Genomic DNA, 57671 nt, shown 5'->3' on the forward strand with positions numbered 1-57671 from the left:
CCGAGTGACATTCTTGATGATCCCGGCGTCCACCCAGGCTTTGAATTGAAAGTAGTTCGCCTCCGAGTGCCCCTGGTTTCCCATCTGGGCAGCCACCTTGTATTTCTTTTCCGCCTGCATCATCAGCTCCGTCTGGCGGAATGAATGCGCCATGGGCTTTTCGCAGTAAACGTGCTTGCCCTGCGACATCGCGAGCATGGCAATGGGGAAATGGGAGAAGTCCGGAGTCGCGACGCTGACCGCATCGAAACGGTTGCCCATCTTGTCGAACATCTCGCGAAAATCCTTGAAGCGGGGAACGTCGGGGAACTGCTTCAGAATGGCGGCGGTATGCGGGGCTCCCATGTCGACATCGCAGAGCGCGACGATGTTTGCGTGTCCAGTGGCGAATAGCGCCTTGATCACTTCCGCGCCGCGGTTGCCGATGCCACAGCAGGCAAGGTTCACGCGCTCGTTCGCGGAGACTGCGTCTGCGGCCCACGTGAGGCGCGGCGCAATGAGCGAGAACGCACCCGCGCTGAGACATCCCTTGAGAAAGGAGCGGCGCGGAATATCCCGGCCGGCGATTCGTTTGTTCTTCTTCATAGATTGGTGAGAGTTGAGTTACTTCACTGGCTGGCCACGAAGCTTGATGTTCCGGAACGACACGCGGTTGCCATGATCCTGGAGGAGGATATGCCCGTCAGGCCACTCTCCGAATCCCGGGATGGTCTTGTATTTGCTCTGCTCGACTAGCTTGCGAAACTCAGGTGTGCCCCGGTCCAGTTCGAGAACTTTCGTGCCGTTCAGCCAATGTTCAACGTGATTTCCCTTTACCACGATGCGGGCTGTGTTCCAGCTTCCGACTCCGCCGAATTCCTTGTCCGCTGAGGCGGTTTTCAGGTCGTAAAGAGAGGCCAGCGTCCGATTGCCGTCACGGCCCTGTTTGGCATCGGGGTGCTGTTCGTCATCCAGAATCTGGTATTCCAGGCCGATTGCGGATCCCGTCGCGGATTTGGCGCCCGTGCCCGTGATGGGATCGAGGTTCGGCTGGCAGAAATATTTGATGCCGCTGTTTGCACCAGGCGTGATGCGAAAATCCACCTTCAATTCAAAATCGGAATAACGATCGCGCGTGACGATATCGCCGCCGCTGACGGACTCGCCTCCACCGCTTTCGAGGACTGTCAGGATGCCGTCGCGAATTTCCCACCCTTTGGCGGGGAACGTCTCACGTTTGGCTGCGCGCCAGCCGTCGGCGGTTTTGCCGTCCCACAACAGCCGCCAGCCGTCGCGCTTCTCCGCCTGGCTCAACTCGTTCATCGCAGCTGACTTCGCCTCACTCTGGGAAGGTTCCAACGCCTTGAGTCGCACATTCTTGAATCGGACTTCCAGACCTGCGTTTGTCGGGTTGTTCGCAACGCTATGGACCTGGAGGGCGATGAAGCCTTTGGGCGTGACAAAGTCCTCGATCTCGCTGCGCAATTCGTTGTTCAGGTAAGTTTTGATCGACGGGCCGTTGGCGACGATGCGCATGGTATTCCAGTCGTTAGGGCGAAACAGCTTAAGCCCTTGCAGGCTGAACTCATTGCTTCGGCCGCCATGGCTGCCGGGAAAGAGCCACAGCCGCCGCGATTCGTCATAGATGCCGGCGGTCCACGCCCGTTTTCGGTTCATGTCCGGATCGATCTCGCACTGGTAACCGTGCACACGGCCTGCGGGGATGCGGATGGTGCGGCCGTTGAATTCCAATTGCTTTTCCTCATTGAACGCTTCGCTGCGGAACTGCACGCCGGAGTTCAGGCGCGGGTCCACTTTGAAGTCCATTTCAAAGATAAAGTTGTCGTAATCCTTTTCCGTGCAGAGAAAGCTGTTTGGCGACTGGAGAACGGTGCGGCCGACGATACAGCCATCCTCCACGGTGTAGAGCGCCTTCCCGCCTTTCTGGGTCCAGCCTGAGAGGTCGCGACCATTGAATAGTTGAACCCAGCCAGCATCCTGAGCGGTTGTGGTGCAGCCAGTGAAGAGCGCGAGCGCCAGCAAAGCGATTCCAGATTTCAGCATAGTTATTGGCAGTCAGCCTGTTCCGAGAACGGACGTTGGTCAACCTGTTCTTGTTACACGGATAGCCGTCGGCGGATCAAACGTTTGTCTTACCGACCGGCGCGCGATCAAGCCAAACGGCGCAGGTATCAACCCCATTCACAGTCGGGGCTTTCGGTTTAATGTGCTCGCCCGATGGCAAAAATCCCGCAAGGTGCCTGACCTTTCTGGCATCGCCATTTTCTTGAAAGGCGACCATGAAATCCTCCCGCTTCATGCTGTTGCCGGCTTGCATGTTCTGCCTCGCAGGCCAGGCGCAGCCAGCCAACGACCGTTGCGACGGCGCAGCCGCGATGACCCTCAACGTCGCCTATTCACAGAACACTTTGCTCGCAACATCTGCTGGCGATCCGTCAAATGTCTGCACGGGTCCGTTTGGAAAGGGCGTCTGGTATTCGATGCAACCACCGCAGTACGGCACCGTGACGATCAGTTCGTGCGGCAGCGACTTCAATACTGCCATTGAGGTGTATTCGTCGGCTGGCGGAAATTGTGACACCAAGGTGTTCCGCACGTGCGGCGACAATGTGGGCCCGGCCTGCGATTCTGATCAGGCGAGCGTGAGTTTTGAGGGTTTTCCGTCGGTGAAGTACTTCATCGTCGTTGGGGGACGGGGGGGGATCGGCAGGGAATTTGAAGTTGGTCGCGACAATGGCCACTCCCCAGAACGACCAGTGCAGTGATGCCATTCCACTGATTCCTGACGTTCCATATGTGATGGACACGCGTAACGCAAGTTCCACGAATGATCCAATCCCTTGGTGCTTTTCGTCGGCGGGCAAGGGGGTGTGGTTCAGTTTCACTTCCACAAACACAGGGCCTCTGACGCTTACCACTTATGGAAGTGATTTCCCCGCGTCCATTCAGCTTGTTGCCGGGAACTGCAGCAACGTGTTCTCCTTTCAATGCTCGAGTTCCGGGAAGCTGCAGTTTATCGGAACGAACGGTGTTGCTTACCGTTTTCTGGTTGGCGCCAGCACGGGGATGGGAGGGACGCTTTCAGTTTTATTGGAACAAGGATCTGCGCCCAACGATTCCTGTTTCGATGCCATCCCCCTCATCAGCGGCGTTCCCCATTCAAATCGGATCTCGAAATCCACATCGGACGACGACCCGCAAGTCGGCTGCTTTCGGCACGTGCCGGACCTTGGAAATGGTGTCTGGTATAGGTTCACTCCTTCCAGCAATGGCATTGTGCACGTCACGACCTGCGGCAGCGATTTTCCCACCACGCTGCGGGTATATCGCGGCAGCTGCCAATCCCTCACCACATTTGTTGATGCCTGCGATGATGGCAGCCCCTCCGTGTGCGAGAGCAATCGGGCATCGGTAGTGTATTCGGCCGATGCAGGAGCGACGTATTATATCCTGGCTGATGGATTGACGCCGGGAGGCAACTTAAGAATCGAAGCGACACTCCTTCCGTCATTGAACGACCATTGCGATGCGGCTGTTGCAATGATCGAAGGGGCGGTTTACACCCGAAATACCTTTTTGGCGACCTCGGCAGGCGACTCCAATGTTTACTGCGGGGGACAGTTCACGTTTCCCAAATCGGTCTGGTACAGCTTCACTCCGCCATCAAACGGAGTTGTGAGTGTCTCGACCTGCGGCAGTGATTTCGCGCCCGTGATGCAGATCTACACAGGGCAGTGCGATTCGCTGGAGCGAATGGACGACGGGTGCAGTGAATATGCTTCGCCGAACTGCGGCACGAATGGCCGCACGCTCGCGTTTTGGGGCGAGGCGGGTGTCACATACCGATTCATGGTTGGAGGCGGACCGGGCAGCCTGCAGATCCGGGCGACACTGTCGCCACCGTTGAACAATGACGAATGTTCCGGCGCAATCCCGCTGACTGCAGGCGTGCCAGCACTGCAAAACACTCTTCTCGCGACAGGCGGCGGGCCGCTGCTGGACGGGTGCCACGTGGTGCACGACAAGGACGTTTGGTATTCCTTCACGCCAGAGATGAACGGAGTGGTGTCAATCACCACATGCGAGAGCGACTTCGCAACATCCATGGCCGTGTATATCGGAAGCTGCAACACGCTTTCCCTCGTGCAGGACGGGTGTAATTCCGGCTATGGCCCGTTTTGCGAGGAAAGAGCGAGCGTTGTGTTTTTGGCAGCGGCCGGCACGCGTTACTTGATTCGGGTGGGCGCGTATCTCGGATCGTCGGGCAACCTGAGCATCAAGGCGAGCGTGTCTCCGCAGTTGCCGAACGACACGTGTGCCGGGGCTGTTTCATTGCAGGACGGCGTTCTGCATCGCTTCAACACCGCGCATGCCACTCGCGATGGCGATATCGGCGACTGCAATGATTATCAAGGCCTGAAGGCAACGTGGTATCGGTTTACGCCATTAATCAACGACAGGGTCACGATTGCAACGTTCGGCAGTGATTCAAGCCGCGCCATTCGAGTGTTTAACGGAAGCTGCGGGGAGTGGGGGCAATCGCTGGGTTGTTCCAATGATGTGATCAGCTTTGCTGGAACCGCGGGCGAAACCTATTGGGTGCAAATGGGCGGTTTAATGGGGACTAACCTTGCAGTGCGAGCATGGGTGCGGCGTCCACCCAACGAATACTGTTTCGGCGCAACACCGCTCGCGCATGGGGTTTCGTACACGAATGACACAACCTACGCGACTGGCGACGCAGAACTGGTCGCAGTCTGTGATCCGACTGCGACGAAAGCAGTCTGGTACAGCTTCGTTCCGGGCGGCGACGCCACCTTCACGTTGGAGACGTGCGGGAGCGATTTCGAAACAGTGCTGCAGGTCTATGCAGGAGATTGTTCGTCGCCGATTCCCCTTGCATGCAGTTTTACGAACGGGCCGGCGTGCGGATCCAACCGGGCGTCGCTCTCATTTGCGGGAAAAGCGGGGACGAACTATTTCATTCGTGCTGCGGGGCGGAATGGCGGTTTTGGAAAACTGAGCCTGCGACTGATCGCGCCAGCGCCTGTCGCGGACCTCTGCGCAGATGCCGTCGAAATGTCGGAAGGGGTCGTTTACACCAACAACACGGCCTTCGCGACGGCTGCGGGAGAGGAGTCCTTGCTGATCTGTAATCAGTCGCAGCGGGAAATGATTTGGTATCGCTTCACGCCCGGGAAAAGCGGCGTGGTAACGCTCAGCACATGCGGGAGCGATTTCAAAACGGCGCTTGCGGTTTTTGCGGGACAATGCGGAACGCTGAGAGTCCTCACCTGCGCAATCGGACCAGGACCCGCCTGCACGTCAGATCAAACGAGTTTGCAATTCATTGCTTCTGCTGGAGAGACGTATTGGGTCGGGGTAGGCGGTGCGGCGGGCGCCTACGGGAATGTCCGGCTCGCCGCCACGATGCAGCCTCCGCCTAATGATCAATGCAGTGGCGCGATTCCATTGGAGCCAGGTATCGAATATTCCGTTTATACGGCGAACGCCACGGACACGAACGAGCCTGTTCCAGAATGCCAGCCCAATTTCGGCCGGGGCTTGTGGTATTCTTTTACACCATTCGTGGACGGGCTGGTTCATGTCACGACTTGCGCGAGCGACATGGACACAGCGTTGCAGGTGTTCACCGGGAGTTGCGCCTCGCTTGTGCCGGTCACGGGCGGCTGTAATGACGACAACGGCCCTGGCTGCGAGTCGCTGGCGGCCAGTGTGACGTTTCCGGGAACTGCGAACGTCACCTATCGTATTCTCGCCGGCAGCTTCATGGGCGTGCCTGGAAATCTGCGTTTGAAGGCAACGGTCATTCCGAAGGTCAGCGCGGCGATCGTGGGCAATCACGTGGTGCTCAAATGGCCCGCCAATTCGGGCGGCTCGGTCCTCGAGTCGACCACAAACCTCTTGCCGCCGCGGGTGTGGAGCGTGGTGCCGGGATTGCAAATTCTTGGTCCGAACGTTGTCGTCACAAACCTGATGGATGTTCCGTCGCGTTTCTATCGATTGAAACAGTGACAACAATCGGCCTCGGTTGTCATTTGAAACACGTTGCGATTCCTGCCACAGTTGCGCCCATGAAAACCGCGACAATTCCTGCCTTGCTCGCACTGCAAACAGCCCTGACGTTTTCCCTCATGGCACAGAGCGCAAACGACGAGTCCTCCGTCATAGCCCCGGGCGCGAAACTGGAGAAGCTCGCGGCAGGTTTTGAATTCACGGAAGGGCCCACCTCCGACAAGGCCGGCAACGTGTTCTTCACGGACCAGCCGAACAACCGGATCATGAAGTGGAGCATCGAGGGGAAGTTGTCCGAATTCATGAAGCCTGCGGGACGCGCAAATGGAATGTTTTTCAGCAAGACAGGCGACTTGCTCGCGTGCGCCGATGAAAAAACGGAACTCTGGTCCATTTCACCCGAAGGGAAGCACACAGTTTTGGCAAAGGAATATCAAGGCAAGGCGCTGAACGGACCGAACGACGTCTGGGAACGTCCCGACGGCGCCCTGTATTTTACCGATCCGTTTTACAAGCGTTCCTGGTGGGACTACAACGATGCGCCGCAAGGAACGCAGCAGGTGTTTTTTCTGAGCGCAGACCGCAAGACGCTCAAGCGGGTGACGTCAGATCTGTCTCAACCCAACGGGATCATCGGCGCGCCCGATGGAAAGACACTCTTTGTTGCAGACATCCGCGCGCGCAAGACATGGGCCTATGACATCCAGTCGGACGGCGAATTGAGCAACAAACGTCTTCGATGCGAAATGGGATCCGACGGAATGACACTCGATACGGAAGGCAACTTGTACCTGACGGGCCGTGGCGTCATTGTATTCGACAGGGAAGGGAAGCAGGTCGAGCGAATCGATGTCCCTGAGCCGTGGACCGCAAACGTGAGCTTTGGTGGAACAGATCACCAGACATTGTTCATCACCGCGAGCAAGGGATTTTATTCGATTCGATTGAACCACAAGGGAGCCAACGCGTCGAAGTGACCCTGTAACATGCAAGACCTGATCGCAAAGGCGGCGACGCTCATGGAAGCGTTGCCATACATCCAGAAATTCAACGGCGCCACGTTCGTGGTGAAATACGGGGGTTCATTCATGGACTCTCCCGATGCTGCCGTACGGGATCGCGTCGCACGGGACATCGTCTTTCTTGAAGCGGTGGAGATCAACCCGGTGGTGGTGCATGGCGGCGGAAAGGCCATTACGCGCGCCATGGAAAAGGCGGGGCTGCAGGCGAACTTCATCCAGGGGCAGCGCGTCACCGATGAAGCCACTGTGCGGATTGTTGATCACGTTCTTTCCCGCGAAATCAATCCCGAGGTGGTTTCCACGATCAATTCGCTTCAAAGCGTTGCGCGAGGTTTTGCAGGTCCCGAAATTTTTCGATGCCGCAAGCTCTGGCTCGACGACAAGGATCATCCCGGACAGAAACTCGACATCGGTTATGTTGGCGAGGTGATCGGCGTCAACACAGCGCCGTTGCTGGAATGCATTGCCAATGGCATCACGCCCGTGATCAGCCCGACGGCGCTTGGTGAGGATGGAAAAATCTACAATTGCAACGCCGATGTCGCAGCCGCCCAGGTGGCGCTCGCGCTGAAGGCGAAACGGCTGGTGTTCATGAGCGACGTTCCAGGGTTGCTCCGTGATCCGCGCAATCCCGACTCCGTCATTCCGCATCTCAAGTCAGCCGAAGTCGCGGAACTGAAGCGCGCCGGGATCGTTGACAAGGGCATGATCCCGAAGGTGGACAGCGCGGTGGCGGCGCTTACTGCCGGGGTGGAAAAGGTCTCGTTTGTCGACGGCCGCGTGCCGCACTCCGTCCTCATGGAGATCTTCACGGACGAGGGAGTCGGCACGGAGGTCGTGCTCTGACGGGATGCCGGAAAAAACTAGTCGAGCTTTAGGAGTTCGATCTTACGAAATTCGGTGGGATGCGTTTCCGCCTGGATGGCGATGTAACCGCTATTGAGCATCTTGGGAGTTCCCTTCTCCAGCAGCTTTTTTGAGTGCGCGTCGTTGGTGTCCAGCTGTGGCTCGCTGTAACTCATCACAGCTTCACCGTCGATCAGATGGCGGATTTTATCGGCACGCACTTCGATTTCGACGGTGACCCACTGATCGCCGTCGTAGGTTTTGGATTTCGAATTCGTGCAATGCGTCGTGATCAGTTTCCCGTCCATGACGACGTGTGTGCCCGGCGTGCAGAGATTTGCGGTCGATCGCGGGGTGCCGGTGCCGCCCAGGAACTGAACTTCAAGCGAAGTGGGAAATTCCTGGTTCAACTCCATGCTGTCGGCAGGCTCGGAATGAATCATCACGCCATTGTTGCGGAACGCCCAGCTGGCGCCGCCGCTGCTTTGGTCCCCGACGAATCGGTATTCGACGCGCAGCCGATAATTCGAAAGCTTCTCCTTCCAGAACAGGTGACCGAACTCTCCCGCAAAACGCGCGTATTCGCTGTAACTCACTTTCAGAACCCCGTCCTCTACACGAAATGTGTTCTTATAATTTTCGCCCGGCGGATTGCCTTTGAACTTCGGCGTCCAGCCGCTCAGATCCTTGCCGTTGAACAGCGGTATCCAATTCTCGGCAGCTGAAACGGATGACGCCGCGCAGAGCACCAGCGCAATGCATCCGGGAATTGCGTTGCAGATGTAACGAGTCATGAGGTTTTGCATAACGGGGATTTGAGTTGAGCGAACACTGCCCCGAACGTGTACGTGTGGTCAAGCGCTCATTCCCGGAAGGCAATGGAGCGTCGACGGAGCACCCGCTTAACGCTCAACTTCGCCGGCGCCGGCTCAATTGGCGCAGCGCTGGTTCTCCATGGCTTTGCTTTTGGGCGCGATCGGACCTTCGATCATCGCAAGCCGAATGCAAGTCGGCGCTTCGATTCAGCACGTTCCCCGCTCAGCCGAATCTAACTGTCAGTCGACGGTTTTTCGGGAGCCGTTTCCGCCGATTCAGGATCTGCTGCAACGGGCGCGGAGACTTCTGGTTCTGCGGGGCTCTCGCTTGAAGCTGCCTCTTCGGAATCGGTATTCACGCTTTCCGGCAGCGATGACGGGCCCTCGGAAGTGAGATCAGGCACTGCGTTCTCAGCTACTGGCTCCATCGTCGCGGCTTCGGAAGCTGCGACCGGAGCCGTTGATCCTGCCGCGGCTGCCGGTTTGGGCTTTCGCTCGGGTTTGGGCAGCGGTTTCTTTGCGGTTTCCAGGATGCCGTTGGCGAATTCGATGACATGTCCCTGATGAATCAGCCAATGCAGGTCCCCAATGACAGCGTTTTGTTCGGTCGTCGGTTCGGGTGCTGCCGGGGCCGCTGGCGGAACGGCAGCCGCCTCAGCAGCGGGTTCACCCGCGGCCTCAGGATTTGTTGCCGCAGGGGCCGGGGCAGGCGCCCCTTTGGGCGTCGGAGCCAGAGCTTCAAGCAGTTTTCGGCGCGTGCATTTCTGCGTCGCGTTGATGAAGTCAACGATGCGCTTCACGCCTTCCGAAACCGGCGTCGTTTCGACATCCAGATAGTGAGGCCGTGCCACCGAGACGTGCGTGATTGCCTTGTTGACCTTGAAGAACTGCAAGCCGTGTGAAGCGAACTTCTGGCTCAAGGTCGTTGCGAGTTGCAGGGGAAATCGCCGTTGATCCTCCCAACCCTGGCGAACGAGGCGGACCAATTCTGGCGCGCGGAGATTCCTTGCGGCATTGCCGGTCATTGTATGCGACTCCACCTGTTTGATGATCGCTTCCTTGTGGGTTTCGCGGAAATGTTTCTCGACCGCTTCGCGCGTTTGAAGCCGCGTCGCCTCCGGAACATTCAAACAGACGAACTCGGTGCGAAAACTCTGCTCATCGGTCCACTTCTTGATGACTTCCTCGTCGCGGACGATTTTTACGCGCGCCTTGAACGCCTCGAACGGCATGCGTGCAAAACGTTCCGCGTGCAGTTTGCGCAGTTGGTTTTGATAATCGTGATAGTTTGGGGGACCCAGAATGACGCCGCTCATGCCGCATTGGGCGACAAAGGTGTATTTGCCTTTGGGAGGATCTGTCGGAGTGCGTTCGACCTGGTAGAAAGTAGCGAAGTGCTTGTTCAGCACGTGAGCAATGGCGGCCTCCTCGGACAACCACAACGTGTCGTCCAGCGCACATGAAAACAGCGCTTGAACGACCTGGTTATCCTTCTTTTTCACGCTGAACGTGACAAGGTGCCGTTCGGGTTTCTGGAGAATCAACCGCGCGATGTCAAAGAGAGGATAGGCGCGTCCCGTAACCTTGATCTGGCGCGCAAGCGAGTCGACCCCGAGATCGTCAGGAAGGAAAGTGAGGTTTACATCGGGCAATGGCAGCGGTTCGGGACGATCACGCCGGTCATCGCGGCGTGGCCCGCGCTGGTCGCGATTGAACGGCCGCTTGTCGCCGCCAAAATCGCGCCTGGGCCCGGCAGCGCGGCGGTCGCCATGAGGTGCGCCGGGCTGGCCGGCCGGACGCTGACGATCACCCCCTCCGGGGCGTTGACCTGGGCGCCGGTCGCGCCGGTCGCCACGACGGTCCTGGCGATCCTCTCGAACTTCGTAGTCCGCATATGACTTTGAGGTAGCTGGCGTTTGTGCCCATGCGGGGAGAAACAGCTTTTCCAGGTCCAATTCGTTTTCAGGTAATGTGCTCATTCCGTCACGTCAGCTCCATCAATGGAACTCGATGATTTGTCACGGCAGCATGGATTGTGTCAGGGCGGATTGCAAGCGCTGGAAACTCGTGCAACCGGCCGCTGCAAAGTGAATGCATGTGGCGCTGCGGGGCAGCTGACCTTCAAAACAGAGTTCCCGTGACAACATGAATCCGAACCTTTCCCGAAGGCGCAACGCGCCCCGCACATTCTCCTGGCAAGGTTCACATTTACGTTTGCCCCGCTGCTCTCTACTTTTGGCGCATGCGGAGCAAGTGGCTCAATGATCTCACACGCATCGTGGTCAAGCTCGGAACCGGCGTTTTAACCGACAGCCGGAAGCAGCTCGACCTGGCGCAAATGGAACAACTGGTGGCGCAGCTCGCCGCGCAGCGGAGCGCCGGCCGTGAGATCGTCCTCGTGACTTCGGGCGCCGTTGGCGCAGGAATGGGAGCGCTCGGCTATAGCACGCGTCCCGCTGAGCTCGCCGAAAAACAGGCATGCGCCGCAGTCGGGCAATCGCGCTTGATGGCAGTTTACGAGCAGCTCTTCGCGAAGCACGGACTTGTCGTGGCCCAGGTGCTCCTGACGCATGAGGATCTGGAGCATCACGAAAGGCACTTGAACGCGCGCAATACGCTCGTAACTCTTCTCAGCCGCGGAGTGGTTCCCATCATCAACGAGAATGATGCGGTATCCATCACTGAACTGAAGTTCGGAGACAATGACCGGCTGTCGGCACTCGTTGCATCGCTGCTTCCCGCCGACCTGCTCATCATCCTCACCACGGTTGACGGCGTCATTGAACATTTCGGACAACCCGATGCGCGGCGCATTTCACAAGTGGACCAGATTGACGCGGCGATCGAAGCGATGGCTGGCGGAACCGAAAGCGTCACTGCTGTTGGTGGAATGAAATCGAAAATCGACGCTGCAAAAGTTGTGGTGCGCTCCGGGATTCCACTCGTGATCGCGTCCGGAAGAAACGAAAATGTCCTGGCATCCGTGCTCGCGGGCGAGGATGAAGGGACATTGTTTGTTGCGCACGCGCTGCGGCTGCAGGGTCGAAAACGCTGGATCGCATTTTTCCACTATCCCAAGGGAGCGCTCTTTGTGGATGAAGGCGCCAAGAAAGCTTTGCGTGAAGGCGGAAAAAGCCTCCTGCCGCCAGGCGTGGCCCGCTGCGATGGTGATTTCGAGGCGGGTGAAGTTGTACGCATCTGCGATCTCGACGGAACCGAATTCGCACGCGGGCTCGTTGGATATCGCGCAAACGACATCCGCTCCCGCCAGTTGCAGCGCGTTGAAGTCGTGCATCGTGATAACCTGGTGATTCTCTGATTGTGAAAAAGAATTCCGCCATCCAGGAGTTGCTCAAGGTCATGGCCCGGCTTCGTTCCAGGACCGGCTGTCCGTGGGATCGCGAGCAGGACCATCGTTCCATCCGCTGGCACGCGGTCGAGGAGGTTTATGAACTGATCGATGCCATCGAAGCGGGCGACGATCACGAGCTGGAGGAGGAGTTGGGCGACTTGTTGTTGCAGGTGGTGTTTCATTGCCAGCTGGCAAAGGAGCGCAAGGCGTTTGATTTCGACCGAGTGACCCGCGGCATCACGGAGAAACTCGTACGTCGGCATCCCCACGTTTTCGGCGGCGCGAAGGTGAAGGACGTCGATCAGGTATGGGCGAACTGGGAGAAGATCAAGCGGGCGGAGAAACAGGGAACCCGGCATGCCCGGGCGTCCGCTTTGGACGGAATTCCAAAACATCTCCCGGCGCTGCTGCGCGCGGAAAAGCTGGTGAAGAAAGCGCGAAAGGCTGGATTGCTGCAGCATGGAAAACCCGCCGCATCCGGAAAGCGCAGTGATATGGGGCGCCAGCTGTTCGACCTGGTCCGGCATGCGCAACAGAATGGCTGGTCGGCGGAAGCGTTGCTTCGGGTCGAGACGCGGCGGCAGGAAAAGAGGCTTCGGCGCGCAGAACGAAGCGGCACTTAATTCCTACCCGATACCGGGAGAGCACATCCGGCCATCGAAACCGGAAACATGTTCCGAGCAAAAAAAAGACCCTGAAATAATTTTCATGGGCTCAGCAGCAGCTTAACTGATGCATTTCCGCGGACGGGGCTGGAAAGTTCTCGCCTCGAATCTCATTTAAACTCTTGTGCTTCGTGCAGTGGTAACGTTATTGCTAATTGGCGGTTGCATTGATTGATAAGCAACAACCGTCGACGATTACCCGTTCGTCAGTCGTCCGGATCCTGGACGACTGTGTCTCTCTTCGGGGCACTACCAGTTTTTCGATATGACCGATATACTTCGTCTTCTGCTTCGTGAACCGGTTCTCACCGGTTCAGTTTCCGTGTGTCTGGCCATTGTGTTCGGGTTGATCTGGAGCGGCCAGGCTGAGAAACGTAGAACTCGTGAGCTGCTGAGGGCCAAGGAGGCAGCGCGCCTGGGAAATTCGATGACCAAGCCACAGAAAACGACGTTCAAATTGTTCCGATGGGAGTTTGCAGCCGTCTCCCTGGTCGCGGCGTTTTTTGTGTTGCCCGGGTTGGACGGTGAAAAGGTGGAGGCAAAGCAAGGTGCCGAACCGAACAATGCTGCGGTGGCGTCCGGCGAGGTCCCAGAATCGCGAATCGCGGAAGCCGAACTCCCGCCTGAAGCACCTGCGGGCTCGAACGCGATGACGGTTGTTGAGGGCGGTGTTGTCGATCCAAACGCTCTCTTCAGCTACGGTTCCGAAGCTGAATGGGAGGAACTGCCAGCCAGCGGCAGGCCCCGTTCATTTGCACCTAGCACTCCTGCCTTGGAGGGGCCCATCTCAGGCAAAACGGCGTTCGCACGCTAAGACGCCGAAATCCGGCCTTGAATGGTATGATTTCACCGGATAAAGAAGCAATCTCGCGAGAGGTTGTTCATGGGACGATCCTACGTTTTTGAATGTCCAAAATGCACTTACAAGACGGTAGTCTCGGGCGGGGCTGACGCGGGCGTGGATTGCTCGGTGCAGACGATTCATTGCGGGGACTGTCGCAAACTTTATGACGCGGTGATTCGCTTGCGGGTGATTCAGGATGGCACTTCCTTGGGCGCCGGTGTCACGCCCCTTCGCAAACGCGAACGGCCGCCGGTGTTCGATGACGTTCGACAACAGCTTCCAAAACCCGCAGGGGGCCGATTTCACTGGAAGATCTTTCCTTTGCGCTGCCCGGTTTCAGCCCGCCACTCGGTCGAAGTTTGGTCGGATCCGGGAAAATGCCCCGTCTGCAAGTCGTTCCTCGAAAAGGGCGGCATCCCGTTCCGTCTCTGGACTTAAGGCACGCCCCCCAATGGAATTCAAGGCGCCTCGCTTCCAGGCGGTTTGCGATCGTCCTGCTGGCTGGCAATGTTTTCCCAGGTTTCCTTGATCAAATGACGGTGCTCCGCTTTGGATCGCTTGTGGACGATCAACCAGTCGAGGAGCGCAACCAGAATGGCGGCAAATACAAAACCGAAACACGATAGCCAGTAGACCAGTGCAAACCAGGGAAAGTGTCGAAGGCGTTCTGCCAGGACTGTTTCGCCCAGAAGCAGCAGCAACACGGCAGTCCCCAGCATTGCCACTCCAAACCGGCGACGGCGGACGTCAGATTTGTTGGCCATGAAGACACGCTAGCATCGGTCCCGCGCCAGGCCGAGTCCTTTCCCGCAGGCGGTCCCGGACCTCAAACTTTTCCAAATGTTCCTCGGCTCGCCGCCCTGCTTTCTGTTTTCTCCTTTTGCAACCGATTTCAGCTTGGCAGTATCCACGCGTGGGCATAACGCCTCAGCAACTCAAGCAAATGGAGGGGCGGCTTCGCCGTCCGGCACGCGCGGCCGCCGATCGGCTGCCGCTGCTGAATCCAACGCCGCACCTGACAATTCTGGGTGTGGATCCTTCATTGCGCGGCACGGGATACGGCATCATTCGCAACGGCCGGCCGCATCCTGAAGTAATGGTCCATGGAACAATCATCTGCCCCGCACACTGGGAGCATTCCCGTTGCCTGGCTCGCATATCGGAGGTGTTGCGGGATGTCGTCAAACAGCATCAGCCCACCGCCTGCGTGATCGAGGGCATCTTCTTCGCCCAAAACCTCCGGACAGCAATTATCATGGGGGAAGCGCGGGGCGCGGCAATCGCCGCAATTGCCGAGGCGGGATTGGAGATATTTGAAATGGCGACGCGCAAGGTGAAGCAGGCGATCGTGGGATACGGCGGCGCCCAGAAACTGGCTGTCGCGAAAATGGTGCAACGACTATTGAACCTCGCGGAATTGCCAGCGCCAGACGCTGCCGACGCTCTTGCGCTGGCTCTGGCTCATGCCCAGGAAACCCGGCGTTTCAATCTCGTTCCTGCAAAACGAATTTAGCGCGGTTCAGTTTCATGATCACGTTTCTTCACGGAAAGCTCGTCGATGCCTTGCCTACGCAGGCGATTGTGAATGTTGGAGGCGTTGGCTACGAGGTGCTGATCCCGTTGTCATCCTTCGATAAATTGCCGCAGCCTGGACAGGATGTGCATGTGCTGACGCAACTCATCGTGCGCGAGGATGCCCATGTGCTCTACGGCTTCATGACAACTGCGGAGCGCGATATGTTCCGGCTGCTCATCAACACGGTGAGCGGCATTGGCCCGAAGATCGCCTTGAACATTCTCAGCGGCATCAGCGTAACTGCATTCCGTGGCGCAGTGGCAAACAGCGATGTGAAGGCGCTCTCGCAGATTTCTGGCGTGGGAAAGAAAACAGCGGAGCGTATTGTCGTCGAACTCCGCGACAAGGTGGGAGCCGCTGGAGCCTGGGAAGCCGCCAGCGCGCAGCGGTCGCTTTCGCCATCGGACCAGAAGGTTAACGATGCCGCGCTCGCGCTCATGGCTTTGGGTTTTAAGCAGGTGGATGCGCACGAAGCAGCGCGTGCTTCGCAGGTGCTGCTGGGTGAAACAGCGACGGTCGAGGATCTCGTGAGGGCGTGTCTGAAAAAGGGAGCATGATTGCTGTGGAAGACTCCCAGCCGCGCAGCCAAAAGCCCCCGCGTCCTGCGCGTCCCTCCGGAATTGTGGTGCCGCACCAGCCCACGTTTCTGCAGCGGCTCGGCGCATGGATCGTCTGCGTCGCAATCAGGGTCGTATCGGCGACGCTGCGTTATCGATGGAATGATCCATCGGGCCGATTCGTGAATCCGCCGTCCACACGGTCCATCTTCGCGCTCTGGCACAATCGGCTGGTCCTGTGTCCCGAGGCGCATCGCCTCTATCGGAAGCGCAATGGCGGCCTGCCCACTGCGGCACTCGTCAGCGCCAGCAAAGACGGCGGTTTCCTGGCAGCTGTGCTGGAACATTTTCGTATCCAGCCTGTGCGCGGTTCGTCGAGCCGCCGCGGAGCGCGTGCTCTCCTGGAACTCACCAAGTGGGCCAAGCAGGGTTATTCGCTTGCGATCACGCCGGACGGTCCGCGCGGACCGTGCTACGTCGTGCAGGAAGGCATCGTTTCGCTCGCCCAGCTCACAGGGCTGCCGATCGTTCCGTTCTCGTATAACGTTCGCTGGAAGATCCGTTTGAACAGCTGGGACCGTTTCGTTATCCCGCTTCCGTTCTCCGAATGCGACATGAACGTCGGCGTTCCAATCCATGTTCCGCGCGATGCCAGCCAAGAACAGCGCGCCGCATTTCGCGAGCAGCTTCAATCGGCCTTGATGGAATTGACGTGCGACTAGTTGAGGGCCGCTGTTACAGGCCGAAGCGCGCGAATGTTTTGTACAACCGATGCCGCCGGGCGACGGACTTCACGTAGTGTTTCGTTCCGGGAAAATCGATGGATTCAATGAACATCACGCTGTTCGTCGCAGCCGCACCTTTGTTCCAGCGGATGACATTGCCGCGGCCGGCGTTGTAGTCGGCAAGTGCATAGGGAATGGGATTATCTGTGTGGGCGTAGCGCTTCAGTCGTTTGGAAAGGTAAAACGTGCCTGCGAGGACGTTCGTGGCGGGGTTGAGGCAATGTTCGTGTTCAAAGGTGCGATCGCGTTCCGCGTCCGCCCATTCCTGCGCGGCGACTTCCTGGATCTGCATCAGGCCGAGTTCTCCCGCTCCGCCACGCACGTGCGGCTGAAACTTGCTTTCGCGCCAGATGACTGCTTTCACGAGCGAAGGATCCACGGCGTATCGTTTCGCTGCGGCTTGAATTTCCGGGTAGAACCGCATCTCCACTGATTCCTTGCGCCAAAGAAACAAGGCGCCTGCGGTTCCGAGGAACAGCAGAAGCAGCAGAGCCCAGCGCCGAAATTTCACGTGGTGAATTTTAGCCGGGTTGCAGCACCGCGCAAAGCCCTTGATTCCGCTTATTCCTACAAACGGTTGACACACGGTGCCGGCACTTCAACCCTGCTGGCTGCAATGATAGCCCGTGTCAGCCTGGAGATCGCGCTTCGAAAGGAGTTTGATTATGCCATTCCCGACGATCTTGTGGGAAAGGTCGACGTGGGCAGTCGCGTTCAGGTTCCGTTCGGCGCGCGCAAGGTCCTGGGATGCGTCACCGCCGTCGCGGAAACATCGGATGTAACCCGGCTTAAACCCATCATCAAAGTCATTGGCGCGCAGACGCTCGTGACTCCGCGCGTGCTGAAGCTCGCCCGGTGGATTGCGGACTACTACTGTTGTCCACCCGAGGTCGCGCTCAAAAGCGTGCTGCCTGAGGCCGTGCGCAAGGAACAGGCGGGATGGCGCGAACGGCTCTTCGTGCGCATGCTTGCACCTGCGGGCGATTTCCCAAAATTGCCGAAGCGGCAGCGGGACGTTTGGAACATCGTGGAGGAGCGGCGCGAATTACCGTTGCAGGAGTTGTTGGAACTCGCAGGGACGACTGCCGCGACCGTCCGCAGTTTGGAAGACAAGGGACTTGTCACTGTCACTTCGCAGGTTTCGGAGCGTGATCCTTACGCTCGGGAACAGATCCTGCCCACGCAGCCGCTCGTGCTTAATCCGGCGCAGGAAAAGGCGCTGACGAGCATCACACGCGCAATCGATTGCGCGAACGCGTCGAAGTCAACAGCACCGGACGATGGGAACGTGACGCCAGCGCAAGGCGGGGGGGAAACGTTTCTGTTGCACGGCGTGACCGGCAGCGGAAAGACGGAGATTTATCTGCAAGCGATAGCGCATGCCTTGGAACGGGGGAAGGGAGCCATCGTGCTGGTTCCGGAGATTTCGCTCACGCCGCAGACCGTTGAGCGATTCAAGGCACGCTTCAGTTCGGGTCCTCTTCAGACGCTTGTTGCCGTGTTGCACAGCCATCTTTCCTCGGGCGAACGGCATGATGAATGGCACAAAATTCGGCAGGGCCGCGCCCGAATAGTGATCGGCGCACGCTCCGCCATCTTCGCGCCTGTCGAGCCACTCGGGCTCATCATCGTGGATGAAGAACACGAGCACACCTACAAGCAGGAGGAAGCGCCCCGATATCAGGCGCGCGACGTGGCCATTATGCGCGGCCGCATGGAATCCGCGGTGGTCGTGCTCGGATCGGCCACGCCCTCGCTCGAGAGCTACTTCAATTGCCGCAAGGGAAAATACACGCTGCTCGACCTTCCTGAGCGTGTTGACGACCAAAAGATGCCTTATGTGCGCGTGGTGGACATGCGGCAGGCGGTGCGTCGCGACCAGGGCATTCCCATCTTTTCGCCGCAATTGAAGGAAGCGATCACGCAGCGACTCGAGCGCGGCGAACAAACGATCCTGTTCCTTAACCGCCGCGGCTATTCGACTTCGCTGCAGTGCCCGCTTTGCGGTTATGTCGCCGAATGTCCCAACTGCAGCCTCTCGCTGACATTTCATCGGCAGGTTCAACGCTTGCGTTGCCATGTTTGCAACCACGACGCACCGGTGCCGCCGGTTTGTCCAAACGAGCATTGCCGCAATCCGAAGATCCGTTACGCGGGAATTGGAACCCAGAGGGTGGAGGAAACATTGGGCCGGATTTTTCCGAACGGACGCATTACGCGCATGGACGCGGACACAATGAAGCGGAAGGACGATTATCGGCGCATTCTCGGGGACTTCCGCGCGGGCAAGATCGACATCCTGCTGGGCACGCAGATGATCGCCAAGGGTCTTCATTTTCCAAATGTGACCCTCGTAGGAATCATCTACGCCGACATGGCTTTGCATCAGCCTGACTTCCGCGCGGGTGAACGGACCTTTCAGTTGCTGACGCAGGTGGCGGGGCGTGCCGGGCGCGGAGACATCGAGGGCGAAGTCGTGGTGCAGGCGTTCACACCGTTTCATCCGGCGATACAATATGCGCGGCGGCATGATTTCGTGGGCTTTTACGACCAGGAACTGGAGTTTCGCCAACAGCTGCGCTACCCGCCGTTCAGTCGCGTCGCCCTGTTGACCCTGAAAGGACGGAACGAAGAGAAGGTGAAATTTTCCGCGGAACATGTCGCCCGGCTTCTGATCCCGTTCAAGGAAGCGCCTGGTCAATCAACGGGCCCCGACACCGGCGTGAAAGTTCCTCTGCCCGATTTGATCATCGCGGGACCCGCGGCCGCGCCGTTGCTGCGGGCGGAGACTTTCTACCGTTATCAGATCATGCTGCGAACGCAGCGGATGACCGTCTTGAGCCGGCTTCTGGCCGAGGTGTTGCAGACGCTCGTGTTGCCTGAAGACGTGATGCTTTCAGTGGACATCGATCCCACCGACCTGAGTTAGCCCGACGAGGGATCGCCTGGAGATCGATTCCTGGCGCGTCAGAATGAGGAACCGCGCTGATAATCCAGCCGCAGCCGCAATCAATCCCGTCGCGAGCCCGATCCAGATGCCGACTGCCTGGAGACCGCCGACGAAAGCCAGCGACGCCCCGACTGGGAGCGCGATCACCCAATAAGCCAGCGCGGCGAAAGCCGCGGGCATTCGCATGTCGCCCAATCCACGCAGCGCGGAAATGGCGACAACCTGGATTCCATCCGCAATTTGAAAGACAGCTGCGATGACGAGAAGTTGTGCTGCCAGCCTGATTACAGGAGGCGATTTCACGAACAAGCTGGCGATGAAGCTTCCTTCAAACAGGAACAGCAGGGCGAACACACCCATGCTGCCCGCGCCCAGTGCGACTCCGCTCCAACCAATCCTTCGAACCCGCGCAAACTGGCGCCCGCCCCACGCGTGCCCGACTCGGATGCACACCGCCATCCCCGTCCCCAGCGCGAGCATGAAAGTCGTCGCGGCGCAGGTGATCGCGATCTGATGCGCAGCGATGGCATCGGCGCCAATCCAGCCCATCATCAGGGCGGCAAAGGCGAACGCGCCGACTTCGAGCAGGTGTTGCAAACCGACTGGGGTTCCCAGGCGCAGGAGGGATCGGATCGTTTGCCAGTTTAATTTCGAACGCCAGCGCGCCTGACGGTAGATGCTGAGGGCAGGGCTTCGCAGAATGTATAGCCACATTGCCGCGGCCATTGCGATGCGCGCAATAACAGTTGCGACGCCCGCGCCCCGGAGGCCCAGTGCGGGCGCGCCCCAATGGCCAAAGATAAAAATCCAGTTCAGGAGGACATTCAGCAGGACGGCGCCAAGCATGATGCAGGTGGGTGCCCATGGATGTTCTACCGCTTCGCTGAATTGTTTGCCGCCATGCGCTATCAATGCGGGAGCGGCTGAGATTGCGAAAAGAATCCAGTAGGGACGGGCCTCTGCGATCACTGCTGGATCTTGTCCAAGCCAGTCCAGGAGCGGAACTGCCGCCGCAAGTCCCGCGGCGGCAGCCAGCCCGAGACCTGTCGAAGTAAAAAATCCGTGACGAAGAACTTCACCTGTTCCCGTAAAGTTGCGCGCGCCATAAGCCTGCGCCGTCATCACCGCGATGGCGGAAAGCAGGCCGAAACCGAATACCATTGGCAAGTGTGCAACCGCATTCACGACAGAGGAAGCCGCCAACGGAATGACACCCACCTGTCCCACCATAATCGTGTCGGTCAGGCCCATCAGCATCTGGCTCACCATGCCGCCCACGATCGGCAACGCGAGCCGCAGTGTGAGCCGCGATTCGCGTTGCCAGATGCGAAACTGTTTGAGGGTGGCGGACATCGGAACTCTATGGTTGCTGCGAAGCCGCGATTCGGCCGCGCCAGAGCCGCTTCCAGCAATGGGGCGGAAACCCGGAGCCGGAACAGACGATTAATGCAACGGCAGTAATGATCAAGGCCCCGGCCAGAAACATGGCACGTGAGAATGGTTCGTTGCCGAACGTGCATCCCAACAGTACGGCTACGAACGGATTCACGTAGGCATACGTTGCAACGCGCGCGGGGGTGGTGACTTGCAGGAGCCAGATGTATGCTGGAAATCCGATCAACGATCCGGCAGTCGTCAGATAAATCCATGCCCCGACCGATTTTGCGCTGAGTGCAGCCCACGTGAAGGTGGCGTATTCGTTTCGCAAGGCAGCCACAAGCAGAAGCATGGCGCCGCCTGCGCACATCTGCATGCCAATCCCAAGAAGCGGTGATTCAGGTCGCTGCGCATGCTTGTTGAAAACGGAACCAACGGCCCAGCAGATCGAAGAGGCCATCAGGGCCACAACGCCCCAGGTGTATGCCGCGCCGGCGCCGTGCCCATTGTTTCGTGCGAGCAATGCGACTCCCACAAATCCAATCGCAAGGCCTGTGATCACCTGCCAGTCCGGACGGGAGCCGCGCGGCCGCGCCCAGTCCACGAGGGCCATCCAGACGGGCACGAGCGCCACCAGCAGCGCCGCGACGCCAGAGGGAATGACCTGCTCGGCCCACGTCACTCCGCCATTGCCAATCATCAGCATGAGCCCGCCTGCCACCGCCGCATCACGCCATTGCCTCACAGTCGGCTTGCCTGCGCCGCGCATCCGGGCAAAGCCATAGAGCAAAACGCCTGCGACAACGAAGCGCGAGCCTGCCATCAGGAAAGGCGGGAATGTCTCCACGCCATATCGGATCGCCAGGTAAGTTGAACCCCAGATCACATAGATGGCAGCGAACGCCGCCAGGATTTTCCACGTTGCGGGTCGCTGTCCTGTGCTTTTCGGGTGCGGTTCAGTTTGCATGCTGTGGTTCCGCCTCGGCTCGAATTTCTGAAAAACAAAAACCCATCGCCGGGAGGCGATGGGTTGTTTCGGAAATCTCAGCTTCTACGAATCCAACCTTCCATCGCCAGTGCAGGCTGCGCGCAGCCATGCAACACGCATCGCCGCCGAGCGCTTCGGCAGGCAATTCTTAATGGCGGTTACGGTGTTATGATTCATGAGAGCGGACGCACTCTAGCCGAGGGCGGCGAAGTTTCAAGGTGGAACTTTGCTAGGGCAATGCGCCCTTGCGACGAGGCTCCGTTGCGTTAACGTCGCGGGGTGAAAGCGATTCAACTGGTGGAGCAGGGAATTCCCGGAAAATTCGAGATTCGCGATTTGCCTGAACCACAACCCGCATCCGATGAGGTTGTCGTTGATGTTAAAGCGTGCGGCCTCAACCATCTTGACCTTTGGCTCGAGAGCGCGGGGTTGCCCATCCAGGTGCCGATGCCACGCACGCCGGGTGGTGAAGCCTCGGGAATGGTCGCCGCCGTCGGAACGAGAGTGCGCGATTGGAAGGTGGGCGATCGCGTCGCCGTTCAATCGAACGTGTTCTGCGGTGAGTGCGAATTTTGCAAACGTGGTGACGAATCGATTTGCATCAAAGGCGAATTGCTGGGTGTCACTCGCGACGGAGGATTTGCTGAGAAACTGCTCGCGCCCGCGCGCGTGCTGGTCAAGTTGCCCGACAACGTCAGTTTCGAAACTTCTGCCGCGCTCACGCTGGCAGGGAGCACTGCGATGCACATGCTCACCAACCGCACGGAGGTGAAGGCGGGAGATTGGATTTTGGTCATGGGCGGTGCGAGCGGCGTCGGGTCCGCTGGAATCCAGATCGCGAAACAACTCGGCGCAAGGGTGATCACCACCGGTTCAACGGAGGAGAAGCGGCAGCGGGCACAGGAACTCGGGGCGGACTTCGTCCTCGACACCAACTCTGACTGGCCCAGGGAAGTTCGGCAGATCACGCAGAAGCGGGGCGTCGATACTGTGCTCGAACACGTCGGTGGTGATGTCCTTCTGAAGTGCTTTGAATGCCTCGCTCGTGGTGGAACCATCGTGACCTGCGGCGCAACCGCGGGTCGCAACGTCGAGTTCAATCTCTGGCCTTTCTTCGTCAAGCAGCATCGACTCATTGGAAGCTACGGGCGCAATCGTTCCGACATGCAAACGACACTGGAATGGGCATCCGCAGGAAAGTTGAGCGCTGTCATTGATGAAGTTTACCCGCTGCAAAAAGTGCCCGACGCGTTTGCCCGGCTGCGCGCGCGCAAGGTGCGGGGCAAGCTGGTGATCAAGCCGTAGCGAAGACTGATGACACACAAGTTGACGTGGCTGGTCCTTTTTGTCCCCTCGAGGAACCATTCTCAATCATTCTCGCTTCCGCTTTTCTACGGAGCCGCTGCTCCCAATTACTCGCGAACTCACAAAGTTTGATTCGGCATTTCAGGAATGCTTAAGCTGTTCCCTGTTTTCGCCGAACTGAAACTCTTATGAATCTGACAAGGAACCCTGCTGCCCGATTTCTATTCTTATTTCTGACGTTGGTTGGCGTGGCACAGGCGCACGCCTGGCAACGCGTGACCAATGGACTCCCGTCGAATCCCTACGTCGCGCGGATCCACGCAGACGGCTCCCTGGCCGCTTTGATTGTGTCGGACGGCACACCGACCGGTGTGCACATCTCTACCAACGCCGGCGCCAGCTGGTTCAAGGCGCCTGCGAATCTTTCGGGCTCGGGTCAGATTCCGACAGCTGTGCTTGTCGTGGGCAACACGATCTACGTCGCACGCAACAGCCAGAGCAGCGGCGCGAATGCAGTGTTGCGATCGTCCAACTACGGTACGAACTGGCAGGGCGCAGTTGGAATCCCCAATAACACGAGTCTCGATCTGCTGGCAACCGACGGCACGAATTTGTTCGCCGCGAAGAACGGCAACGGCGTGGTCTGGCGCTCCAGTGATGGCGGCACAAATTGGACGGCGGTTTCATCGGGACCGGGAAGTTTCAATAACGGCAGTGTCAGGTCGCTTGGCGCTCGAGATGGGCGTGCAGTCGTTGCGGCCACGACGGGGGTTTATCTGCTCAGCGGGCCCGGCACAAATTGGGTTCGAGCCTCGGGTGACGGCAACGCAACAGGCGGGCTGCGCATGGCGTGGCAGGGCGGAAAAACCTTCTTCGCTTACGGAGATGCTGGACGCCGCGTGCTGGCGGTCCTGGACGGCGTGACGAATGTGGTGAGCGCCGGAAACGGATTGCCGAGCGCTCCTGGTTCGTATCGAGATCTTGCCGCCAGCAGTGCTGCCGTGTTTGCATCGGCCCAATTATTCACGCCCGAGTTCCTGCCTGACGCAAAGATTTTCCAGACAATCGATGGTGGTGGCAACTGGATGGAAATTCAGAGGCCCGCAGCGAACGCGGATCCTGCGAGCATGTGCGTCATTTCTAACACGTTGTTTCTTGGCGTTGGAGGATCGTTCCCGTCTGGATTGTTCCGGGCGAGCCTGATCGACGGAGTGCCGTTCTTCGCACCTGCAATCAGCGGGTTGCCCGAAAACTATGGTGTTCATCCCGGAACCAACATCGTCCTCAGTCCGCTGGTTTCGGGCGAAGGCTCGATTTCGATGCAGTGGTTCAAGGATGGCCAGGCCCTGCCCGGGGAGACGAGTGCAGTTTTGAGCCTGCCGAATGTGCAAACCAATCAATCGGGAAATTATAGCCTGATCGCCAGCAACGCAGGGGGTGCGACTGTAAGCAGCGCAGTTAAATTGGCAGTGATTCCGCGCTCTGCGGGCTCGCCCAACCTGGATTTCAATCCGGGATTCTTCGCAAGTGACAATTTCGGCACTGAGCAGCTGTATAACGCCACGGTCTTCGCGGTGGCGGCGTTGACCAACGGGCAAATCATGGTGGGAGGAAATTTCACGCATGTGAACGCTGACGCAATTCCCAATGAATTCACGTATACCAATGGCGTTCGCAGACACGGCATCGCGCGCCTGAATGCCGACGGCTCCGCCGATTTAACCTTCGCGCCTGCACCTGGAATCGAGGCGGGTGGAAGGGTGGGCGCTATCGCCGTGCAATCCAATGGACAAGTGCTGCTTGCGGGCGAGTTCAACAACTATAATGGAATCAGCCAGACCAATGTGACTCGCGTCAATCCTGACGGATCGCATGATTCCTCGTTCGCTACAAATGCATTTAATAACGGGGCTAATATTTGGCGCGTCGAAGTTCAACCCGATGGAAAAATCCTGATCGCGGGCAGCTTCAGCAGCATCAATGGCCAGACGCGGCTCGGCGTTGCCCGGCTCGAAAGCAACGGGGCGTTGGACACGACCTGGCCTGTTGGAACAGGCGTCGCAGGGTCGGTAAACGACATCGCGGTGCTTCCCGACAATCAGGTGCTCGTGGGCGGGAGTTTCGGATCCGTCAACGGAGTCGCAAGCCGCAAGTACCTGACGCTCCTGGATAGTGCGGGCGCCGCAAATACGGCGTTCAATCACGGGCTGAATAGCACAATCTCTGAGATCGAGATTCAGCCCGGCGGGATGATATGGGCCGGCGGCACGTTCAGCACTTACAGCAACGGCCCAGTGACTTCAGTCGTCCGATTGGCGCCAAACGGTTCGCTCGTAAATGTTGCCGACACCAACATCAGCAATCCCGACGGATTGGTCGTCCAACAGGATGGCAAGCTCATCCTTTCCTCCTATTACAGCGCCGCGTTTGAATACCCGTTGATGCGGCTTGGAATTGACGCGTCTCGCGATCCATCCTTCGTCGGCGGGACCTTTGACATCGCACCCCAAAGCATGGCTCTTTCTCCGAGCGGCGACCTGTATGCCGCGGGAACATTCAGCAGGTATTTCGGGCTGCCGGTAAAAGGCGTGGTGAAGATTTACGCAACGGAGACGAACGTTCCGCCACAAGCACCCCAGATCATTTCACATCCGCGCTCGCTGTTTGCCCTCTTTGGATCCGACGTCACGCTGTTCGGCACGGCGGCGGGTGCGCAACCCCTTGCGTTCTCGTGGCTAAAGGATGGCGCGGTTCTGGACGGCGCGGTATCGTCCACTCTCACCCTGACGAATTTTTCCGCACTCCAACTTGGCGATTATCAACTCGTCGCAAGCAACAGCTTCGGCAGCGTGACAAGCCTTGTTGCGACCGTTTCAACTGCAACGGCCCCATCGATTGTGCAGGATCTTCCCGCATTTTCGGGGAGCACGAACGGCGGCACGGTGGCTTTGCAGGTTGATATCACGGGCACCGCGCCGTTCGGCTTTCAATGGTATCGCAACAGCGGATCACAATTCGGACTTACGAACAATCCGCTCGTTCTCTCGAACCTGAACGCTTCAATCACAGGAAACTGGTACGTGATCGTTACAAACGCATACGGCCGCGCGACCAGTTCGATCTCGTCGGTGCAAACGGGCAACCTTCCTGTCGTGCAAGCCATCTCGGCGAACCAGACTTTGAACGGCGAAGGCAATGTTACGCTTTCGGTTACGGCCAATGCTGCGAGCACCACCCCGCTGACGTTTTCGTGGTATCACAACAACACGCTCGTTCGCGCGCAAACAACGAATCTCCTCGTTAATGCGTTTACCATCACGAACGCCCTTCCGACGAACTCGGGCTCTTATTATGTTGTCATCCAAAACTTCGTCGGCTCGGTGACCAGCCTCACCCGGACGGTGACCATTCGGAATCCGTTCCTGGCACAGCTTGCCAGCATCACCGCCGTGCAAGGCATTGCGACAAACCTGAGCGCTGCAGCGAGCGGCACGGCTCCGATCGACTTCTACTGGTATCGCCGAAGTTTTGGTTCGGCGGCGGTGGCAGTTACAAACTTCGTGGGCACGGGTGCAACACTCGGCTTCAACCCGCTTGCGCGATCCGATGGCCAATACAATTACTTCGTGGTGGCCAGCAACGTTTGGGGTACGGCGACGTCGTCGCTTGCCGCGGTTACCGTTCAGTATCCAATTGCGATCACGAACATCAGCGCAACGGCGATCACTTCCGAGCTCAATTCCCAGGTTTCTTTCTTCGTCCAGTATGAAGCGCAACCGAACCCTGACATCCGCTGGTACAAGGATGGTCAACTGCAACCGCAGTTGTTCAATGCTTCCGTGTTTCTTCCGTCAGTCCAGGCAAGCAACGGCGGGACATACCAGCTTGTGCTCAGCAACTTCATCAACTCGGTCACCAGCGCGCCGATTGTGCTGACGATATTGCCGCCCAGACCGCCGACGATCACGAATCATCCGCCGGCAAGCCGCCTGGCCAGCACCGCTGCGGCGTTGCAGATTCCGGTCGGCGTGGATGGAACCCCCGTGATGTACTTCCGCTGGTTCCGCGGCGAGGGCACGCCTGTGTCGCAGTGGCAAACCGCGAGCGCGCTGTCGCTTTCACCGCTTACGACCAATGACTCAGGGAGTTATTACGTCGTGGTCACGAACAACTATGGTTCTGCAACAAGCGCCGTTTCCGCCGTGACTGTCATTGCACCGCAGCCCCCCAGTTTTGCGAACAAGCAATTTGCGAAGGTTGCAGACTCCCTGACGATTGTGCCCGGGATGAGCCCGGTACGCTTCCACAGTTTTCGCGACGTATTCATCCGCAGCGGACACGTCTGGTTCGCGGGCAACGGCGGCAATGGAACGTTCGCAACAGGTGTGCATCATTGGAGCAACAACGTGCTGAACACCATTGTCGGCACAAACACGCTCGTTCCGGGCACCAGTTCGCGATTCACCAATTTCTACGGGTCAACGTTCCTCTCCGCAGGGAGGGTGGTATTCGCTGCATTCGGCTCGGGTGACGAACACGGCATTTACGCCTGGACGAACGGCAGCGTGATCAAGATTCATGATCGCGATACGGTGATCCCTGGACGCTCGGAAACCTTCGACCGCTTTGGCTGGCCGGCCGTCGCGGGAAATCAATTCGCCTTCTTCGGTTTCAGCGAGTGGAACGATGACAGCAAACTCGACTATCGCGGCCTGTTTGTGTCGTCGAATGGCGTCCTCACCAAGCTGGCCGATACCAACACTGTGCTGCCCGGACTGGGCGGCCATTTCGTAGGATCGAGCAGCCAGGTTGCCTTCGATGGCCAGAAGGTTGCGTGGTGGGCTTGGAACGAAGACGACGATAATGGGATTTTCACGGTTACACGGCAGCTTGTGCTCACGAACATTGCGGACACGCTCACCATCAATCCTGCGAACGGCCAAGTGTTTGATGGATTCATCAGCCCCGCGAGCGTACACGCCGGCCGCGTGTACTTTGTCGGACATGATTTGGGCTTCAACACGGCTTTGTTCTATCGTGACCAGAATGGCGCGACGGAATTGATCGCCAAACCGGGCGACACGATTCCCGGCCGCGGAATGGCGTTCGATTCAATTGCGTATCCTGCGCAGATTGGCACAGCGGCTGGAAATTTCTTCACGGCCAACGACGGTGCTGGCTATACAGGCATCTTCTTCTGGAATGGATCCAGCATTGTCAAGGTCATCGATTCCTTTGATTCACTGGATGGGCAGAATATCAGCTATGTGTTCGTCGGGGATGCCGAAGGAACGGATGTGGCGTTCTACGTCGGTTTCGTCAACGGACGACAGGCGATCTACGCGATGACCTCCGCCGGCGGGGAATCGTTCTCGGGCTGGGCGAGCAACTATAGCTTCCCTCCCGGCCAATCCGATCCCGAAGACGACGCGGATGGCGACGGAATCAAGAACGCGTTTGAATTCTACTTCGGGTCCAATCCCACGAGCGCAGCCTCGGGTGCGATGCCTTCTGGCACGAGCGTGAACGTCGGCGGGCAGAATTATCCAGCCATCACGTTCGTTCGCAGCAAGAATGCTGGCGGGGTAACGATGCTGCCGCAGGCGTCATCTGACCTAAACTTCTCGAACTCGCTGGGAACGGTGATTGAGTCGGTGGTGGACCTCGGAAATGGAACTGAACGCGTCACGGTACGATCGACGGTGAATTCTGCAACGCACGCTGCCCAGTTCCTGAGAATTCAACTTGAGATCCCGTAACGCACAGGGTGGCGTCGTTCAGGCGCCTTCGCTAATCAACGAAGGCGCCAAGGAACGTTCCTCCGACCTGAATGCGCTGCGACGCAGAGAACTGATTATAACTTGATCAGTTCTTCTGCGATCTGCACTGCGTTGAGCGCTGCACCTTTCAGGAGTTGATCGCCGCTAACCCAGAAGCAGAGGCCGTTATCGAGTGCGCAATCCTTGCGAATGCGTCCGGCTTCGCAATTGTATTTCTCGGAAGTGAACAGCGGCATCGGATACCGCTTGTTTTCCGGCTCGTCGACCAGATCCAATCCTGGCGCCTGCCTCAGGACGTCGCGAGCAGCTTCAACGGTGACAGGCTTGTCGAATTCCGCGGTGACCGCGATTGAATGCGAGCGATAGACCGGGACACGGACGCACGTGACGCTCGCGCGGAAATTCGGGTGATGCATGATCTTCCGGCCTTCGTTCTCCATCTTCATTTCCTCCTTCGTATAACCGGTGGGAAGAAAGGAATCGACATGGGGAAGCACATTAAACGCGATCTGATGCGGATAAACCTGCTTGGTGACGGGTTGATTTCCAACCACTTCACCGACCTGGCGCCGCAGTTCTTCGATTGCCTGCGCTCCAGTCCCCGAAACCGCCTGGTAGCTTGACGCGAAAATGCGCTTCACACCGAAAGCACGATGGAGCGGGTACAGCGCCATCAATGTAATGGCCGTCGTGCAATTTGGATTGGCGATGATCCCCTTGTGTTTCGTGACATCGTCAGCGTTGATTTCGGGAACAACCAAGGGAACGCTGTCGTCCTGGCGGAAGGCGCTGGAATTGTCGACGACCACACAGCCGGCTTTCGCTGCAATAGGTGCGAATTCCTTGGAGATGCTGCCGCCTGCGCTGAACAGAGCGATATCGATTCCCGCGAAGGAATCCTGGGTCAGTTCCTCGATCGTGATTTCCTCACCGCGAAACGGCAGCTTCTTCCCGGCAGAGCGAGCGGACGCGAGAAGCGTCAGCCTGCCGACGGGAAAGTTGCGCTTTTCCAACGTTTTGATCATTTCAACGCCGACGGCTCCCGTGGCGCCGACGACTGCCACATGCGGTTTCTTATTCATACAAAATGGTCGGGTATGTTAGCGGCTGCCGCCTCGGTGTCAATGAAGCCGCAGTGCTTGGCGGGTGAACCGAAATTGAAGTGGGTGAGCTCCTACAAAAAACGTGAGTTCGGGCATCTGACCCCATGTGCGAAGCAAAGGAACCGCAATTACGTTCCTGCAGCCATGAAAGCGCGAATTCGATCTGCCTTGAACGCTGCCTCGATGGCATTCGCCATCGGAGCCGCTGGATGCGCCAGCGATCCCGTTTACATCCAGGAGGCGTATCCATACAAGGCTCCGTTATCCTCCCCGGGCCAAAAGTTCAGCTCACTCCCGCCCGCCGTGCAGGCGTCCGTTCGTGCTCAGGTGGGTGGCGCGCAAATGCGAGACATCGAGCGAACCGATGAATTCGGTCGTATGGCCTACAAGATCACGTTCGAAGAGGAGGGTATTTATCCGCCGCTCTATGTAGCGCCTGATGGAAGCGTGCTCTATCCCCAAGCGTTTGGCGTTGCCGTGGGGGCCGGGAACGAAGACTTTGGCGTGGTGAGCGGGAAGGGGACCAGCGGCCTTAAACTCACGGAATTGCCTGCCAAGGTCGTCACCACGATCCAGGAATCAGCTCCTGCGGCCGAAGTCGCCTACGTTCAACAACTCACGGTGGGTGGCAGGGTTTCGTATGAAGTGCGGTTCAAGGACCAAACCGCGCATCCTCCGATTGTCGTGGACGAAGGCGGATTGCTCGTGAAGTAACGGTCATTTCCAAACCTGCATGGCAATCATTTGCGCCGTTGCCTGGCCAGCCCAATCGCGATTCGCGGCCGGGCTCGCGGGACTGGGATGAAGAATTTTTCCGATGCGGCAGTTCGCGCTTCCGCAAACCTCCTCAGCCCTGCGTGCGGCGAAGTCGCCAACTCCGATGATCCATTCGGGCTGAACTGCCTTCACAACTTGTTTCAAATGAAGGTCGCATGCCACGTAGAGCGCTTGCCGTTCAGCAACGGGAAGTTTGTCGGGAGTGCGGTTGCGTCCCGTTTCTTCGAGGAAAACAAGCGGACAGTAATTCACCACGAGATGTTCCCGGAAGAAGTCGTTCGCGGAGGAAAAGCGCCTCGCGAACAGTCCCCAGAGCCGTTCGCCACTGACTTCTGAGCGTGTGCATGAAAACCCCTGGATCGGGCGCTTGGGGTGTTCACTCGCAGGCCGGGAAATTTCGGCACGTATTCCGAGCCATCCCGCAACGGCTTGCACTTCGCCAAACGGAATGCCCACCTGCATCATCCCGAACGGCCCGGGGTTCATGCCCAGAAAGAGAACCCGTTTGCGTGTGTTGCCGAAACGGCGCAGGTAGACCTCGTAAGCCGCTCCCGCATATTGCAGGGGATTGTAAACGTGTGAAACAGGCGGGGCGAACTTCAGCTGATCAACCGCATGCCGCAGGTTGTCAGCCGCCTCAAGGAGATCTCGACAGACCGCGTCGGACATTACCGCCGATGATGCCCGCCACCCTGTTGATGCTGGCGCAGCTGACGCAACATGCGTTGGAGTGACTCTATTTCCCGCTCGTCATCGATCTTCTGCCGCTCTGCCAGTTCCAATGTCTCGAGGACTTCCTCCATCTCGTTCAATGCCTGCTTTAACTCGTCAATAATCCGCGTGACCTGATCAATGGCATCCGTGATGGCGGGAGTTTTAAATTCAGCAACCGGCTGGGGTGGTTCCGCGCGGCGGGCCGGTCGTTCGTAATCGCGCCGGTCTTCTCGAGCTGAGGAAGGACGTGCAGGCCGGGTCTCCTCGGCAACTGCGTCGTGCTCCGGGTGGTCCGTCGATTCGCGCTCCCGTTCTTCCTCGGGCGCTTCTGCCGGTGCAACAGCCTCAATCGAGGCCGTGTCCGCATCGGCTGTGGCTGCAACGGCTGGATCCCCGGCCGCTTCGTCTGCGGCGGCGGTTGCTGCTGCATCAGGCGGGCGTTCTTCCCCGGCGTCGCCAGCGCGCGGCGCGCGGCGTCGCGAATGACGGCGCCCCCCGCGGCGTGAACGCCGGCGCGCCGTGCCAGTCCGGGCCGCATTCGTCGAATCAGACTGTTCTGGCGCAGCGTGGGGCTGTTCGTCCGGAATCATGGCTTCAACTTGCCCGGACGCTAGGCGATTGCAAAGGTTTTTGTGGCGGCTTTGCTCTGGCAAAGGGAAATCGCTTTGGCAGAATGCCCGCCGTGAAATTCCTGAAGCAGAAATGGGCCTGGCTCAGCCTGTTGTTCCTTGCCGTTTGCTGGGCCGAGACGCAGGGCTTTGGCGCAGAGCCGCCCGGGAATGTGACCTTTCCGCGCCCGCTCAACAGTTACGACTCCATCGAAGGCGCATCGCTTTGGGCCGAACTGACTTCACGCGTGAGCAAGGAACCCTTCAACCTCCTTGCCACGATTCTGTTTCTGTTCGCCATCATCCACACTTTTCTCGCGCCGTGGTTCTCCCATCTGGCGCACCGGTTCGCGGAGGAGCATCAGCAAAAATTACGCGGTGAAGGACGTCCACTGCCCGAACGACTGCCGAATGGGAACCGGGCGGAGGTGAGTTTCAAGGCCGAGATGTGTCACTTTCTCGGCGAGGTGGAGGCAATCTTCGGAATCTGGGTTGTGCCGCTGCTCGTGCTGACCGCGGTGTTCAAGGGCTGGGGTATTGCGCGCGATTACATCAACCACCTCAGTTTCACGGAACCCATGTTCGTGGTGGTGATTATGCTCATCGCCGCAAGCCGCCCCGTGCTGAAATTTGCAGAAAAGGTCATGGCTGGGGTGGCGGCTTTGGGCAGCGGGTCGGTGGGAGCCTGGTGGTTTTCGATCATGACGGTTGGCCCGCTTCTCGGGTCCGTCATCACGGAGCCTGCTGCCATGACGATCTCCGCGATGCTGCTGCGCGAGAAGTTTTACGATCGAAAACCGAGCACGATGTTAGCGTACGCCACGCTTGGCCTGTTGTTTGTGAATGTGTCGGTGGGCGGAACACTGACTCACTTTGCCGCGCCGCCCGTCCTTATGGTGGCAGGAAAATGGGGATGGGATACGCCTTACATGCTACTGCACTTTGGCTGGAAATCCGCGCTTGGAATCATAACATCGAACCTTCTCTACTTTGTCTGGTTTCGGCGCGAGTTGAACACCATGACGATCGCTCCTCAACCGAAACTTCAGGCGGATTCCGTCCGCTCGGACCTTCCCGTGCCGCGCTGGATCACCTGCGTGCATCTGCTCTTCCTCGTGTGGACCGTTGTGCACAGCCACTATCCGGGGTTGTTTATTGGCGGATTGCTCTTTTTCCTCGCGTTCACGCAGGCCACGGAACCGCATCAAGCCGAGCTCCGTCTTCGTCCCGCTTTTCTCGTGGGCTTTTTCCTCATAGGGCTCGTGGTTCACGGAAGTTTGCAGGGGTGGTGGATTCAACCCGTGCTCACGCGGTTGGGCGAAGTTCCCTTGCTCCTCAGCGCCATGGTGCTCACGGCCTTCAATGACAACGCAGCCATTACTTTCCTGGCATCGCAGGTCCCCGACTTCGGCATTTCGCTGAAACACGCCGTCGTCGCCGGGGCAGTGATCGGCGGCGGTTTGACCGTGATTGCCAATGCGCCCAACCCAGCGGGCCAGTCAATTCTCTCGCGCTATTTTCCGGACGGGGTTTCGGCAGCGAAACTCTTCGCGGGCGCCGCAATACCGACCGCACTGCTGGCGTTCATCTTTCTTGTGTTCAGGTGATTTGAAACGTGCGAGAGAATCTGCTCTACGCAGGCGCGTGCCTTGACTCGGCATTCCTGCGGCATTCGGCCAGGCGTTTCTCCAGGAACTCGCGTTCGGACGGGATCGTTGCGAGCGCGTGTGCCTGCTCAAAATGCCCAACAGCAATCGCCGCGCGCTGGCGCCGCAATTCGAGTTCGCCGAGGACTGCGTGATAAAGGTGATATGCCTGGAGCGGTTCCACGGCCTTGATGGCTGCCACGGCAGCAAGGCCCGCATCAGGCCCGTGGACATTGGCCACCACAATTGCGCGGTTCAGGAAGATCACAGGACTTGGAGCCATTGCCACAAGTTCATCATAAAGCCCGAGAATTCGCGGCCAGTCCGTGGCGTCATAATCCTTCGATGCGCAATGACATGCGACAATTCCCGCTTGCAGATGAAATTCGCTGAGCGCATGACCAGACGCGGAGCGGGTGAAGTGATACATCCCGCGCGCGATCATGCCTTGATCCCACAATGACCGATCCTGTTCCTGCAATCGAAGGAGGGTTCCATCGTCATGCACGCGCGCGGGAAGCCGTGCCGCGTTCAGCAGCATCAAAGCGAGCAGGGCGTGCGTCCGCGGGGTGTCTCCTGCCGGATGCTTCGACAATAATCCGCCCAGGCGGATGGCCTCGTGACACAGGTCGGCCCGCACCAGCGCATCGCCGCTGCTGGCCTTGTAACCTTCGTTGAATAGAAGGTAGATCGACTGCAGCACAGCGTCGACGCGCTGGAGCAGTTCCTGTCCCTCGGGGATTTCAAAACGCAATCTCGCTTCGCGGATTTTCTGTTTGGCGCGCGTGAGGCGTTTCGCGATTGCCGCTTCCGACGTGAGAAAAGCACGACCAATTTCGGCTACGCTGAACCCGCAGAGCGTGTTCAAGGCAAGCGATATCTGGGCTTCCGCAGCCAGGGACGGGTGACAGCACACAAACATCAGTTTCAGCGTGTCGTCCGCGAACTCGTCTCCCGCGAATGAGACCTCGTTGGTGGCCCGTTCGGGCTGATCCATCAGGCGAACGATTTCGGCCTCTTTGTCGCGAAAAACCTTTTGTCGTCGCACAACATCCAGCGCCAGGTTTCGGGAGGCGCGCAGGATCCAGGCGGAAGGATTGTTGGGAACACCATAGAAGGGCCAGGTCTGGACAGCGCGCGCGAGCGCTTCTTGTACGACATCTTCAACAAGGGTCAAATGCTCGATGCCAAAGATGCGGGTGAGAATCGCAACCATCTTTCCGGATTCATGTCGGAACAGGTGGTCGAGCGTTTGCGATACATCGAACGTTTCGGCAGACATTGTTTCAGCCGGATTCACCCTGATGACTATCTGATTTTGCGATGGTTCGCGCAAGCCAGCCGGCGAACAGGAACGCGGGATACGCCAGGGCGGGAATGTAGAGGCTGAACTCGCTAAGTCCCTGAAGAAGCCAGGCAAGCACGCCAATAAACAGCGTCCATTGAAAAAGCGGCGCGTTCCAGAGTTTGCGCAACACCTGGATCATCAGGATCAGAATCCACGTTGCGAACAGGATGCCGCCTGGAAATCCGGAATCAGAGAATTGTTCCAGGTAATCGTTGTGCGCCAGGCGCGCCATTTCCGCTTCGGGCGCTTTTATATTTTCGTACGGTCTTTGGAAGGTTCCGGGTCCCGTTCCTGTAATGGGATGCGCGGCAGCCGTCTGCACCGCCGCGCGCCAATAATCGAACCGCGCTCCCACGCTCGTTGCACCGGATGCGAAATAACTTTGGAAACGAACCGCAAACGCTGCGACACCGATGAGTGCCATGATGATCAACACTGTCCATTTCAACCGCTTTCCCCAAGGCAGCCGCAACAGCGTGAGGCCAAGTGCGGCCATCGCAATCAGCCAACCCGACTTTGACCCAGTCCAAAACAGTGCGGCACCTCCCAGGAACAAGAGCAGCCAGATCGCTGCGAGCCTCGTTGCTGGACGGAACTTCCGCGTTTGAGTGACAACGAGGGCGGACCCCACGGGCAATAGCAGCAATACGGCGCCTGCAAGGGCGTTCGGATAAACGAGCGTTCCGAATACCCGTCCGCGTTCGTATTTCTGCACAATCGTGGGATTTGCTATGGCGACGCCATTCGTGGTGACGATAATTTGCTGCTCGCGGAGTTCAGCCATCATCTCGGGCGGAAGGTTTGTCCACCCCATGGCCTGGCTTTCGACGAGGAACTGTTTTTCGGCCGGGAACTCCACCAGCCTTTGTTCGACGGCGCGAATGGTGCACCAGACAAATCCGGCGAGCAGACCCGCAAGGATCCATTGCAACGAGCGCTCGCTGAAAAAACAGGATGCGCCTGCGAAGTAACACGCCAGCACAGCGGCAAAATGCCACAGCGTCAGCGACGTGAGCTCGTGGTCGACGGTCCACATGGCCGCAACGAATTGCCATCCGAACCACAGCAGGGGCAGCAGCAGCAGCAAGCGCCAGCGCTTCCATTCTTTCACGGATCTCCAGCCCAGCAGCAACGCGGGCGCAGAAAGTAACAGAAGAAACATGGCGCTCCATCGTGGTGGCCACGGGTAAGACCACAAATCCAGCAGGGTGTCTGGCGGGGCAATTTTGGAATCCAGAATGACCGGGTTCCCAAATTTCAGCAGCGCCAATCCGAGAAACAACCCAAATGCCAGTGCGTAGGCGTCACGTCCATCGAACCGTGTGGTCGAGGCTCGAACACTTTGAATTTTGACTGGCGGTTTCAGGGGATTCAGCGCCCTCACTCCTGGGCGCAGCTCAGAGATGCAGCTTGAGCAAACCGACTTCCAGCGCCAGTGCCTCTTGCACGTTTGTGTGCAGGAGGCGCTGAGTCGATTCAATCACATGCAAGTTTTCGAGAGCCTGGTCTGGGGTGATCCGGCGCGCGATCGCGCTGCCACGCTGAAGGTCTGGAAATTCCAGCAACTCCGCGCCGGGTGCTGCGGTTTGCAGCCAGATATCACGCAACCAGCGCTGCACGACTGCCAGGAGGTCGGCTCGCTGGCGACGATATTCCGCTTCAATCGCGGCGTTCAATTCGTCCTCCCATCGGTCGCGCAAATTCTTTTCAGCATCAGGATGGCGTTGCAGGGGCGATCGTGCGGTTTGCGCCTCTTCAATGGCCGCCTTCATTTCCACCAGTTTCTGCAACAGGACGTCCATAAGGCGATAGCGGCCCAGCAGGCTCTTCTGTTCGCCCGCCGCCATCTCGCAAAAACGCGCAAGCCATGCGCGTTGCGGTTCTGCGAGCGGGCGCGAGCCGTCCCCGAGAAAGTTGAGCCGCAGGCAGCGGGAGATAATCGTCTCGAGGAGCCGCTGCGGCTCCGTTGTGAGCAGGATGAGGATGGATCGTGAAGGCGGTTCTTCGAGCGTCTTGAGGAAGGCGTTGGCAGCCTGAACGTTCAAGCGATCGGCAGCGACAATGATCGCAACTTTGTATTCGGCTTCCGTTGGTTTCAGGTAAATCGCCTGCATCAGTTCGCGCATCTGGTCGACGCCGACGATGCGGAGCTTGGATTCAGGCCGCACCCAATGCACATCTGCGTGGTTGCCGTTCTGGATTTTCTTGCAGTTGACGCATTGATCGCAGGAATCAATCGCGGCACCGCTTCGGGCGCGAACCGGCGCAAGGCAATTCAAGGTGCGAGCAAGGGTTTCCGCGAGTGCCTCGATCTCCTCGAGTTGCGTTCCGACAAATAGATACCCATGCGCGAGGCGTCCGCGTTCCAGTGAACGCTGCAACAGCTGCACGCCCTGCTGATGGTCTGGAAAATCTCTGAACGCCATGCGCGTTCATGTTTGCCCAAGCGCGGGAATCCGGACAATAGAATTCAGCAGCGGAGTGTCTCTCCGAGCCTGCGCGGCCAACATCTCCGTGCCGCCGCGAAGCTTGCGGGATGGATCGGGGCAGGTATCGTCTGCGCGTATGCACCTTGTTTTTCCCTCTGTGCGAGTGATCGCATCGACATGTGCGGGTTTCTTTCGGCTGTTCCTGGCGGGCGCGCTCCTCTGCTCCGCAGGATTGTCGCAGGCGTTGGCGGCCGACAAAACAGTGCCCGTCCGGGTGGGCATCATCGGTCTCACACACGATCATGGCTTCGGGTTTATCCCGCGCCTGCGCAATCGCCCCGACGTGGAACTTGCCGGAATCGTGGAAACGAATCGCGGATTGGTCGAGGCTTACGCCAGCAACCTGCAGCTCGACACGAATCTATTCTTCAGCAGCGTCGCAGCCATGCAGGGAAAGTCGCGGGTCGACGCAGTCGCGGTGTTTACAAGCACGTTTGACCACAAGCGGGTGGTGGAAGAATGCGTTGGCCGGGGGATCAGGAGTGTGATGGTGGAGAAGCCGCTGGCGGTCAACTTCGAACACGCGCGTGCAATCGCCGAAATCGCCGGGCGCCACGAGGCTGAGGTGATTGTGAACTACGAGACCACCTGGTACCCCGTTCACCTGGCGGCATTCAAGCTGGCTGTGACGGATCGCGCACTGGGAACGTTGCGCAAGATCGTGGCACATCATGGACATCCGGGACCCACCGAAATCGGGTGCACGGAAGACTTCGTGAGCTGGCTTGCGGATCCTGTTTTGAACGGAGGAGGAGCGCTCACCGATTTCGGCTGTTACGGCGCCGTGCTGATGACGTGGCTGCTGGAGGGCAAGCGGCCCACGTCCGTGTTCGCAGTAGCGCAACAGTTCAAGCCCGACGTATACCCCAAGGTCGAAGATGAGGCGACGATTGTCCTCACCTATCCGGGAACACAGGGGATCATACAGGCATCGTGGAATTGGCCGTACGATCGCAAGGACCTCGAGATCTATGGTGCGCGCGGTTACCTGATGCTGCCGAACAGCACGACGTTGCGGGGCCGTGTGCGCGGGGCGCCGGAGAAGCAACTGGACGTGCCGCCGCTTACAGCGCCCGAAGCAGACCCGGTTTCCTACCTGGCCGCAATCGCGCGCCGGGAGATAAAACCCTCGGGGATGTCTTCCTTGGAATACAATCTCGTCGTTATGGAAATTCTCGATGCCGCGCGACGTTCGATTCGCGAAGGCCGGCGAGTTGATCTGCCGACAAACTAGGACCGGCATTCCGCAACGAGACGCTACCCGCGGATCATCTTAAACACATTAGGAGAGGGCAGGCGCAGCAGTTCGATATCAATGATCGTCGTGCGATGGCCCTGAATCCACTGAACCAACTGTTCGGTTTTCAGTTTCATGCGGAACGGCAGGTAGAGGATTTCCTCGGTCTGTGTTTCGATGGCACTCACTTCCAGCGCGCACATTTCGACTTCGGGTACCATGGCGACCCATTTTCGGCGATTCGCCACATAGGCATCAGTGCGCAAATAGAACGTGATGATGTTTCCGCTCACCTGGTTCAGGTGCTTGTCTTCGAAAAGCGTTTGAATCGGCCGCGCCTTGGAATCCTGCTGGGCGGAATCGAAATAGACATCAAAGCTGCCGGCTGGCCGCCCATCCTGGTCGCGCACGCGGAAGATTACCTGTGCGTGGTGATCGTATTGTGCACGCGTGTCATCCAGCCACTTCTTCCACCAGGCGGGGGGTTGCTGCTTGAGGGCGCGATCGTAGGTGGCCTCGGTTTCCTTCTCAAACGCGGACACAAGCTGCGGCCACGTTGTGGGCGTCGCCTCGAGGCTCATCTGGATCAATCGCAACACCTGCGTCCGCGGCTGCGATCCCGACACTATTCCCATCTCGTCACCGCTGTGCGCGCAATGAAAGGGAATCGCGAACGGAACGACGGGGCGGTTGTTGCTGCCCGGAAGTGACGATTCCTTCAGCTCGTAAAACTCAGTTTGTTTGTCCTGGCGGGCGAGGTGTCGATCCTGCTGGCGCACGGCGTCGGTCCAGCGTGTTTCCAATGCGGCCGGCGTCGGGCCGAAGCGGAGATAATTGAAATTGACGTTGCTCGCGGACACGCGGACCACGCCATCGGAACCATCTTCCTTCGCGTAACGAATGGGCACCGTGAACCACTTCACGTCAGCCTGGCTTCCGCAAATGACGGCCTCGTGGACGCCGTAATCGCTGGACAATTCGTTTCCGGAACGCAGGAAGTGCAGGTGCATGTCGAGCGTCCAGTCGGATCCGAGTTCCAGCGCATGAAGCACGCGAACGCCCCTTTCGGTCCCATGCTGGAAAACGAAGCGACCCCATTTTGCCACCTGGCCTTTTCCGATGTGAGCCCACCCGCTTCCGAAATTAGCGCCGGCCAGGTAGATGAGATTTTGGAGCGGCGACGGCTTGCGGCTGAATTTTCGAAGCCAGTTTCGAATTACGAGCGCTCCCGTGCTGTGAATGATCACATGGAAACGGTTGAGCAGCAGCTTGGGGAAATCAGTTCGCAACGCCCGATCCAATGCGCGCGAGATATCATCGATGGTCACGCCGTCCTCGAGGCTGATGTAACGGCTGAGGTTGATTTCGACCACTGCCTTCTGCCCGTAAATCTGTTTCAAAGATTTGGGCAGAGTGCCGTAGATGTTGGGTATGTTGGCGTCGCCGTCTTTGCCTTCCGCGCTATAGCCGTGAATGAGGACAATAGGTTCCATAATGACATCCCGTCCGGAGTTCGTGCCTTGAGTGGTGGGACAAGATTGCCGGAAATCGGCGTGAATCCAAGTTCCAAATCCAAGCCTTGCAATTCGGATGGCAATCCGAAAACGATGGTGAGTCGCCGCACATGAGGACAGGCAAGGAAAGAAAACCAGCGGGGAACATTCATCGCCAGCAGTTGTTTTACTGGATGGGCGCGAGCCTGGACCGTCGCAACAAACGTCGCAAGGTGCTGCGGGATGATCTCGTTCGGGCCTGCTTGGAGCAGGTGGCGGCTAGCTTGAAACGTGGCATCTGGGTCAAGACACCGCGCGTTCCGGAACAATTTCAGCTCCGCGATGAACAATTTCGACTCGACCTTCCGATTGCGTGCTTCACCGAATGGTCCCTCGGCGAAAGCCTGCCGCACACCAGCGAGTATGGCCGCATTGGCCTTGGCTTTCCGAAGCGATGGGTCATTGAGCGCGGCGGACAATCTGTGACTTATTTCCGCCATAATGAACGCGGCCATTTTTTGAGAAGTGCCTTTCGGCTCTTGAATGCATTGGGTGAACCGGGACCTGACGGAGCGTGGCGCGCGCGCGGGATCTCGGGTCTCGAAGACCTGCGTTACTTGCTGCACTTTGCAAAAATGATCCGCTTGCGCCCGCCCGAACGCGAAGGGCGGAAAGTGAAGTCCGTTCCCGAGGTCCGGCCGCGGACTCGACGAAAAAAGAAACCCGGCGCGGATAAACAGGCGTATCGGCGCAAATTTGGAGCTCCTCTCCACTTTGTTGAAGAACGCGAGTGGCGGATTGTCTATTCAGAAGCGAATCGCCGCTTTGTCAAAGGTCCGGGCATCCCGGATTTCTTCCTGCCCTATTTGCCGGGCGAAGAATTATTCACGCTGGTGCTGCCTGACAACAAGGTCGTAAGCCGCTTGCTGGAACGTGATTGGTTTACGGACCGCTTGTTCACGCCCTGGAAGCATTATCCTGAATTGAAGGGCCGCCGCGTGCCTCCCGTGACAGTTCTCGCTCACTCAGACATAGGCACTTATTAAACTGCGTTTCGTTGTTGGCGGGTGTTTTGCGACGGGTGCAAAACCCGATGGCGATGAGAAATCCAAATTCCTGCCGCCATATGCCCTGCACCATTTCTACACGTTGAAGCGATTGCCATCGGCGAGCGCCTTCTTCAGCGCATCTTTTACAGCGTCCAATCGCGCGGGAAGTTCGATTGGCTCATTGGCGTATCGGCACGGGAAATCCATTTCCTTCTGGTGATACTTCACCTTCATCTCGACGAACTTCAGGCCGTGCGCAGTCGAAATGACCACGACTTTTTCTGCTTTGTCGATTTTGCCTGCCTTGAGCAGCTTGATCATGACAGCGAGGGCGACGCCTGTGTGCGGGCACGTGAACATGCCCGTGCGATCAGCCAGCGCCGCAGCGTCCGCGAGTTCGTCTTCAGTCGCCTGTTCCACGACTCCGTTGAACTGCTTCAAGGTGCGGATTGCTTTCTGAATGCTGACTGGATTGCCAATTTGAATCGCGCTCGCGAGGGTTTTTTCAGCCTGGATGGGTTCAAAACTTTCGAAGTTCTTGAGATAGGATCGATAGAGCGGGTTCGCGCGTTCCGCCTGCGCGACCACGATGCGGGGCAGCTTCGAAATCAATCCGAGATCCCGCATCATGAGCAAACCTTTGCCAAGGGCGGAGACGTTGCCGAGGTTCCCGCCGGGAATGATCATCACGTCGGGGACCTGCCAATCGAACTGTTGAACGATCTCAATGCCAACCGTTTTCTGACCTTCAACTCGCAGCGAATTCATTGAGTTCGCGAGGTACAACGTCTCGTCCTTGGTGATTTCCTGGACCAGCCGCATGCAGCCGTCGAAATCCGTATCGAGGTAAAGAACAAGAGAGCCATTGGCGACCGGCTGGATCAACTGCGCGAGGGAAATTTTTCCGCGGGGCAGGAGCACGATGGATTGAATGCCGGCCGCAGCGCAATACGTTGCGAGCGCGGCGGAGGTGTCGCCGGTTGAAGCGCAGGCAACGGCTTTGATGGGCGCGCCTTCCGAGATCATCTGTTTAACCTGGGAAACGAGGACCGTCATCCCGAGATCCTTGAACGACCCGCTGTGTGTGTTGCCGCACAGTTTGATCCAGAGGTCGTTTACGCCGACAATCTTCCCGAATCGCTCCGCCCAGAAAAGGTTGGTGCCACCTTCATAAAGAGAGACAATGTTTTCGTTCGCAATCTGCGGCAGCACCCATTCCTTTTTGCCCCAGATGCCTGAGCCATACGGCCATTCGTTTCCCTTGTTGCGCTGCTCAAACAGTTTCTTCCATTGGTCAGCGCTTCGGTCCGTTAACGCGGCGGTGTCGTGTTGGACTTCCAGCAGCGAACTGCAGCGCCTGCATTGGTACACGACGGTGTTGAGCGGGTACGTTTGCCCGCACTCAGAATCGATACACTGGAACCATGCGTTATAGGACATCGTTGCTTTCTCCGGCCCGGTGATCGCGCCAGTCGGAGTAGAATGGCTGGCTGGGCGCTGATTTTCAAGGGTCCCGCGCCGCGGAATTGTACAGGAGGGATTGCGGTTGCGAAAGTCGCGCTGCACGGCGGCACAGACCCAGGTTTGCGCTTGGGAGCAGGGTCAATGGTTGACGACCAGTTTTTGCCGCGGCCGCGCGAAGATTGCTCCCGGCGTCCCGAGTTGCCGCTTCAGTTCCACGTCTGCATCCCAGGGATTGTCGATGCGCGAGATTCTCCACAGCGCGGTCGGCGATAGCCGGAACAGGTAGATCCACTCAGAGACAAGCGGCGGGTTTATCAGCGGGAAATCGGATCCATAGAGGAGTCGGCCCTCGAAATCGTTGCGCAGCAGCGCTTCCTTCATGCAGGGACGCTTGTTGATCTGTGTCAGCGATGAGATGTCGGAAAGGAGATTCGTGTGGCGCAGCATGAGCGCCGCGAGACGATCGGTGCTCCTCTGTTTTTGAAAATAACCCGTGGAGCCGATATGCGCGGCTATGACCGTCACGCCCAGCTGCAGCGGCAGTTCGAGACGGGCGGGATCCCCAAATTCCTCCTGCGCCGTGGAGAAGGAACGTTCGTTTCCGGTGTGGGTGAGCAGCGGGAGCTCGAGTTCAACGAGCTTCTGGTAGAATGGAATCAACGCCGGGTCGGCGGGGTCGAAATTCATGATCGACGGCAGCCATTTCACCAGCACGGCACCTTGGCTCTTTGCCCACGCGAGTTCTTCGAGCGCGTTGGTGCGATAAGGATGGATCGAAGCGCCAAACAGCAGGTTCGTGTGACGCTTCACGACTTCAAGCACAAAGGTGTTCGGGACGTAAACTTCCGTCCGGCCGGCATCGAGAACCCCATCGCGTCCGACGCATCCATCCAGCGCGAGAACCACGGCATGACTCACATGCTGGCTTTCCGACAACAGCCCGGCGAGGCGATCACCCACGATCAGGTCTCCCTTCTGGAGAAGTTCGTGTTCAGACGTTCCGAAGCTTCGAAGATACGCCTTGAACCGCCAGTTGTTCCGCAATTGCGGCGACACGAAACAGCCGCTGCCGCCCGCTCCGATTCCGGCAATGTGGCAATGCATATCGACAATCGCGGCGGGCAACGGCTCAACCGGACGATAGGGACGGGCGAAAGCCCAGGCGCTAATCATCATTACTCCAGCCAGTCCAAGCGCCAACCTCCGCTTTGTCCAACGGTTTTGTTTCACGCGGAAGTTATAGGATGTCTGGGTGAGAGGTCAGAATCGAAAATTCTGCGGAGAACATCGAGCCGGGATTGACCGAGCGCGCCTGGGCGCGAGCGTGGTGCATTCCCCGCAACGTCAATTGGCAGGATTCTCTTCGCAATCGCGAAGGAATCGGAAATTCATCCCGGGACACCCAACGCCAAACTGTTCAGAATCAGAGCTGACTGCAGGTGGTTATGCTTCTGATCCCCTAACGTCTGACGGAGGGCGCCCGGGTTCGTTTTCACCTCGAGCCCCTGGCTCCGTGTCCCCTGTCGTTCGCTGTGTCGGACGAACGAGCATTTCCCCTCACGAAGCCCCCCTTTCGTAGTGGTGCAACGAAAATTCTAAATGCATTCAGCGAAAAAACGTTCCGTGGAAGCCGCGGAGCCGCCCGATCGAGACCTGAGCAGCTGTTCGTCACAGCCTGGACCTGATTCGCAGTGACGCCCGATTTCTCCTTACGCTCCCTGAACAACTCCATAAATATTCCCTGAATCGCTGAGTATTTCCGACGTATTGCAACTCTTTGGTGGGGCCCTTTGGACCTTCCCTTTCGGCGACCACGTTCCTAGCAGAGCATCCGATTTTTCTGCAAGTGGTTTTTTTGCTGATCAACGCAAGTGCCATCCCATCAACGAAATATTCCGGCATTTTTCTTTTTGAATGAACGTGTTCGCGTGTGAAGAAAGGCACTGATTTCAAATGGCTGCTCACGAATTGCTCGGGCGTTCGCAAAATAGAGCGCGCAATTTTCATGAAATAGGCTGCCTCGCGATTGTCTTGGTTTTCGACATTCGAAAGTTGTTCAGGATTGCGGGGACGGAAGCATGCCTCGATTTTCTTCCGAAATGTCAGAAATTCAGCAAGTTGCGTTGGTTGGAGGCACCGGCATTCGCTTTGCTAAGAGAGCAAAGGCTCGAGTTGGAGCTCGGCTGCGCGGTGAAGCGCTGGTGAAGTATGCGTCTAAAACGATTTTTCTATTTTGGTTTCTGCACGTTGATCTTAGTTGTCGTGGCCGGCTGCATGCGCCCGGATTCGCTGGAAGAAAGCTTCTCTGAGGCCCCGCCCTCGCTGAGGCAATCCGTCGATGAAGCCGTGCGATTGGATCGAAACAATGACTGGATGACGGCTGCAGAAGCCTACGATCGAGTTCTCCGCGAAGCACTCACGCCTGAGCAGGAACAGCTGGTGCAGCGCGCAATTCAACTGTTGTATTCGCGAATGACGAAGGCGGCTCGCACTGGGGATTCACAAGCGCGATTGACGCTCGAGCAGATCGAGCAATATCGCAAGGGCAGTTAAGCTGCAGAAGTTCACTCGCCGCTCCCGTTGTCGCGGCAGGTATTCGCCTACCGCGCTTCAGGAAGCCACACCCCATTTGTCGAAGTCGCGTCTGCGCTCGACGCTGGGTTCGTGAATGCCGGCGTCAGTGACGTCGGAAACAATGACTTGAAGCCTATGAAAATCCTTACATCAGCTATCGTCACGATTGCGATCTTAACGGCTGGCACTGTTGGAACGAGCGCCGCCGAGAAGGAAAAATCCGCAGCAAAGAAATCAGAGTCGTCAACATCATCCCAGCCACAGGCCGCATCTCAGAACTCGCGTGCAAGCGAGTTGCTGAAAGCGAAGGTAAAGTCGCAGGACGGCCAGGAGTTCGGGGCGGCGGAGGACCTGATCGTTGACAACTCAAGCGGCAAAATTCAATTCGTTGTCATAGGGCAGGGCGGCGCGCTCGGCGTTAACAAGGACCTCATCCCGGTTCCCTGGACCAAGGCAAAGGTCGGGCAGAACGAAGACAACGAACCTGAGATCAACCTGCAGGTCAGCGCACAAAAGCTCCACTCCGCGCCGGCGTTGCAGAAGGATTATTCAAATCTGAACGATCCCCAGTTTGCCCACGTTGTAAAACAGTTCTTCACATCGGGGCCCAGCGCCACCAGCAACGGCGACGGGCAGCACGGATCCGCTTACAGTGCAACCAATGGAATGTCTGCGATGGGAGGCAGCGAGGGGCCTGAAGGAGCTCAATTGGAATCCGGTTCGGCAAACAGCAGCACGAACGAAAACGCGGAATTACAGGACGATTGAATCAAAGAAGCGCTGAGGAGCGCAGAGGTTCTGGGGACCTCTGCGTTTTTTTGTGAAGTGGAGGGCCGTCGCAGAGGCACCCAGCGCCGTGCTCCAAAAGTAACTGTTACCGGGGAAGACAGTGGATCGGCCGCGATCTGAATGGGGTTTGCTCTTGCCCTTTGAAAACCTTGCGGCATAGTAACCGCCGTCCACGGCGCACCCCTTCCCGGTTGCGATCAGACAAGCCCGCGTGGCGGAATTGGCAGACGCGCTAGATTCAGGTTCTAGTGAGTAACATCGTACAGGTTCAAGTCCTGTCGCGGGCACCATCCTCAAATCCCCAACAAAATCGCGATTTTGCTTTCTTTTCGTCCCCTTGGTTTCCAGTCGCATAACGCTTTCGCATAACAAGTCCAAAAAGTTCATAGCTATTTAAGCGGTTAAGGTGGGTCGAATTTCGAAGTATTCTCGGGCTAGGTTTTGGGAAACTATTTTACCCGTCCGCGTCCTGGTTGCCCGGTAGTGGGTCTGAAGAACTTGCACTGTATGCCCCAATTGATCAGCCACATGAGCTGCGTCGCACTTTAAAGCGAGCAAGTACGTCGCAGCCGAGTGTCGCATGGCGTCGTGTGGCCAACCGACCAACAGATCGGAGAGTTTCCGAACGCTTGTAAAGCGCTTCGCCCAGTTTTTTACGGGCAGTGAGGTTGGAATGCTGAGCCACTCGCGTGCGTTCTCTGGAATGTTTACGATTCGACGTTTCAGGTTTCCCTTCGCAACATCGTATGGAATCTCCGTAATTCCTTCCTCGATCATGACATGATTGCTGTTCAGTCGCCCAATCTCTGCGGGCCGAATTCCACAGAACAGGCCCAAGGCTAATGGCGCGCACAGCCCCGGATCGTGCTGACTGGCGGCCAGTAAAAGCCTCCTCGCGTCCTCCACGTCCAAAACGCCAGGCATACTTCGGATGATTTTGGGGGATTTGAGCCCTTCGCTCGGGTTGTCGGCCCGCCACTTAGCATTCTTCGCGAACCGGAAGAATGTTTTCACATCCGTCAACCGACTGCGGCGGCTCGATGTGGAATATCCAGGGGCATCCCTCCAGCTACGCACGTCATCGACTGAAACTTCATGAACCTTCTTTTCGGGGAACTGCAGCGTGAATTGCTGGAGAACGGAGCGAATTTGAGAGATGTACCGCGACGCCATTCTCCGCTCGGCAAGGTCCGATAGAAATAATTCCACACCTTCTGAAAGCGATGGCGCCTCAAACTGAGCAGACTTTCGGAAAACCCTCTCCATTGCTTTTTCAATGGTCAATCCCTCGGCGTGCAACCGGCAGAGAAAGGCACCCAGCAGCATTCGCTCATGGTTCGGCAAAGATGCGATGATGGCACCTTCGGTTTCGATTCGAGCCTTTTGTTTTGACAGCCAAGCTTCCGCTGCTTCTAGGGAATGGAAGATCTTGTAAATCCGCCGTCCAGCAACGTTACACACGCCGCGAAAACAGGGTTTTCCATGACTCTTGTGGGGATAAACTTTCATCGTTTGTAGTTTCGGTAGGGTTTTCTAGGCACAGAGCCGATTGTAGCAAAGAAAGAGAAGCTTCAATGCAGAAAGTGGGAAGCTGTATGCCGCATGGAATACAGCGAAGAGACGAAAAACCCGGCAGTTTGCAGTCCTGCCGGGTGCGTGATCCTGAACAGAGCCTTTAGCTCAGCGGAAAATCCTCATTTGCCCAGTCACAAGTCGCTTGGCTATCCAAGTATTGTTCGAGTACTTCCTGTACAGTGCAGTCATGAACGACGGACGCAGTCACCAGCTGGCCATACGCCCAAGCGGAAAGCTCGATTGTGATCTTCCGGGTTGGCGGACGGTGTGTCTTCGAAGTGGAATTGCAAGGGGATTTGCTCAAAGTCTTCATAGGCTAATATCTGGAATAGACCCGTGATTTCAATTGGGGTGAATGGTTCAGTTCTGAAGCCAGCGAACCGCGTTGAATCGGCCCGAAGGAAACCAGTGTGCCAGTGCCCCGCATTCTCCTCCGAGGAACGATTGCGCATCGTCAACGGCATCAAACCCAAGGTTGGCTGGGATGTAGGCGAAGCATTCGTAAATAACCTCCTTTCCCGATTTAATCTTTTTGGCCATTGCCCTTTCGGCTCCGTGATTCCGGAGGATGATGTCTATCGTGATTTGAACCCGGTCTAGAATGACCGCGGTTGATACTGATCCGTTCTTCATTTGTAGCTAGAAACAATTAACCCGTGACTGGAAGGGTATCAGCCTTGTCGCAAAATACCGGTCAGGGCACCTGCTATCCAATCACGGGCGAATTGTACTGTTGTCGAATCGCCTTAACGGAGTGACTAATTCCGCTACAGTTGGCGAAGTCCCCACTGATACTGAAGACTGAAATGACTATGCCTTTGGTTTCGAAAAGTTCAAGAAAAATCCGCAGAAAATTCCGAATTAAGAAGTGGATCGCGGCCAATGTTTATCGGCCTTAGGTGCTGGTTTCGCGGCGCCGTTTGCCAGGAACGTCGAAGCTGACAAGCAGACCCGCCGCTGTGGAAGGGCAAGCTTGGAGCCGGGGGGGGGGTATCGCGGGGTGGGCGGGGGTGGTCACGTGCTGCTATATATGGGTCCCTTTTCTAAACTCACCAGCAAACTCACACTTTCTTTCGCCAAAAAACATAGGACGGCGTAAACACATAATTTGTATGCGTCAGATCTCCGGGACGTTTGGAGAATAACCCAAATTGTTCCAACTCGTTGCTAACCGGGTCAGACCGCATCTTCCACTGCAATAGGGTCAAAACCCTAGTGCTGGCAATCGGTCCCGGTCCATACACTTACATTTGCGCCATGCACACTGCTAGGCGGTCAGTTAGTGTTCCGTCTTTATTCATGAGCGTCATACAAAACACCCATTTAAAACCCGTCGTGGATGTCGATCAGCGGTGCGACGGGAACCACTTCGTCCAGTTTTACGAGAGTGAGGAATTCCTAGTAGATTCTGTTGCGGCATTCATTGGTTCCGGCTTAGGCGCGGGTGAAGGTGGGGTGGTGATTGCGACGTCTTCGCACCTGGTCGCAATCGGGCATAAGCTTGCTGCGCAGGGCGTGGATTTGGCAGTTGTGGAAGCGAGGGGTCAGTATGTTGCCCTTGATGCTGCCGAAGCGCTTTCTAAATTCATGGTGGATGGCTGCCCTGAGCCATCGAGATTTGAAGCCTATATCGGCCACAAGATCGAAAATGCCGCAAGGGGGCGCCGCGGTGTACGAGCTTTTGGAGAGATGGTGTCGCTGCTCTGGGCTGACGGAAACGGCGATGCCGTGCTCAGTTTGGAGGAACTCTGGAACAAATTAGCGGAGAAACACACATTCACGCTGTTTTGTGCCTACCCAATTACGGGCTTCAGCGATACGAAGCACAGCAGGGTTTTCTCTCGTATTTGTCAGGCTCACTCCCATGTAAAACCATTGGAATCCCTCGATAAAGCGCCAACAGCGGCCGAGCAGTCGCGGCTCATTGCGGAGATTCAGCAGAGGGCATTGTCACTGGAAAAGGAAATTGTCGAGCGTGAGCGCGCGGAAGAAACCCTGAGACGCCGCGAAGCAGAACTGACCCAATTTGTTGAGCACGCTTCGGTGGGGCTTCACTGGGTTGGTCCCGATGGAATTATTCAATGGGCGAACAAAGCTGATTTCGAGTTTCTTGGATTTTCCGGGGACGATTACATTGGGCATCACATTGCGGAATTTCACGCAGACCGTCATGTAATTGATGACATCCTTTCTAGGCTTTCAAGTGGCGAACGGCTACAAAATTACGAAGCGCGTCTCAAGTGCAAAGACGGCTCGTTCAAGACTGTTCTTATTGATTCCTGTGTTCTTTGGGAGGGAGGAAAGTTCATTCACACGCAATGCTTCACTCGCGACATTACCGATCAGAAGCGCGCAGAAGATGAACTGCGTCAAACCCAACGGCAACTAGAGGCCGACGCGGATGCCCTCTCTAAGTTAAATCATTTGGGATCGCGCCTATGGAAAATCTCGTCGCTGCAAGAAGGCATCGATGAAATGCTTAATGCGACTATCGAGCTGCTCGAGGCCGATATGGGCAATATTCAGCTTTTGGACGGCCCCAGGTTGCGAATCGCAGCCCAACGCGGCTTCAGCCGCGAGTTCCTCGACTTCTTTTCTGAAGTTTCGGTGGGCGACGCATCCGCATGTGGAAGGGCTCTGCGAACTGGCGACCGGATAATCATCCCTGATGTTCAGGTGGATAAAGCCTACGCACCGATGCGTGCCATTGCAGAGTCCGCCGGATATCGGGCGGTCCAGTCAACGCCGCTAATTGGGCGGAATGGAAAGCCGCGCGGAATGATTTCGACCCACTGGCACTCTCCGCATTGCCCCAACGAGAGACAGCTTCGGCACCTTGAGTTGTATGTCCGACAGGCCACTGACTTCATTGAAAGGTGCGAGATCGAAGATGTGTTGCGCGAAAGCGAGAAACGTTTGCGGAATATTTTTAACCAGAGCACTGTTGGATTAGCGCAAGTTGACGTCGATGGGCGCTTCATCCTGGTAAACCAGCGCTTTTGCGACATTCTTGGGTATTCGGCTGGGGAATTGAGAAACGAAACCTGCTCTGATCTGATGTTTTTCTCCGACCAAGCTCTCAAATTCGACAAAGCCCTGCACGAAGGAAACTCCATCTTGATTGAGAATCGTTACGCTCGCCGGGACGGGTCGAACGTATGGGTTCGAAACAGTGTTTCCCCGATGACCGACGCTGATGGGGGAGCGCGCCAGATGCTGATTGTTTCGGTCGATATTACCGAAGAGAAGCGGGCGCAGGAAGGTGCCTCCCGCCTGGCAGCAATCATAGAGCATTCAGAGGATGCAATCTTCAGCACGGATACTGAGGGCGTGATCAATAGCTGGAACAGGGGTGCAGAGCGCCTATACGGTTATCTTGCTATTGAAATCGTCGGACGTCCGATTTTTACGCTGATTCCTCCAGGCCGCGCAAATGAGGAGCCTGAAATTTTACGGCGGATCTGTAGAAACGAAACTGTGGAGAACTACGAAACTCAGAGGCTTCGCAAGGACGGAGCAATCATTGACGTCTCATTGACAGTCTCGCCAATCAAAGATTCGTCCGGAAAGGTTATTGGAGTGTCGAAGGTTGCGCGCGACATCACAGAAAAGGTTCGTTCGAGGGAAATCCTGGAGCAAACGGTTGCGGAACGCACGGCATCGTTACGCGAAGTTGTCGCCCAGATGGAGGAGTTTTCGTATTCAGTGTCCCACGATTTGCGGGCTCCGTTGCGAGCAATTAGCGGCTACGCGGATGTGTTGCTTGAAGATCCAGACGGACAAATTGATGAGACAACACGGGCGTACCTGGGAAAGATTCGACGATGCAGTGACCGGATGAACCGGCTCACACTGGAGGTGCTAACCTACAGTCGCGTAGCTCGCTCTCAAATCCAACTGGAGAATGTGAATTTGGATCGGCTTGTGCGGGATGTGATGGATCAATATTCAAATGTCCAAGGCCCAGCGCTTGAAGTCGAAATTCTCGGCGAATTACCTTTGGTGTGCGCCAATGAGACTATGTTGGCACAAGTCGTCTCCAACCTTTTGAATAATGCCGTAAAATTTGTCTCGCCCAGCACCAAGCCGCGCGTCCTCGTTCGCGCTGAACATTTTAGCAAGCAGGTGAGAGTATGGTTCGAGGATAACGGAATAGGCATCAGGCTTAAGGATCAGGAGCGTATTTTCGGAATGTTCGAACGGTTGCATCCGGAGGGAAAATTTGAAGGGACCGGTATCGGCTTGGCCATTGTGCGAAAAGCTATGGAAAAAATGGGCGGGAAGGTCGGCGTCGAGTCGGATGGGGAGAACGGAAGCCGTTTTTGGATCGAACTGCCCGCGCCGAATCAGATACCGGCGCGTCAGGGCCACTAGATTAAGCGTCTTTCGGTGAGGGCGCTACGCTCTCGCAGCTGGGGTCGGACGGTCCTGGGATCATAAAATATATGGGTGGGGCGTTCTCGTCAGCCCTAGTTTTGGTAATGCGTTTGGCCGCGATCTCCTTAGTTAAGAACTGCATGAGGTTAAGGGGCAAGGTGTTTGGATTTATTTTGCATAAATCCTTGAAGGAGAAACGGCAAGAGGGAACCTTCACAGTGTGCATGCGAGTACTATGTCTAGCCGGATTTAAAAGCATTAGACAGCTGAGCAGTAGGTTTTCGGTAGGTTGCGGCGATTTGCCTGACCAGTTGGACTATGGCATCCAAGCCCATAGGTTTTACAACATAATCTTCTGCTCCCAACGCAAGTGCCTTTTGGCGGTCTTCCAACAGATTTGAAGACGACCAAACGACCACTGGAAGTGATTCCAAGTACGATTGCTGTCCCATCCATTCCAGAACCTCGAAGCCGTTGACCCGTGGCATTCTCACGTCCAACAAAACGACGGACGGTGAGGGGAAGCGCTGACTATCGCTGTACTCGCCTCGACGAGAAAGATAGTCAATTCCTTCATCTCCATCGCGCGTGCATCGCAACAAGACATCGAACGACTCAATCCGTTTTTCCAACAACATGGGTAGTGCTTCATCGTCATCAATCAAAAGGAGCACTGTAGTCATAAATAAGAAGTTTCAGATTAGGACCTTTTAGTTTTCTCGCAGACAGTTCAAAAGGTTTAATTGCGCCGAAATTAACCAGAAAGCATCGCATCCAGAGGACGGTCTTTCGGATGTCTTTTTGAGTGCCGGGAAATCATAATTCCATAAAACCACGATTACGAAATAAGGCTTTTTCCCCATTCCAATTAGGTTGTCCGCCTTCTTATTTATCTATTCACCGGATTCCAATCATTTAACGTTAGTCTGTCCGGAGAATGGCGCCTTCCTCCGCGAGGGCCGCCATACTCCCTCGTTTAAAACAATGACCTCTGGCGGTCGCGCTCTAGGCCGGTTCAATTGTAACTTAGATAGGAAGTTTAATGCCCGGTGCTGTGATGGCACCGGGCAGCCACTGCCACTATCGAGCGGGAGCCATCCGCTCTGGGGAGAACCCCAAAAATATGCGGCGACATCATCCTGTCAAGATTGTCGGTCGTCTCGGTGCGATTGAAAGCGTCGGTCAGTTTTCTGCCGCTCTTCGCCTAGTTTTCTCCCCAGTCGCGGTTGGCTCGGTCTTCAGTGCTGGCATGCGCTGGCCTGATCCAAGCCCTGACAAGCGGGTCGGTCTGAAGGGACGTGGCCCGAGCAGGAATCTAGCTTGCGCTGACGGGGAGATTTAGCAAAGTTCTGGCACTCGGTGTGCCCAGGTATGAATTCCGCAGCGCACAATTTGAAGACCATTCGACTCTTCCACGTTGAGGATGAGCCTTTGGATGCCGACCTGCTAAAGGTTCACCTCCGCGGCTTGGAAATACCGGTTTCGATTGTCGAGATTGCCAGTGACATTGATTTTCGAAAGGCGATCCGGGCGGGACCTCCCGACTTAGTTCTTTCGGATTCAAACGTCCGAGGATTCGACACTGAGAATGTATTCCATTATGCGCGAAACACTTCTCCACCGATTCCATATATCATGTTCTCCGGGCATCCCGATCCCCTTCTTCGGGAGAAGGCGCTCGCATCTGGAGCGTACGCATTCATCGACAAGGGACGTCCTGGCGAGTTGATCGCCGCTATTCGGCGACTGTTTGTCACCAAGTCGGAATTGTTGCCACCGCCGGAACACCCAGTGCTCGCGCAGTGTAAAGAGTTCCGCTGTTTGGCATGTCGCACGGCGGCGGGTCGGTGGGTGGACTACATACATCGGCGAGAGCTGCCGGAGGTTCTTTCCTGGGCTGAGGTTTAGGTGGTTTAGTGGGTCTGTCCGCCCCTGACATTGGAAAGCATGGCTTGCGAATGTTGGCGCAGCTTAGGGCAAAATTTGGTTAGACCCGTCCACCTTGAGATGGCAGAACACGGAAGTCCAGGCTGTGAACGTTTCTTCAGCGGGCATCCTCTGTCCCACCTCCTTGGCGTCGCAGTCTGGACAACTTTAGCACCGGTTGACGGAAATGCGACTGACGAGCATTCCGCGTGGTCGTCCACGAATTTGGGCGAAGTTCATGCGCTCACGAGCTCATCCGCAGCCGCTTGGCCAAAGCCGCCAACTACAAAAATATCCGCGACAGCTGTTCTCGATCATCTTAGGGACGTTGCCGCCTTAAATCGGAAAAATGTCTTCCGACTTTCGAAGGTGTTCTTGCGATTGAAAATGCGGGTTAACGCGGGAAAGTCTCTCGTCCACAACCACCATTCGATGGGTTAACAGCGCTTGCCACGTGGCCTCCCCAGGAAGGGTATCCTGATGATACTGGCAAATTCCGTGTAATGCTTCGCATTTCGAGAACAGCTCTTCCAAACGGAATTCGTATTCCATGAGCTTGGCGAAGTTCTTCTCTGAGGCAAACTCCCAAGTCATATCCCCGGTCGCGAAAAGTCCTTTATAACCGGCGCTTAGAGCGTCATCCACCGCGGAGGAAAGCTTTGACAACATCAATTCAATATCAAAACCACCGTCAGCCGCGACCATCTGTTCCGACGACAGGATCAACTTGGATTTGGAACCCTCGCTAGCAACATCGAAACCGCGGGTAGCGAGACACGATTGCAATCCCATCACCATGGCAGGGCTGTTCAAATACAAACACCGATAGCCTTCATCGAGTTTGACCTTTATCCGGGTCGCCATTAAGGGCAACTGCTCTGACGGAGGGCCCTTATAAATGAAGCATTGGTGACGGGAATCGCCTTTCATGATCGGTCCTTTCACGTCATCTAGGGGTACTATCGGAATGAACGATAGGTCAATATCGTAAAGCAGAACGGTCCTGAACCCACGGAGCTGAAAGGTTCACGTTGATCGTGGATTGCCGCTGTTAAATATCGCTGGAGAAATTCTCCTTCGGGTCGCTGAAGCTGTAGAACGTTCTGGCCTTTCGAAGAGAGATTTGGATTGCTTTATCGATAACCGCACCGGTGTTGTGAAAGTTTGTGGCTCGGTCGGGATCATCTGTCTTTGCAGTAAGACTCGCATAAATAAACGGCTGTCGCTCCGGCTCAGAAGCGACAGCCTAGGCCTCGGCCACCGCTGCACGGGGGGTCAAATGGTGGCCACCCGCCCATCTATACGGGCCGATTTCAGCAATCTTTCAAAGATCATGAATTTTTGTCGCCAAATCGTGGCTGAAGGGAGGCCAGTCTTGCTTGAGACCACGATCATACTAACAAACCGACCGCCTTCCACGCCCGAAGGTCATCAGGTATGCCGAGGGATGCGGGATCTATACCAGGTGACGGAATGAATGTGTTGCCTGCTGCCAACTCGGCGGCCGCCTGACGCGCAGTTTCGTAGCTCCCAAGATCCTGGCCGTCGAAGTAGGGATGAAACCGACCATCGTGTTCCACAATGGTGAATTCACCAGCCGAAGTGTTGAATACGAAGACGATTTTCATGAATGAAGCAGGTAGTTGCTCCAGCTAGAACTGACAACGCAGCTCCTTCATGGTCACGGGATCGAGATTCTTTGTGGATGATTCCTTCGGAGCCCTTCGGTCAATGCCCTTTCACCTTCGCCGGGAATGCGGACGGACATATGTCCCGTCTTTGCGTGTGTATCCTCGGACGAACACTCTACCTCCAGACGATGGCACATATCCCAAGCCGAGTGTGGATGTTCCGTTTGCCGCACGTTCCGCCATTGCTCTTTGGGGCGCATCAGCAATCCACGCCTCTGCCGCTCGCCGTTGCGAATCCGATGCGGCCGTCAGGGCCGCCTGGCGTCGCGCTTCAGAGTCATACGCTTGTTGCGCTTTCGACGCCTCAAAACCGAATTTGCGCTGTGATGCCTGCGGAAGATCAGCCAATTTTACTCTGCCGCCACTCGCTCCTTTGCGCCAGATGAGGTACGCGCCGTCAGACCGAACAACAACTGCATCGACAATCTCGTTGCCTAGGCTATCGGTTACCGTGACCACCTCGGGCAACGATCGCGCCATTTTCATTTCGCCAGCAGTCCAATCCCCTGTAGAGTTTGTCGGCGCGGCGGGGATGCTAATCGATGCAATCTCCACATCGGAGGCGCGGGCCGAATTCAATTCGCTCTCTGAGTATGCCGAAATCCACCAACCACCATATGAGTCATCCGCGGTTGGCGGAGTCACCTCCATCGTAAGGCCGTTTCGCTGAACAGAGTCGCCCTCAGTTCCAAGTGACCGAACGATGGAGGTATCAGTTTTGTTGGAAAGGACGGAGGCAATGAAATCGAGGCAATTTCGTTTGGCTGATTCGCTCTGAAGAAGGTCGTTGTACACACCGGCTTCGATTCCAGCAGGGGATTCGAGGTCGCCATAGACGTTGATTTCATAGTCACCGCCGCAGCGGAACGACAGATATGGAACGTTGCGAAACACTCCTCGGTCAATCACTGTTGCGGGCACTTGGTAAATCCCGGTTGCCCATTTTTGACGACTTAGAGCTGCGAGCACCTCACGGAACGATGCCGTGCGTCCTGTCGGCTTTCCGGTGGGCTTTGAACCCTGAATCGAATCGATTTGTGTGACCTGGACGGTGAATGTTCCCGTGTCGGACGCTATGAGAACCACGGCGCCGTTCGTTTGAATCAGCGATCCATTGAGGGTGGTGCCATCTTTGAGTTTTATGCTGTCGGCACGAACGCACAGCGATAGGGCGAAGATAACGATACCGGCGATCCTGAGATTCATAGTCGTTTTGTGATGAGCTTCTATCATGACCGCAGACAATCGCGCCTGTTCGGCAATGTCTGAGAACGCCTTTGAAGCAGAATCCGTCGCTCTCAGCTTTTTGGAAACCTCCGGGGACCGCTCTAGCAAATTGTGATTCGAATGACCTTGATCGCGTGATTCACGTTCTGTGGAAGCGCCCCTACGTGGGCCAAGATGTAGTAGGAGTTGAGGACAGAATCGAGAAGTCGTGAAAGGCATATCAGTCAAAATAAAAGCCTTTCACTACCTGCGTGACGCTGCCGGACGGTGAGAACAAAAAGCCGCGCTGGTGATAATGTGTACCGCGAGGCGACCAAGTGTAACTCCAGTAAATATCCGCGTGATCAGGGTTGGGGTGGGTCACTGGATCCCCCATTATCTTTCGCACCTCTTGGTGCGTCATTCCAACCTTCACCCTCGCAAAATTGCTCTCGCGATAATCCTTCGCCCAAGCTGTATCGGTCCCCAAAAGAACGGTATAAAATGAGTCTATTGGCGTGTAGCGCTGAACCCCTAAGTAGTAGGTGAAGGAGAATATCGGCAGCCACAATAAGAGAAGAACACCGCCAATAATAAATTTCGATATTCTATTCATGCTCGTGGCACCTCAGTCGCCGAACGATACGCTCCGGCACTGCCGTCGGAAGCGAGTCCTGCAACGACCTTATTCGACCTTCGTTAAATGG

The 57671-nt window shown here is 57.0% G+C and carries 46 protein-coding genes and 1 tRNA gene; 23 read left to right on the forward strand and 24 right to left on the reverse strand.

Annotated elements, in window-relative coordinates; translation table 11 throughout:
* Both VEH04_11050 and VEH04_11055 read right to left on the reverse strand, forming a co-directional pair.
* A partial coding sequence (locus tag VEH04_11050) for a Gfo/Idh/MocA family oxidoreductase (GenBank protein ID HYG23310.1) occupies window positions 1–585 on the reverse strand: 585 nt, incomplete at its 3' end.
* Between the two features lie 18 nt (window positions 586–603).
* Window positions 604–2043, reverse strand: a complete 1440-nt coding sequence (locus tag VEH04_11055) for a DUF1080 domain-containing protein (protein HYG23311.1) — start codon at window positions 2041–2043, stop codon at window positions 604–606.
* Window positions 2044–2279: 236 nt separating this feature from the next.
* Here VEH04_11055 and VEH04_11060 point away from each other — a divergent pair, with 236 nt between their 5' ends.
* Genes VEH04_11060 through argB form a run of 4 tightly spaced genes read left to right on the forward strand, consistent with a single transcriptional unit; the run spans window position 2280 to window position 7904 of the window.
* Entirely contained in the window at window positions 2280–2765 is a 486-nt protein-coding gene (locus tag VEH04_11060) for a hypothetical protein (protein HYG23312.1), read from the forward strand.
* Entirely contained in the window at window positions 2734–6036 is a 3303-nt protein-coding gene (locus VEH04_11065) for a hypothetical protein (protein HYG23313.1), read from the forward strand. Before VEH04_11060 ends, VEH04_11065 begins: the two co-directional genes overlap by 32 nt.
* A gap of 59 nt (window positions 6037–6095) precedes the next feature.
* Window positions 6096–7013 carry an SMP-30/gluconolactonase/LRE family protein gene (locus VEH04_11070; GenBank protein HYG23314.1) on the forward strand — a complete coding sequence of 306 codons (918 nt, stop codon included), beginning with the start codon at window positions 6096–6098 and terminating at the stop codon, window positions 7011–7013.
* A gap of 9 nt (window positions 7014–7022) precedes the next feature.
* Window positions 7023–7904 (forward strand): acetylglutamate kinase, encoded by an 882-nt coding sequence (gene argB / locus VEH04_11075; protein ID HYG23315.1) that lies wholly within the window; start codon window positions 7023–7025, stop codon window positions 7902–7904.
* A gap of 17 nt (window positions 7905–7921) precedes the next feature.
* On the opposite strand, the gene VEH04_11080 is transcribed toward argB, so the two are convergent.
* Window positions 7922–8698, reverse strand: coding sequence for a DUF1080 domain-containing protein (locus VEH04_11080; GenBank protein ID HYG23316.1), 777 nt, complete (start codon window positions 8696–8698; stop codon window positions 7922–7924).
* A 254-nt stretch (window positions 8699–8952) separates the two neighbouring features.
* Window positions 8953–10698, reverse strand: coding sequence for a hypothetical protein (locus VEH04_11085; protein HYG23317.1), 1746 nt, complete (start codon window positions 10696–10698; stop codon window positions 8953–8955).
* Window positions 10699–10961: 263 nt separating this feature from the next.
* Here VEH04_11085 and proB point away from each other — a divergent pair, with 263 nt between their 5' ends.
* From proB to VEH04_11105, 4 genes are all read left to right on the forward strand, one after another.
* Window positions 10962–12038, forward strand: a complete 1077-nt coding sequence (proB, locus tag VEH04_11090) for a glutamate 5-kinase (GenBank protein ID HYG23318.1) — start codon at window positions 10962–10964, stop codon at window positions 12036–12038.
* Between the two features lie 2 nt (window positions 12039–12040).
* The gene (locus VEH04_11095; protein ID HYG23319.1) at window positions 12041–12694 is read left to right on the forward strand and encodes a MazG family protein; all 654 of its coding nucleotides are present in this window, start codon (window positions 12041–12043) and stop codon (window positions 12692–12694) included.
* A 307-nt stretch (window positions 12695–13001) separates the two neighbouring features.
* Window positions 13002–13550, forward strand: a complete 549-nt coding sequence (locus tag VEH04_11100) for a hypothetical protein (GenBank protein ID HYG23320.1) — start codon at window positions 13002–13004, stop codon at window positions 13548–13550.
* Between the two features lie 69 nt (window positions 13551–13619).
* The gene (locus VEH04_11105; GenBank protein ID HYG23321.1) at window positions 13620–14018 is read left to right on the forward strand and encodes a hypothetical protein; all 399 of its coding nucleotides are present in this window, start codon (window positions 13620–13622) and stop codon (window positions 14016–14018) included.
* A gap of 20 nt (window positions 14019–14038) precedes the next feature.
* Here the strand turns inward: VEH04_11105 and VEH04_11110 are convergent, their stop codons facing one another.
* A complete protein-coding gene (locus tag VEH04_11110; GenBank protein HYG23322.1) occupies window positions 14039–14344 on the reverse strand; it encodes a hypothetical protein in 306 nt (101 codons plus the stop codon).
* Between the two features lie 149 nt (window positions 14345–14493).
* On the opposite strand from VEH04_11110, the gene ruvC reads away from it, so the two are divergent.
* Genes ruvC through VEH04_11125 form a run of 3 tightly spaced genes read left to right on the forward strand, consistent with a single transcriptional unit; the run spans window position 14494 to window position 16435 of the window.
* Window positions 14494–15093 carry a crossover junction endodeoxyribonuclease RuvC gene (gene ruvC / locus VEH04_11115; protein ID HYG23323.1) on the forward strand — a complete coding sequence of 200 codons (600 nt, stop codon included), beginning with the start codon at window positions 14494–14496 and terminating at the stop codon, window positions 15091–15093.
* A 14-nt stretch (window positions 15094–15107) separates the two neighbouring features.
* Entirely contained in the window at window positions 15108–15713 is a 606-nt protein-coding gene (ruvA, locus tag VEH04_11120) for a Holliday junction branch migration protein RuvA (protein HYG23324.1), read from the forward strand.
* Window positions 15710–16435: a lysophospholipid acyltransferase family protein gene (locus VEH04_11125; protein HYG23325.1), complete on the forward strand. Its 726-nt coding sequence runs from the start codon at window positions 15710–15712 to the stop codon at window positions 16433–16435. Before ruvA ends, VEH04_11125 begins: the two co-directional genes overlap by 4 nt.
* 13 nt (window positions 16436–16448) lie before the next feature.
* Here VEH04_11125 and VEH04_11130 read toward each other — a convergent pair whose 3' ends face one another.
* Window positions 16449–17009 carry a lytic transglycosylase domain-containing protein gene (locus tag VEH04_11130; protein HYG23326.1) on the reverse strand — a complete coding sequence of 187 codons (561 nt, stop codon included), beginning with the start codon at window positions 17007–17009 and terminating at the stop codon, window positions 16449–16451.
* Between VEH04_11130 and priA the strand changes: the two genes are divergently transcribed.
* Complete coding sequence (gene priA / locus VEH04_11135) at window positions 17010–19427, forward strand: primosomal protein N' (protein HYG23327.1); 2418 nt, start codon at window positions 17010–17012, stop codon at window positions 19425–19427. It abuts the gene before it with no gap.
* On the opposite strand, the gene VEH04_11140 is transcribed toward priA, so the two are convergent.
* Both VEH04_11140 and VEH04_11145 read right to left on the reverse strand, forming a co-directional pair.
* Window positions 19395–20801, reverse strand: coding sequence for an MATE family efflux transporter (locus tag VEH04_11140; GenBank protein ID HYG23328.1), 1407 nt, complete (start codon window positions 20799–20801; stop codon window positions 19395–19397). The two genes, priA and VEH04_11140, sit on opposite strands and share 33 nt — an antisense overlap.
* A gap of 7 nt (window positions 20802–20808) precedes the next feature.
* A complete protein-coding gene (locus VEH04_11145) occupies window positions 20809–21792 on the reverse strand; it encodes an EamA family transporter (protein HYG23329.1) in 984 nt (327 codons plus the stop codon).
* A gap of 300 nt (window positions 21793–22092) precedes the next feature.
* On the opposite strand from VEH04_11145, the gene VEH04_11150 reads away from it, so the two are divergent.
* Both VEH04_11150 and VEH04_11155 read left to right on the forward strand, forming a co-directional pair.
* Window positions 22093–23118 (forward strand): zinc-binding dehydrogenase, encoded by a 1026-nt coding sequence (locus tag VEH04_11150; protein HYG23330.1) that lies wholly within the window; start codon window positions 22093–22095, stop codon window positions 23116–23118.
* 188 nt (window positions 23119–23306) lie between these two features.
* Window positions 23307–28877 carry a hypothetical protein gene (locus tag VEH04_11155; protein HYG23331.1) on the forward strand — a complete coding sequence of 1857 codons (5571 nt, stop codon included), beginning with the start codon at window positions 23307–23309 and terminating at the stop codon, window positions 28875–28877.
* A gap of 95 nt (window positions 28878–28972) precedes the next feature.
* On the opposite strand, the gene VEH04_11160 is transcribed toward VEH04_11155, so the two are convergent.
* A complete protein-coding gene (locus tag VEH04_11160; GenBank protein HYG23332.1) occupies window positions 28973–29980 on the reverse strand; it encodes an aspartate-semialdehyde dehydrogenase in 1008 nt (335 codons plus the stop codon).
* A 165-nt stretch (window positions 29981–30145) separates the two neighbouring features.
* Here VEH04_11160 and VEH04_11165 point away from each other — a divergent pair, with 165 nt between their 5' ends.
* Window positions 30146–30715 (forward strand): hypothetical protein, encoded by a 570-nt coding sequence (locus VEH04_11165; GenBank protein HYG23333.1) that lies wholly within the window; start codon window positions 30146–30148, stop codon window positions 30713–30715.
* Window positions 30716–30718: 3 nt separating this feature from the next.
* Here the strand turns inward: VEH04_11165 and VEH04_11170 are convergent, their stop codons facing one another.
* Both VEH04_11170 and VEH04_11175 read right to left on the reverse strand, forming a co-directional pair.
* Window positions 30719–31447 carry a uracil-DNA glycosylase family protein gene (locus tag VEH04_11170; protein ID HYG23334.1) on the reverse strand — a complete coding sequence of 243 codons (729 nt, stop codon included), beginning with the start codon at window positions 31445–31447 and terminating at the stop codon, window positions 30719–30721.
* Window positions 31447–32082, reverse strand: a complete 636-nt coding sequence (locus VEH04_11175) for a hypothetical protein (protein HYG23335.1) — start codon at window positions 32080–32082, stop codon at window positions 31447–31449. The genes VEH04_11170 and VEH04_11175 overlap by 1 nt, the downstream gene beginning before the upstream one ends.
* 83 nt (window positions 32083–32165) lie before the next feature.
* Between VEH04_11175 and VEH04_11180 the strand changes: the two genes are divergently transcribed.
* Window positions 32166–33707: a putative Na+/H+ antiporter gene (locus VEH04_11180; GenBank protein HYG23336.1), complete on the forward strand. Its 1542-nt coding sequence runs from the start codon at window positions 32166–32168 to the stop codon at window positions 33705–33707.
* Between the two features lie 25 nt (window positions 33708–33732).
* On the opposite strand, the gene VEH04_11185 is transcribed toward VEH04_11180, so the two are convergent.
* Genes VEH04_11185 through VEH04_11195 form a run of 3 tightly spaced genes read right to left on the reverse strand, consistent with a single transcriptional unit; the run spans window position 33733 to window position 37520 of the window.
* Complete coding sequence (locus VEH04_11185) at window positions 33733–35028, reverse strand: DUF6596 domain-containing protein (protein HYG23337.1); 1296 nt, start codon at window positions 35026–35028, stop codon at window positions 33733–33735.
* 4 nt (window positions 35029–35032) lie between these two features.
* A complete protein-coding gene (locus VEH04_11190; GenBank protein HYG23338.1) occupies window positions 35033–36478 on the reverse strand; it encodes an O-antigen ligase family protein in 1446 nt (481 codons plus the stop codon).
* A 13-nt stretch (window positions 36479–36491) separates the two neighbouring features.
* Entirely contained in the window at window positions 36492–37520 is a 1029-nt protein-coding gene (locus VEH04_11195) for a hypothetical protein (protein HYG23339.1), read from the reverse strand.
* Between the two features lie 139 nt (window positions 37521–37659).
* Between VEH04_11195 and VEH04_11200 the strand changes: the two genes are divergently transcribed.
* Window positions 37660–38817, forward strand: coding sequence for a Gfo/Idh/MocA family oxidoreductase (locus VEH04_11200; GenBank protein ID HYG23340.1), 1158 nt, complete (start codon window positions 37660–37662; stop codon window positions 38815–38817).
* 23 nt (window positions 38818–38840) lie between these two features.
* On the opposite strand, the gene VEH04_11205 is transcribed toward VEH04_11200, so the two are convergent.
* Entirely contained in the window at window positions 38841–40313 is a 1473-nt protein-coding gene (locus VEH04_11205) for a hypothetical protein (protein HYG23341.1), read from the reverse strand.
* A 131-nt stretch (window positions 40314–40444) separates the two neighbouring features.
* On the opposite strand from VEH04_11205, the gene VEH04_11210 reads away from it, so the two are divergent.
* Window positions 40445–41359, forward strand: coding sequence for an abortive infection system antitoxin AbiGi family protein (locus VEH04_11210; GenBank protein HYG23342.1), 915 nt, complete (start codon window positions 40445–40447; stop codon window positions 41357–41359).
* Between the two features lie 96 nt (window positions 41360–41455).
* On the opposite strand, the gene thrC is transcribed toward VEH04_11210, so the two are convergent.
* Window positions 41456–42802 (reverse strand): threonine synthase, encoded by a 1347-nt coding sequence (thrC, locus tag VEH04_11215; protein ID HYG23343.1) that lies wholly within the window; start codon window positions 42800–42802, stop codon window positions 41456–41458.
* A gap of 162 nt (window positions 42803–42964) precedes the next feature.
* A complete protein-coding gene (locus tag VEH04_11220) occupies window positions 42965–44002 on the reverse strand; it encodes an amidohydrolase family protein (GenBank protein HYG23344.1) in 1038 nt (345 codons plus the stop codon).
* Window positions 44003–45034: 1032 nt separating this feature from the next.
* On the opposite strand from VEH04_11220, the gene VEH04_11225 reads away from it, so the two are divergent.
* The 3 genes from VEH04_11225 (at window position 45035) to VEH04_11235 (ending at window position 46479) form a co-directional block, all read left to right on the forward strand.
* The gene (locus VEH04_11225; GenBank protein ID HYG23345.1) at window positions 45035–45379 is read left to right on the forward strand and encodes a hypothetical protein; all 345 of its coding nucleotides are present in this window, start codon (window positions 45035–45037) and stop codon (window positions 45377–45379) included.
* Between the two features lie 156 nt (window positions 45380–45535).
* Window positions 45536–46168, forward strand: a complete 633-nt coding sequence (locus VEH04_11230; GenBank protein ID HYG23346.1) for a PRC-barrel domain-containing protein — start codon at window positions 45536–45538, stop codon at window positions 46166–46168.
* Between the two features lie 226 nt (window positions 46169–46394).
* Window positions 46395–46479: transfer RNA gene (locus VEH04_11235), tRNA-Leu, on the forward strand.
* A 103-nt stretch (window positions 46480–46582) separates the two neighbouring features.
* Here the strand turns inward: VEH04_11235 and VEH04_11240 are convergent.
* Entirely contained in the window at window positions 46583–47698 is a 1116-nt protein-coding gene (locus VEH04_11240) for a hypothetical protein (protein ID HYG23347.1), read from the reverse strand.
* 426 nt (window positions 47699–48124) lie between these two features.
* Window positions 48125–48397, reverse strand: coding sequence for a hypothetical protein (locus VEH04_11245; protein ID HYG23348.1), 273 nt, complete (start codon window positions 48395–48397; stop codon window positions 48125–48127).
* 666 nt (window positions 48398–49063) lie between these two features.
* On the opposite strand from VEH04_11245, the gene VEH04_11250 reads away from it, so the two are divergent.
* The gene (locus VEH04_11250; GenBank protein HYG23349.1) at window positions 49064–52138 is read left to right on the forward strand and encodes a PAS domain S-box protein; all 3075 of its coding nucleotides are present in this window, start codon (window positions 49064–49066) and stop codon (window positions 52136–52138) included.
* Between the two features lie 242 nt (window positions 52139–52380).
* Here VEH04_11250 and VEH04_11255 read toward each other — a convergent pair whose 3' ends face one another.
* Window positions 52381–52824 (reverse strand): response regulator, encoded by a 444-nt coding sequence (locus VEH04_11255; GenBank protein HYG23350.1) that lies wholly within the window; start codon window positions 52822–52824, stop codon window positions 52381–52383.
* A 688-nt stretch (window positions 52825–53512) separates the two neighbouring features.
* Here VEH04_11255 and VEH04_11260 point away from each other — a divergent pair.
* Window positions 53513–54049, forward strand: coding sequence for a response regulator (locus tag VEH04_11260; GenBank protein HYG23351.1), 537 nt, complete (start codon window positions 53513–53515; stop codon window positions 54047–54049).
* Between the two features lie 354 nt (window positions 54050–54403).
* On the opposite strand, the gene VEH04_11265 is transcribed toward VEH04_11260, so the two are convergent.
* The 4 genes from VEH04_11265 to bamE all read right to left on the reverse strand — a co-directional run bounded on the left by VEH04_11265 (window position 54404) and on the right by bamE (window position 57580).
* A complete protein-coding gene (locus tag VEH04_11265) occupies window positions 54404–54997 on the reverse strand; it encodes an MEDS domain-containing protein (protein HYG23352.1) in 594 nt (197 codons plus the stop codon).
* Window positions 54998–55458: 461 nt separating this feature from the next.
* Window positions 55459–55695 (reverse strand): hypothetical protein, encoded by a 237-nt coding sequence (locus tag VEH04_11270; protein HYG23353.1) that lies wholly within the window; start codon window positions 55693–55695, stop codon window positions 55459–55461.
* 111 nt (window positions 55696–55806) lie between these two features.
* Window positions 55807–56964 carry a hypothetical protein gene (locus VEH04_11275; protein ID HYG23354.1) on the reverse strand — a complete coding sequence of 386 codons (1158 nt, stop codon included), beginning with the start codon at window positions 56962–56964 and terminating at the stop codon, window positions 55807–55809.
* 241 nt (window positions 56965–57205) lie between these two features.
* A complete protein-coding gene (gene bamE / locus VEH04_11280; GenBank protein ID HYG23355.1) occupies window positions 57206–57580 on the reverse strand; it encodes an outer membrane protein assembly factor BamE in 375 nt (124 codons plus the stop codon).
* Window positions 57581–57671: the final 91 nt, after the last annotated feature.

The sequence above is a fragment of the Verrucomicrobiia bacterium genome (genome assembly GCA_035629175.1).
Taxonomy (GTDB): Bacteria; Verrucomicrobiota; Verrucomicrobiia; order Limisphaerales; family DASXHY01; genus DASXHY01.

Bases quoted from the DNA above. Each gene is read 5' to 3' on its own strand.
- VEH04_11170 (HYG23334.1), bottom strand. From the start codon at position 31,447: ATGTCCGACGCGGTCTGTCGAGATCTCCTTGAGGCGGCTGACAACCTG.
- VEH04_11070 (HYG23314.1), top strand. From the start codon at position 6,096: ATGAAAACCGCGACAATTCCTGCCTTGCTCGCACTGCAAACAGCCCTG.
- VEH04_11105 (HYG23321.1), top strand. From the start codon at position 13,620: ATGGGACGATCCTACGTTTTTGAATGTCCAAAATGCACTTACAAGACG.
- VEH04_11065 (HYG23313.1), top strand. From the start codon at position 2,734: ATGGCCACTCCCCAGAACGACCAGTGCAGTGATGCCATTCCACTGATT.
- VEH04_11155 (HYG23331.1), top strand. From the start codon at position 23,307: ATGAATCTGACAAGGAACCCTGCTGCCCGATTTCTATTCTTATTTCTG.
- VEH04_11205 (HYG23341.1), bottom strand. From the start codon at position 40,313: ATGGAACCTATTGTCCTCATTCACGGCTATAGCGCGGAAGGCAAAGAC.
- VEH04_11055 (HYG23311.1), bottom strand. From the start codon at position 2,043: ATGCTGAAATCTGGAATCGCTTTGCTGGCGCTCGCGCTCTTCACTGGC.
- VEH04_11195 (HYG23339.1), bottom strand. From the start codon at position 37,520: ATGGCGTTCAGAGATTTTCCAGACCATCAGCAGGGCGTGCAGCTGTTG.
- VEH04_11100 (HYG23320.1), top strand. From the start codon at position 13,002: ATGACCGATATACTTCGTCTTCTGCTTCGTGAACCGGTTCTCACCGGT.
- VEH04_11200 (HYG23340.1), top strand. From the start codon at position 37,660: ATGCACCTTGTTTTTCCCTCTGTGCGAGTGATCGCATCGACATGTGCG.
- VEH04_11165 (HYG23333.1), top strand. From the start codon at position 30,146: ATGAAAGCGCGAATTCGATCTGCCTTGAACGCTGCCTCGATGGCATTC.
- VEH04_11180 (HYG23336.1), top strand. From the start codon at position 32,166: ATGCCCGCCGTGAAATTCCTGAAGCAGAAATGGGCCTGGCTCAGCCTG.
- VEH04_11230 (HYG23346.1), top strand. From the start codon at position 45,536: ATGAAAATCCTTACATCAGCTATCGTCACGATTGCGATCTTAACGGCT.
- VEH04_11270 (HYG23353.1), bottom strand. From the start codon at position 55,695: ATGAAAATCGTCTTCGTATTCAACACTTCGGCTGGTGAATTCACCATT.
- VEH04_11110 (HYG23322.1), bottom strand. From the start codon at position 14,344: ATGGCCAACAAATCTGACGTCCGCCGTCGCCGGTTTGGAGTGGCAATG.
- VEH04_11160 (HYG23332.1), bottom strand. From the start codon at position 29,980: ATGAATAAGAAACCGCATGTGGCAGTCGTCGGCGCCACGGGAGCCGTC.
- bamE (HYG23355.1), bottom strand. From the start codon at position 57,580: ATGAATAGAATATCGAAATTTATTATTGGCGGTGTTCTTCTCTTATTG.
- VEH04_11175 (HYG23335.1), bottom strand. From the start codon at position 32,082: ATGATTCCGGACGAACAGCCCCACGCTGCGCCAGAACAGTCTGATTCG.
- VEH04_11145 (HYG23329.1), bottom strand. From the start codon at position 21,792: ATGCAAACTGAACCGCACCCGAAAAGCACAGGACAGCGACCCGCAACG.
- VEH04_11245 (HYG23348.1), bottom strand. From the start codon at position 48,397: ATGAAGAACGGATCAGTATCAACCGCGGTCATTCTAGACCGGGTTCAA.
- VEH04_11060 (HYG23312.1), top strand. From the start codon at position 2,280: ATGAAATCCTCCCGCTTCATGCTGTTGCCGGCTTGCATGTTCTGCCTC.
- VEH04_11275 (HYG23354.1), bottom strand. From the start codon at position 56,964: ATGAATCTCAGGATCGCCGGTATCGTTATCTTCGCCCTATCGCTGTGC.
- VEH04_11250 (HYG23349.1), top strand. From the start codon at position 49,064: ATGAGCGTCATACAAAACACCCATTTAAAACCCGTCGTGGATGTCGAT.
- VEH04_11260 (HYG23351.1), top strand. From the start codon at position 53,513: ATGAATTCCGCAGCGCACAATTTGAAGACCATTCGACTCTTCCACGTT.
- proB (HYG23318.1), top strand. From the start codon at position 10,962: ATGCGGAGCAAGTGGCTCAATGATCTCACACGCATCGTGGTCAAGCTC.
- VEH04_11225 (HYG23345.1), top strand. From the start codon at position 45,035: ATGCGTCTAAAACGATTTTTCTATTTTGGTTTCTGCACGTTGATCTTA.
- VEH04_11210 (HYG23342.1), top strand. From the start codon at position 40,445: ATGAGGACAGGCAAGGAAAGAAAACCAGCGGGGAACATTCATCGCCAG.
- VEH04_11255 (HYG23350.1), bottom strand. From the start codon at position 52,824: ATGACTACAGTGCTCCTTTTGATTGATGACGATGAAGCACTACCCATG.
- VEH04_11185 (HYG23337.1), bottom strand. From the start codon at position 35,028: ATGTCTGCCGAAACGTTCGATGTATCGCAAACGCTCGACCACCTGTTC.
- thrC (HYG23343.1), bottom strand. From the start codon at position 42,802: ATGTCCTATAACGCATGGTTCCAGTGTATCGATTCTGAGTGCGGGCAA.
- VEH04_11220 (HYG23344.1), bottom strand. From the start codon at position 44,002: ATGATGATTAGCGCCTGGGCTTTCGCCCGTCCCTATCGTCCGGTTGAG.
- VEH04_11085 (HYG23317.1), bottom strand. From the start codon at position 10,698: ATGAGCACATTACCTGAAAACGAATTGGACCTGGAAAAGCTGTTTCTC.
- argB (HYG23315.1), top strand. From the start codon at position 7,023: ATGCAAGACCTGATCGCAAAGGCGGCGACGCTCATGGAAGCGTTGCCA.
- ruvA (HYG23324.1), top strand. From the start codon at position 15,108: ATGATCACGTTTCTTCACGGAAAGCTCGTCGATGCCTTGCCTACGCAG.
- VEH04_11240 (HYG23347.1), bottom strand. From the start codon at position 47,698: ATGAAAGTTTATCCCCACAAGAGTCATGGAAAACCCTGTTTTCGCGGC.
- VEH04_11265 (HYG23352.1), bottom strand. From the start codon at position 54,997: ATGAAAGGCGATTCCCGTCACCAATGCTTCATTTATAAGGGCCCTCCG.
- VEH04_11080 (HYG23316.1), bottom strand. From the start codon at position 8,698: ATGACTCGTTACATCTGCAACGCAATTCCCGGATGCATTGCGCTGGTG.
- VEH04_11125 (HYG23325.1), top strand. From the start codon at position 15,710: ATGATTGCTGTGGAAGACTCCCAGCCGCGCAGCCAAAAGCCCCCGCGT.
- VEH04_11140 (HYG23328.1), bottom strand. From the start codon at position 20,801: ATGTCCGCCACCCTCAAACAGTTTCGCATCTGGCAACGCGAATCGCGG.